This is a genomic window from Streptomyces coffeae (assembly GCF_016741875.1).
In the GTDB taxonomy this organism is placed as follows: domain Bacteria; phylum Actinomycetota; class Actinomycetes; order Streptomycetales; family Streptomycetaceae; genus Streptomyces; species Streptomyces coffeae.
Window position 1 is genome coordinate 344,588 of record NZ_JAERRF010000009.1, and the last position, 56,761, is coordinate 401,348.

General features: G+C 70.2%; 50 protein-coding genes (2 of these 50 cut by a window edge). 22 read left to right on the top strand and 28 right to left on the bottom strand.

Going from position 1 to position 56,761, the window contains the following annotated elements; all coding sequences use genetic code 11:
• From JK363_RS18235 to JK363_RS18245, 3 genes are all read right to left on the bottom strand, one after another.
• Positions 1 to 404, bottom strand: partial view of a haloacid dehalogenase-like hydrolase gene (locus JK363_RS18235; RefSeq protein ID WP_201875962.1) — the start only. The gene continues 898 nt to the left of window position 1, outside the view; the window shows 404 of its 1,302 coding nt (coding positions 1-404); the start codon lies at positions 402 to 404; its stop codon lies beyond the left edge, outside the window.
• A 219-nt stretch (positions 405 to 623) separates the two neighbouring features.
• Complete coding sequence (locus tag JK363_RS18240; RefSeq protein WP_201876055.1) at positions 624 to 2,336, bottom strand: MFS transporter; 1,713 nt, start codon at positions 2,334 to 2,336, stop codon at positions 624 to 626.
• 20 nt (positions 2,337 to 2,356) lie between these two features.
• Positions 2,357 to 2,908 carry a TetR/AcrR family transcriptional regulator gene (locus JK363_RS18245; protein WP_201875963.1) on the bottom strand — a complete coding sequence of 184 codons (552 nt, stop codon included), beginning with the start codon at positions 2,906 to 2,908 and terminating at the stop codon, positions 2,357 to 2,359.
• A 121-nt stretch (positions 2,909 to 3,029) separates the two neighbouring features.
• Between JK363_RS18245 and JK363_RS18250 the strand changes: the two genes are divergently transcribed.
• On the top strand, positions 3,030 to 4,745 hold the full coding sequence (locus JK363_RS18250; RefSeq protein ID WP_201875964.1) for a serine/threonine-protein kinase: 1,716 nt from the start codon (positions 3,030 to 3,032) through the stop codon (positions 4,743 to 4,745).
• Positions 4,746 to 4,770: 25 nt separating this feature from the next.
• On the opposite strand, the gene JK363_RS18255 is transcribed toward JK363_RS18250, so the two are convergent.
• From JK363_RS18255 to JK363_RS18270, 4 genes are all read right to left on the bottom strand, one after another.
• Positions 4,771 to 5,871 (bottom strand): pyridoxal-phosphate dependent enzyme, encoded by a 1,101-nt coding sequence (locus JK363_RS18255; RefSeq protein WP_201875965.1) that lies wholly within the window; start codon positions 5,869 to 5,871, stop codon positions 4,771 to 4,773.
• A 378-nt stretch (positions 5,872 to 6,249) separates the two neighbouring features.
• Positions 6,250 to 7,140 (bottom strand): YwqG family protein, encoded by an 891-nt coding sequence (locus JK363_RS18260; RefSeq protein ID WP_236075883.1) that lies wholly within the window; start codon positions 7,138 to 7,140, stop codon positions 6,250 to 6,252.
• A 117-nt stretch (positions 7,141 to 7,257) separates the two neighbouring features.
• Positions 7,258 to 7,674, bottom strand: coding sequence for a VOC family protein (locus JK363_RS18265; RefSeq protein WP_201875967.1), 417 nt, complete (start codon positions 7,672 to 7,674; stop codon positions 7,258 to 7,260).
• Positions 7,675 to 7,684: 10 nt separating this feature from the next.
• Positions 7,685 to 8,059, bottom strand: coding sequence for a helix-turn-helix transcriptional regulator (locus tag JK363_RS18270; RefSeq protein WP_201876056.1), 375 nt, complete (start codon positions 8,057 to 8,059; stop codon positions 7,685 to 7,687).
• Between the two features lie 189 nt (positions 8,060 to 8,248).
• On the opposite strand from JK363_RS18270, the gene JK363_RS18275 reads away from it, so the two are divergent.
• Positions 8,249 to 8,659, top strand: coding sequence for a VOC family protein (locus JK363_RS18275; RefSeq protein ID WP_201875968.1), 411 nt, complete (start codon positions 8,249 to 8,251; stop codon positions 8,657 to 8,659).
• A gap of 197 nt (positions 8,660 to 8,856) precedes the next feature.
• Positions 8,857 to 11,244, top strand: coding sequence for an ATP-binding cassette domain-containing protein (locus JK363_RS18280; protein ID WP_201875969.1), 2,388 nt, complete (start codon positions 8,857 to 8,859; stop codon positions 11,242 to 11,244).
• Between the two features lie 34 nt (positions 11,245 to 11,278).
• Here JK363_RS18280 and JK363_RS18285 read toward each other — a convergent pair whose 3' ends face one another.
• The 6 genes from JK363_RS18285 to JK363_RS18310 form a co-directional block, all read right to left on the bottom strand.
• A complete protein-coding gene (locus JK363_RS18285; RefSeq protein ID WP_201875970.1) occupies positions 11,279 to 12,379 on the bottom strand; it encodes a fatty acid desaturase family protein in 1,101 nt (366 codons plus the stop codon).
• A gap of 177 nt (positions 12,380 to 12,556) precedes the next feature.
• A complete protein-coding gene (locus tag JK363_RS18290) occupies positions 12,557 to 13,546 on the bottom strand; it encodes a LacI family DNA-binding transcriptional regulator (RefSeq protein WP_307821767.1) in 990 nt (329 codons plus the stop codon).
• A gap of 2 nt (positions 13,547 to 13,548) precedes the next feature.
• Positions 13,549 to 15,315, bottom strand: a complete 1,767-nt coding sequence (locus tag JK363_RS18295) for a glycoside hydrolase family 36 protein (RefSeq protein WP_201875972.1) — start codon at positions 15,313 to 15,315, stop codon at positions 13,549 to 13,551.
• A gap of 2 nt (positions 15,316 to 15,317) precedes the next feature.
• On the bottom strand, positions 15,318 to 16,145 hold the full coding sequence (locus JK363_RS18300) for a carbohydrate ABC transporter permease (RefSeq protein ID WP_201875973.1): 828 nt from the start codon (positions 16,143 to 16,145) through the stop codon (positions 15,318 to 15,320).
• A complete protein-coding gene (locus tag JK363_RS18305) occupies positions 16,142 to 17,068 on the bottom strand; it encodes a carbohydrate ABC transporter permease (protein WP_201875974.1) in 927 nt (308 codons plus the stop codon). The genes JK363_RS18300 and JK363_RS18305 overlap by 4 nt, the downstream gene beginning before the upstream one ends.
• Entirely contained in the window at positions 17,065 to 18,426 is a 1,362-nt protein-coding gene (locus tag JK363_RS18310; RefSeq protein ID WP_201875975.1) for an ABC transporter substrate-binding protein, read from the bottom strand. The genes JK363_RS18305 and JK363_RS18310 overlap by 4 nt, the downstream gene beginning before the upstream one ends.
• 235 nt (positions 18,427 to 18,661) lie before the next feature.
• Between JK363_RS18310 and JK363_RS18315 the strand changes: the two genes are divergently transcribed.
• Positions 18,662 to 20,620, top strand: coding sequence for a carbohydrate-binding protein (locus JK363_RS18315; protein ID WP_201875976.1), 1,959 nt, complete (start codon positions 18,662 to 18,664; stop codon positions 20,618 to 20,620).
• Positions 20,621 to 20,708: 88 nt separating this feature from the next.
• Here the strand turns inward: JK363_RS18315 and JK363_RS18320 are convergent, their stop codons facing one another.
• The 8 genes from JK363_RS18320 to JK363_RS18355 form a co-directional block, all read right to left on the bottom strand.
• Positions 20,709 to 21,320 (bottom strand): TetR/AcrR family transcriptional regulator, encoded by a 612-nt coding sequence (locus JK363_RS18320; protein WP_201875977.1) that lies wholly within the window; start codon positions 21,318 to 21,320, stop codon positions 20,709 to 20,711.
• Positions 21,321 to 21,368: 48 nt separating this feature from the next.
• Positions 21,369 to 22,277, bottom strand: coding sequence for a 3-hydroxybutyryl-CoA dehydrogenase (locus JK363_RS18325; RefSeq protein ID WP_201875978.1), 909 nt, complete (start codon positions 22,275 to 22,277; stop codon positions 21,369 to 21,371).
• Positions 22,278 to 22,365: 88 nt separating this feature from the next.
• A complete protein-coding gene (locus JK363_RS18330; RefSeq protein WP_201875979.1) occupies positions 22,366 to 23,541 on the bottom strand; it encodes an acyl-CoA dehydrogenase family protein in 1,176 nt (391 codons plus the stop codon).
• Between the two features lie 44 nt (positions 23,542 to 23,585).
• Positions 23,586 to 24,758 carry an acyl-CoA dehydrogenase family protein gene (locus JK363_RS18335; RefSeq protein ID WP_201875980.1) on the bottom strand — a complete coding sequence of 391 codons (1,173 nt, stop codon included), beginning with the start codon at positions 24,756 to 24,758 and terminating at the stop codon, positions 23,586 to 23,588.
• 43 nt (positions 24,759 to 24,801) lie between these two features.
• A complete protein-coding gene (locus tag JK363_RS18340; protein WP_201875981.1) occupies positions 24,802 to 26,862 on the bottom strand; it encodes an acetate--CoA ligase family protein in 2,061 nt (686 codons plus the stop codon).
• On the bottom strand, positions 26,862 to 27,053 hold the full coding sequence (locus JK363_RS18345) for a ferredoxin (protein ID WP_201875982.1): 192 nt from the start codon (positions 27,051 to 27,053) through the stop codon (positions 26,862 to 26,864). Before JK363_RS18345 ends, JK363_RS18340 begins: the two co-directional genes overlap by 1 nt.
• Before the next feature lie 88 nt (positions 27,054 to 27,141).
• On the bottom strand, positions 27,142 to 28,377 hold the full coding sequence (locus JK363_RS18350; protein WP_201875983.1) for an NADH-ubiquinone oxidoreductase-F iron-sulfur binding region domain-containing protein: 1,236 nt from the start codon (positions 28,375 to 28,377) through the stop codon (positions 27,142 to 27,144).
• A complete protein-coding gene (locus JK363_RS18355; protein ID WP_201875984.1) occupies positions 28,374 to 28,790 on the bottom strand; it encodes a hypothetical protein in 417 nt (138 codons plus the stop codon). Before JK363_RS18355 ends, JK363_RS18350 begins: the two co-directional genes overlap by 4 nt.
• A 448-nt stretch (positions 28,791 to 29,238) precedes the next feature.
• Between JK363_RS18355 and JK363_RS18360 the strand changes: the two genes are divergently transcribed.
• The 7 genes from JK363_RS18360 (at position 29,239) to JK363_RS18390 (ending at position 37,392) form a co-directional block, all read left to right on the top strand.
• Positions 29,239 to 30,435: an aromatic ring-hydroxylating oxygenase subunit alpha gene (locus JK363_RS18360; protein WP_201875985.1), complete on the top strand. Its 1,197-nt coding sequence runs from the start codon at positions 29,239 to 29,241 to the stop codon at positions 30,433 to 30,435.
• Between the two features lie 186 nt (positions 30,436 to 30,621).
• On the top strand, positions 30,622 to 31,755 hold the full coding sequence (locus tag JK363_RS18365) for a polyamine ABC transporter substrate-binding protein (protein WP_201875986.1): 1,134 nt from the start codon (positions 30,622 to 30,624) through the stop codon (positions 31,753 to 31,755).
• Between the two features lies 1 nt (position 31,756).
• Positions 31,757 to 32,653, top strand: coding sequence for an ABC transporter permease (locus JK363_RS18370; RefSeq protein ID WP_201875987.1), 897 nt, complete (start codon positions 31,757 to 31,759; stop codon positions 32,651 to 32,653).
• Entirely contained in the window at positions 32,650 to 33,534 is an 885-nt protein-coding gene (locus JK363_RS18375) for an ABC transporter permease (protein WP_201875988.1), read from the top strand. The genes JK363_RS18370 and JK363_RS18375 overlap by 4 nt, the downstream gene beginning before the upstream one ends.
• A gap of 4 nt (positions 33,535 to 33,538) precedes the next feature.
• Positions 33,539 to 34,609 (top strand): ABC transporter ATP-binding protein, encoded by a 1,071-nt coding sequence (locus JK363_RS18380; RefSeq protein WP_201875989.1) that lies wholly within the window; start codon positions 33,539 to 33,541, stop codon positions 34,607 to 34,609.
• A 46-nt stretch (positions 34,610 to 34,655) separates the two neighbouring features.
• The gene (locus JK363_RS18385; protein WP_201875990.1) at positions 34,656 to 35,969 is read left to right on the top strand and encodes a flavin monoamine oxidase family protein; all 1,314 of its coding nucleotides are present in this window, start codon (positions 34,656 to 34,658) and stop codon (positions 35,967 to 35,969) included.
• Positions 35,962 to 37,392 (top strand): aminobutyraldehyde dehydrogenase, encoded by a 1,431-nt coding sequence (locus JK363_RS18390; RefSeq protein ID WP_307821768.1) that lies wholly within the window; start codon positions 35,962 to 35,964, stop codon positions 37,390 to 37,392. Before JK363_RS18385 ends, JK363_RS18390 begins: the two co-directional genes overlap by 8 nt.
• Before the next feature lie 34 nt (positions 37,393 to 37,426).
• Here JK363_RS18390 and JK363_RS18395 read toward each other — a convergent pair whose 3' ends face one another.
• Positions 37,427 to 38,287 (bottom strand): helix-turn-helix domain-containing protein, encoded by an 861-nt coding sequence (locus tag JK363_RS18395; protein WP_201875991.1) that lies wholly within the window; start codon positions 38,285 to 38,287, stop codon positions 37,427 to 37,429.
• A 300-nt stretch (positions 38,288 to 38,587) separates the two neighbouring features.
• Between JK363_RS18395 and JK363_RS18400 the strand changes: the two genes are divergently transcribed.
• Entirely contained in the window at positions 38,588 to 40,060 is a 1,473-nt protein-coding gene (locus tag JK363_RS18400) for an MFS transporter (RefSeq protein ID WP_307821769.1), read from the top strand.
• A gap of 4 nt (positions 40,061 to 40,064) precedes the next feature.
• On the opposite strand, the gene JK363_RS18405 is transcribed toward JK363_RS18400, so the two are convergent.
• The 5 genes from JK363_RS18405 to JK363_RS18425 all read right to left on the bottom strand — a co-directional run bounded on the left by JK363_RS18405 (position 40,065) and on the right by JK363_RS18425 (position 45,540).
• On the bottom strand, positions 40,065 to 40,424 hold the full coding sequence (locus JK363_RS18405; protein WP_201875993.1) for an alpha/beta hydrolase: 360 nt from the start codon (positions 40,422 to 40,424) through the stop codon (positions 40,065 to 40,067).
• A 354-nt stretch (positions 40,425 to 40,778) separates the two neighbouring features.
• Positions 40,779 to 41,579, bottom strand: a complete 801-nt coding sequence (locus JK363_RS18410; RefSeq protein WP_201875994.1) for an enoyl-CoA hydratase/isomerase family protein — start codon at positions 41,577 to 41,579, stop codon at positions 40,779 to 40,781.
• Positions 41,576 to 42,802, bottom strand: coding sequence for a CaiB/BaiF CoA transferase family protein (locus JK363_RS18415; protein ID WP_201875995.1), 1,227 nt, complete (start codon positions 42,800 to 42,802; stop codon positions 41,576 to 41,578). Before JK363_RS18415 ends, JK363_RS18410 begins: the two co-directional genes overlap by 4 nt.
• 45 nt (positions 42,803 to 42,847) lie before the next feature.
• Positions 42,848 to 44,218, bottom strand: a complete 1,371-nt coding sequence (locus JK363_RS18420; RefSeq protein ID WP_201875996.1) for a M20/M25/M40 family metallo-hydrolase — start codon at positions 44,216 to 44,218, stop codon at positions 42,848 to 42,850.
• A 44-nt stretch (positions 44,219 to 44,262) separates the two neighbouring features.
• A complete protein-coding gene (locus JK363_RS18425; RefSeq protein ID WP_201875997.1) occupies positions 44,263 to 45,540 on the bottom strand; it encodes an MFS transporter in 1,278 nt (425 codons plus the stop codon).
• Between the two features lie 215 nt (positions 45,541 to 45,755).
• On the opposite strand from JK363_RS18425, the gene JK363_RS18430 reads away from it, so the two are divergent.
• From JK363_RS18430 to JK363_RS18445, 5 genes are all read left to right on the top strand, one after another.
• Positions 45,756 to 46,655: a LysR family transcriptional regulator gene (locus JK363_RS18430; RefSeq protein WP_201875998.1), complete on the top strand. Its 900-nt coding sequence runs from the start codon at positions 45,756 to 45,758 to the stop codon at positions 46,653 to 46,655.
• 167 nt (positions 46,656 to 46,822) lie between these two features.
• Entirely contained in the window at positions 46,823 to 47,431 is a 609-nt protein-coding gene (locus tag JK363_RS18435; RefSeq protein ID WP_201875999.1) for a TIGR03086 family metal-binding protein, read from the top strand.
• A 125-nt stretch (positions 47,432 to 47,556) separates the two neighbouring features.
• Complete coding sequence (locus tag JK363_RS18440; RefSeq protein ID WP_201876000.1) at positions 47,557 to 48,030, top strand: GNAT family N-acetyltransferase; 474 nt, start codon at positions 47,557 to 47,559, stop codon at positions 48,028 to 48,030.
• Positions 48,030 to 48,392: a hypothetical protein gene (locus tag JK363_RS42530; protein ID WP_236075884.1), complete on the top strand. Its 363-nt coding sequence runs from the start codon at positions 48,030 to 48,032 to the stop codon at positions 48,390 to 48,392. The genes JK363_RS18440 and JK363_RS42530 overlap by 1 nt, the downstream gene beginning before the upstream one ends.
• Complete coding sequence (locus JK363_RS18445) at positions 48,386 to 49,153, top strand: arylsulfotransferase family protein (RefSeq protein ID WP_307821770.1); 768 nt, start codon at positions 48,386 to 48,388, stop codon at positions 49,151 to 49,153. The genes JK363_RS42530 and JK363_RS18445 overlap by 7 nt, the downstream gene beginning before the upstream one ends.
• A gap of 112 nt (positions 49,154 to 49,265) precedes the next feature.
• On the opposite strand, the gene JK363_RS18450 is transcribed toward JK363_RS18445, so the two are convergent.
• Positions 49,266 to 50,828, bottom strand: coding sequence for an alpha/beta hydrolase (locus JK363_RS18450; protein WP_236075885.1), 1,563 nt, complete (start codon positions 50,826 to 50,828; stop codon positions 49,266 to 49,268).
• A 282-nt stretch (positions 50,829 to 51,110) separates the two neighbouring features.
• On the opposite strand from JK363_RS18450, the gene JK363_RS18455 reads away from it, so the two are divergent.
• From JK363_RS18455 to JK363_RS18475, 5 genes are all read left to right on the top strand, one after another.
• The gene (locus JK363_RS18455; RefSeq protein WP_307821771.1) at positions 51,111 to 51,992 is read left to right on the top strand and encodes a MurR/RpiR family transcriptional regulator; all 882 of its coding nucleotides are present in this window, start codon (positions 51,111 to 51,113) and stop codon (positions 51,990 to 51,992) included.
• A 105-nt stretch (positions 51,993 to 52,097) separates the two neighbouring features.
• Positions 52,098 to 53,573, top strand: coding sequence for an APC family permease (locus tag JK363_RS18460; RefSeq protein ID WP_307821772.1), 1,476 nt, complete (start codon positions 52,098 to 52,100; stop codon positions 53,571 to 53,573).
• Positions 53,570 to 54,877: a type I glutamate--ammonia ligase gene (locus JK363_RS18465; protein WP_201876001.1), complete on the top strand. Its 1,308-nt coding sequence runs from the start codon at positions 53,570 to 53,572 to the stop codon at positions 54,875 to 54,877. The genes JK363_RS18460 and JK363_RS18465 overlap by 4 nt, the downstream gene beginning before the upstream one ends.
• Positions 54,867 to 56,015, top strand: coding sequence for an amidohydrolase family protein (locus tag JK363_RS18470; RefSeq protein ID WP_201876002.1), 1,149 nt, complete (start codon positions 54,867 to 54,869; stop codon positions 56,013 to 56,015). Before JK363_RS18465 ends, JK363_RS18470 begins: the two co-directional genes overlap by 11 nt.
• Positions 56,012 to 56,761 carry the 5' portion of a M20 metallopeptidase family protein gene (locus JK363_RS18475; protein WP_201876003.1) on the top strand. 414 nt of this gene lie beyond the right edge of the window, so 750 of the gene's 1,164 nt are visible here — the first part of the coding sequence; it begins with the start codon at positions 56,012 to 56,014; its stop codon lies beyond the right edge, outside the window. Before JK363_RS18470 ends, JK363_RS18475 begins: the two co-directional genes overlap by 4 nt.

Here is a 56,761-nt window from a genome sequence, read left to right on the forward strand (position 1 = left end):
CAGGCGCGGGTGAGCGCGCGGTGGGCGGCGTCGGTCATCCACTTGTTGGTGGCGCGCCAGCTGGTGGGCTGGAGGATCTTGTCGTGCTTGAGCATCCACGCGAGCGTGGCGTCGGAGATGTCGTTCTTGACGACGGTGTTGTCCCAGTCGAACGCGGCCACGGGCCTCGGGGAACCGGCGCGGGAGCCCTGGCCGCAGATGCCACGTTCGTCGATCATGCGCTGGAGTCTGGCGCGGTTGTTGCCGTACCACGGCAGATCCTTGCTGAGCTGCGGGCACTCGGTACGCGACGTCCGGGAGGCCGACGTATCACGGGCGGTGGCGGTCATCGGGGCGCTGAGGGTCGCGGCAAGCGCGAATGCCAGACACGTCATCGTCGGCCTGAGAGCCTGCTGACGGAGCATGGGGCCTCCTGAGGGTACGAGCGCGTGCGTCGCCGAAGACAGCGGACCATCGTTTCGGCGTGGATCATGGACTGTACCGAGTCGGGGGATTCCACAGAAGTGGATCCACACAGGACAGTGATCCGGGGCGCTGACTCCGGATACGGCCGGAGACCACGCTCAAGAGATCATGGCTCCGGCCACCCGGATTGCGCCGACGCCGCGGGCGTCGGGGCCGGTTCAGCGGCGGATAGCGGGTTCGGCCGCGCTCTCCGGCCGGACGCCGTGCTCGCCCTGAGCTCGATGGCCACGGGAGTCGCCATCGCCACCGCGTTCGTCACGCTCACCGTCACGGCCCATCGGCCCGTCGGCGCGCCACCCGTCGTCGCTCGCGAGTTGCCCGGCTTCGCTCTCCTCGACGCCGTCCTGGAGCGCCTGCCCGCGCAGCAGGAACCACGCCCCGACCGCCGTCGCGAGCAGCACCACCGCACCCACACCGCAGGCGATCCGCAGACCGTCCACGAAGGACTCCTGCGCCGAGGCCAGGAGCGCGGAGGCGAGGCCGGACGGCAGATCGGCGGCCGATTCCGCCGCGCCGCCCAGCGACTCGTGGGCCGCGGCGGCCACATCCGCCGGTACGCCCGAGGGCGTGTCGAAGCCGCGGTAGACACCGGTGACCACGGAGCCGAGGAGGGCGATACCGAGCGCCGCGCCGAGCTCGTAGGCCGTCTCGGAAACGGCGGACGCGGCGCCCGCCTGCTCCTTGGGGACGCTGGAGAGGATCACATCCGCGGTGACCGTGAACGAGAAGCCCGCGCCGACACCGACCACCAGCAACACCGCGCCGAGCACCGGGAAACCGGTGTGCGCGTCCAGGAAGACCAGCGCGGCGAGTGCCACGCCGATGGCCGCGAGCCCTCCGGCCACGATCACGCGGACGGAATAGCGCCGGGCCGCCGCACCCGCGACCAGCCCCGCCACCACGGCGCCGATGGCCGCGGGCAGTTCGGCGAGTCCCGCCTGAAGCGGTGTCCGCCCCTGGACCAGTTGCAGAAACTGCGACAGGAAGAAGACCAGACCGGACAGGCCCAGGATGGTGAGCAGGTCCGCCAGGACCGCGCCGGAGAAGCCGCGGTGCTGGAACAGCCGCATGTCCAGCAGCGGTGTCCGCAGAGTGAGTTGGCGCCTGACGAACACCAGCAGCGACAGGACACCGGCGATACCGGCCGCGATCGCCACCCCTCCGGTGTTGTGCGAGGCCAGCTCCTTGACGCAGTAGACGACACCGATCATGCCGACGAGGGACAGGCCCACACTGGGCAGATCCCAGGGACCGGGGTCGGGGTTCTTCGACTCCGGCAGCAGTCTGACGCCGACGAGGACGAGGACGGCCATCACGGGCAGGTTGATGAGGAACACCGATCCCCACCAGAAGTGCTCCAGCAGGAATCCGCCGACGACCGGTCCGACCGCCGCACCCGCCGATGCCGCGGCGCCCCAGATGCCGATGGCGACACTGCGCTCCTTCGGATCGGGGAAGAGGTTACGGATGAGGGCGAGGGTCGACGGCATCAGTGTCGCGCCCGCGACTCCGAGCAGCGCGCGAGTCGCGATCAGCATCTCGGGCGAGGTGGCATACGCGGCCAGCACCGACAGCCCGCCGAAGGCGGTGGCGCCGACGAGGAGCAGTTTCTTGCGGCCGATGCGGTCACCGAGACTGCCCATGGACACCAGCAGGCCGGCGATGACGAACGAGTAGACATCGCCTATCCACAGCAGCTGGTTGCCGGTCGGCTCCAGGTCCTCGCTGAGGTACGGCGTGGCCAGGCCGAGGACGGTCGCGTCGACGGCCACCAGCAACACGGCCAGGATGAGCACCGACAGGGCGAGCCAGCGCCCCGGTATCCCCTCGGCCGAGCCGGGCCGCGGCGCGGTGCGGCCCGGACCGGTCAGGCGCTCGGGGGTCTTGCCGTTCACTTCTCCACACTCCGAATCATCCCTCCGAGCAGCAGCTCGGAGACCATGTAACCCGCGTCCTTGGACGCGATCCTGCCCTCCTGGGCACTCCAGGCCGAGGCGGCGATGAGGGAGTACAGCGCCTCGGTCAGCCAGGCCGGTGTCAGGTCCAGCCGGATCAGCCCCTGCTCCTGGCCCCGCCGGAACAGCGCACCCACCTGTTCGTCGATGCGCTCCCAGCCCTCGTTCATGGCGTCGGACTCGAACAGCTGGTTCTCGCCGTAGAGGAAGGCCAGGAAGCCCGACACCGGCAGTGCCTCGGTGACCAGCCGACGCACCGCGTCCACGGGGTCCCCCTCGTCGATCCGCGCAGCCGCGAGCCGTTCCTCGACGAGCTGAACGCCGAGCACGCCGAGCGCCTGGACGAGCGCGTCCCGTCCGGCGAAGTGCCGGTGCAGGGTGGCACGGCTGATTCCGGCGGACTTGGCGATCTCGTCCATGGACGCCGTGGCCTTGCGGGCGAGCAGATCCGCGGCGGCACGCAGGACGTGTTCACGATCAACAGACATGAGACAAGAGTAACCCATGTGAGACGTGAATGTCTCACGCGATACGTTCATGGGTCATCACAGAGGGTGGGTGTGCGTTTCACGCTCTGCTGGGCCGCACCGCTCGTATCCTGACTCCGGCATGCTCAGGCCCAAGGGGGGACCGTTGGAACGCGGGGAGTTGATCGCAGGCCGGTACGAGCTGATCAAACGGCTCGGCCGTGGGGGTATGGGCGAGGTGTGGGCCGGAAGGGACCGCAGTCTGCGCCGCGATGTCGCGGTCAAGCTGCTCGCCCTCCACGATGTCCCTGACCCGCAGCTCGCCCTGCGGTTCGAGCGCGAGGCGGTGGCTGCCGCGCAGGTCAACCACCCCAACGCGGTCGCACTGTACGACCGCGGCGTTCATGAGGACGCGCTGTTCCTGATCATGGAGAAGGTCGAGGGCGCAACGCTCGCCGAGCACATCCGTGATGAGAGTCCCCTGTCCCCCGGCCGAGCGCTGGAGATCGCCCATGGGATCTGCGCGGCACTGGTCGCCGCGCATCTGGCCGGTGTCATCCACTACGACATCAAGCCGCACAACGTGATGATCACTCCCGACGGGCAGGTGAAGGTCGTCGACTTCGGTATCGCCGGGTTCATCCAGACCATGGTCACCGTGGCCGGTTCCTCCCAACTGACCCCTGCCGGCACCCCTGAATACGGTGCGCCCGAGCAGTTCCTCACCGAACGCGGCGATGAGCGTTCGGACCTGTACGCGTTCGGCGGGGTGCTGTTCGCCATGCTCACCGGGCGGCCGCCCTTCACCGGGCACAACGCCCTGGCGATCGTGCGCCGCAAACTGGACGAGGACGCGCCCCCACTTGCCTCGCTCCGCCCGGACGTGCCGCCCGCGCTGATGGCTCTGGTCGCCGAACTCCTGGCTCGTGAGCCTCGGCACCGCCCCGAGTCGGCACGAGTGGTCCTCGAACGCATCGGCCGCCTCCGGACCGCCCTCGCCACCGGTGACCGGACCACGGAGTTCGGTCCGGCCGAGGCCCGCAAGGTGCTGCTGGCCAGGACGGCCGGAGCGATGAGGGCGGTGCTCGCCAACGCGGATGTCATCGCGAGGTCGCCACGCAGGGACATCCTCCGGTCCGAGCGGCCGCCCGGGCAGACATCACCTCGGACGCGGCGTCTGCCCAGCTCGGCTCCACCGTTCCAGGGAACCTGGACAGGTGCGGAGCCGCTGTCCACCTACACGGCCAGATCGAAGCCACTCCGGTTCTGGTGCTTGACGGTGGGCTTGTCGCTCGTGGCGGCATGGCTCATCGACTACCCGTTCCGTACGGGGCACTTGAACTCGGATTCCGACTTCAACCAGAGCAACTGGACCGGTTTTCTCATCCTCGGTGGCATCGTCGCTTGTGCCGCGTTCATCACGTTCGTGACGGCACTCACCTACTCCCTCCACGACGTGGCGCACGCACGCCGGCGCAAGAAGAGAGCTCAGTGGGCGCTGCACGTCGGCCCCCATGGCATCGTGACCCACAGCGTCGCGGGACGGCACGAGTTTCCCTGGGACCGGATCAAGAGGGTCGCCATCGAAGAGATCCCGGGCGCACTGCCCTATCAGTTCACCGGAGTTCATATCGACTTCGCGTCCGGCGCCAGGCGGCCGACGACGATGCGACCGGCAGGATGGATCTACGCCGAGCCGAACACGATCAGCGCCCGCGCGAACGGGAGGACCCCCATCTGTGTCCTCGGACCGATGACGGAGCGGCAGCGGACCGACCTGATGGAAGCTCTCTCCGAGTACGGCGGCGAGCGGTGGGTGCCGTCGGCCTCCTTCGCTTCCCTGCCCATCGACCTGTGAGCAGCATGGCACGAAACGCGATGGATCACGCACGGGACGCGTCGTGCCCCGGCGGCCACTTCCCGGTGCGGGCGAAGCGCTCGAGGTCGGCCTCGTACGGCGCGGGATCGAGACCTTGTGCGTGAACCCACTCCGCACTGAGGTGAGTGGTCCGGTAGGGCTCGGCGCTGTCGCCGACGAGGGTGATGACACTGCCCTGTATTCCCGCCGCGCGCATACGCGCCACCAAGTGGCAGACACCCCACAGATGGGTACCGGTCGCCGGTCCGGCCTTGACGTCGGCCACGGTGTGCAGCCAGCGCATCGCCGCGATGGACGCCGCGTCCGGCACCGGGATGACCAGGTCGATCACGTCCGGTGTGAATCCGGGTTCGACGCGAGGACGGCCGATGCCGGGGATACGCGAGGGCATCCCGGTGGTGTAGTCATCGCATTCGCTCGTCCACGCGGGGAAATAGGCGGAGTGCTCCGGATCCACCACGGCCAGCCGGGTCGCATGGCTGTGCCGCCGCAGGTGCCGCCCGATCGTCGCCGATGTGGCGCCCGTTCCGGCGCCGGTCACGATCCACTCCGGGACCGGGTGCGGTTGTCCTCGCATCTGACCGAAGATCTCGTCGGCGATCGTCGGTCCGCCGCAGTCGGCCACCGCTCGTTCCGCGTCGGCGAAGTGGTCCAGGACGTAGCCACGATGGCGCTCGGCCAACGTACGGGCTTCCTCCTGCACCGCGGCCGGTGGCCGCTCCCCCACCTGCCACCGCCCGCCCTCACGCTCGATCCGGTCCAGGAGAGGGGTCGGCGTTTTCGTCGGCACGACGGCCGTGAAGGGCAGGCCCAGCAGCTTCGCGAAGCGGGCGCCGACAGCCGCGACCGCCCCGCCCGTCGCCGCGAACACCGGTGTGTTCTCGCTGACTTCTCCGCCGGCGACCGCCTTGCAGAACATGGCACGTACCAAGCGGTACTTCATGCTGCCGGAAGGGAGTGCCGACTCGTCCTTGAGGTAGATGTCGATCCCGTCGAGCGCGGGCATGTGAAGCGGGCGCAGCGGAGTGGGCGTGATACGTGCGCCGTCTGCCTGTATGCGCCGGAGCGCATCCGCTGCCCACACACGGGGATCAACCGCACTCATAAGCCGGACCCTACCGGACGAGCCGCGTGCTGCCCGAGGGTTGTGCCGTCCGCCCGGCAGCGCCGGTGCGGCCGTCACCCGCTCTCGATGAGACCGAGTACCTCCACGGTCGGCCGGACGTCGCCGAACGACCGATAGACGATGTGCCGGCTGTGGACGGGTGCCTCGGTGTTCTCCATGGCGGTTCCCTTCCTCAGCCGTGACGGGATGTCCCGGCTGCCGACCGGGGTTCCGCTGCTGTGTTGCTCCCCCGTCGGCAGGCGGTCCATCCCAGCTGCGTTCAGATCCGGCACCTCACTCCCCACAGGCCAAACCACCCCATAGGGCATTGCCGGCCAACGCGGCCACAGCGGCGCCGTCCCTCGGCATGGCGCCCCCTCAGCAGCACTGCATGGTCAGGAGGGCCTGGTCGAAGCGGTTCGCCGCGAGATGCTCGGAACGGATCAGCCAGTACAGCACGCCGCAGTCGCCCCACGACATTCCGGCGTCACCGTCGCTGTCGAACTGGGCGAGCAGCGTCCAGCGTGCGGCCTCGGCCACGATCTGCGGGTCGTCCCGGCGCAGTCGGCCGCCCAGGACGCCCTGCGCCACCTCCACCTCGACGGCGCCCTGGATGCTCTGCGGGTGGCCGAGAGCCTGGTGCCCGTTGTGCTGCTCATGCGGTTCCAGGGCCTGGCTGAACGGGCCGCTGGTGGCCGGGTGTTGGTACTGGTCCTGCCAGCGTGCGAAGCCGAAGGCGGAGGCCGACGCGGGAGAGTCGCTGCCCGGGATGCTCGGGACCGTCACAGCGGTGAGAGGCACGACGGCATAGGGTTCCACATCCTCGGGAGCCGGGCGTTCGAGTGCCGACGGCTCCTCGGGCGGCAGATGCAGCACACGCGCACCGGCCCAGGTGTCGCGGTCGCCGGCGTCGACGACCCGGCCCTCCTCCTCGTCGAAACCGGTGAAGAAGGCGAGCCGGCCATCGGTGGCCAGGGGGAGTTCGCAGCCTTGTGCGGCGGCGACGGCGCGCAGGGCAGCGCAGTCGAGCATCGCCACGAAGGACAACGCACATCGCTCCTCCTCCCACACGGGCCACGCCACGTCCTCGGGCAGCCGGGGAAGTCCGCCGAGCTGCCCGACGACAGGCTCATCGGCCTCGGCCCTGCGCAGCCGGACACCCGGCCGGAGCAGGCCCGTCCAGCGCTCGGCGTCCTGCGGGGACAGGTGAGTGCGGGCGAGCGAGCGCAGGGTGTCGAACGGGGTTGCCGGGCGCGAGGTCGTCGTCATGTGAGCCATCTTGGCCGTCGCCACTGACAACCCGACGGCCGGGGCTCGGGCTGTGGCCGATCGCCGCCACCGCCGCGCGGCTCCTGCTGAGCGACCCACGCGGCGCCCGCCAAGGGCTCACTTCCCGAGGGGCTGGGTGAAGCGCAACAGGTTGCCGGCGGGGTCACGGAACGCGCAGTCGCGGACGCCGTAGTGCTGGTCCATGGGCTCCTGGAGCACCTCGCCGCCCGCGGCGCTGATGCGCTCGAAGGTGGCGTCGCAGTCGTCCGTCGCGAAGATGACGCCGCGCAGCAGACCCTTGGCCATCAACTCCGCCATGGCCTGTTTGTCGGCGGGCGAGGTGTTCGGGTCCGCGGCGGGCGGCTCCAGGACGATGTTCACGTCCGGCTGCGAGGGCGCCCCGACGGTCACCCAGCGCATCCCCTCGAACCCGACGTCATTGCGTACCTCGAGGCCGAGTACATCGCGGTAGAAGGCGATCGCCTTGTCGTGGTCGTCGACGGCGATGAAGCATTGGGAAAGCTTGATGTCCATGCCGTTCACGCTACGGCCGAGCGGTCTTGCTCGCTTCTCCATTCCTGACCGGTCGCGTGTGAATCTTGGCCATGCATGCCGGGATGCCAGCGCCGTGATCATGACTCCTGGCCCGGTAGGCGCTCGGGCTCTCGCCGACCAGTTGGGTGAAGCGCGAACTGAACGAGCCCAGCGACGTACAGCCGACCGCGAAGCAGACCTCGGTCACCGAGAGGTCGCCGCGCCGCAGCAGCGCCTTGGCCCGCTCGATGCGGCGGGTCATCAGGTAGCTGTACGGCGTCTCGCCGAACGCGGCGCGGAAGCTGCGGGAGAAGTGGCCCGCCGACATCAGGGCGTCACGCGCCAGCGCCGGGACGTCCAGCGGCTCGGCATAGTCACGGTCCATCCGGTCGCGGGCCCGCCGCAGCCGGACGAGGTCGTCAAGGTTCTGCCGTCTCACCCGAGCAGTTTCCCACAGCGGGCGAGGCCGCCGCCGTGGATCCGCGGCACCGCCGACGCCCCATGGCCGTGCGGTGTCCGGACCGGTCAGGAATGGAGAAGCGCCGGTCACGCATCCATGGCTAGCGTCCTCGCCATGGACATCACCATTCACTGGACCTTCCTCCCGCATGACGACCCGGACGCCTCCCTGGCCTTCTATCGCGACACCCTCGGCTTCGAGGTCCGCAACGACGTCGGATCCGGCGGGATGCGCTGGATCACGGTCGGCCCCGCGGATCAGCCGGGCACGTCCATCGTCCTCGAGCCACCGGCCGTCGGCCCCGGCATCACCGACGACGAGCGCCACACCATCGCCGAGATGATGGCCAAGGGCAGCTACGCCCGTATCACGCTGGCCACCGCTGATCTCGACGGCGTCTTCGCGCGGCTGCGGGCCGGCGGCGCCGAGGTCGTCCAGGAGCCGACCGAGCAGCCGTACGGCGTTCGCGACTGCGCCTTCCGCGATCCCGCGGGCAACATGATCCGTTTCAACGAGCGGCACTGAACCGCGTTCGTCCCGCACACCGGCCTGCTGGGTTCCACATCTCCCCCATCGCGCCCCGATCAGGTAGAAAAGCGATCGGTTGCCGCGACCGTGCCGACGCAGGACAACCGGACATACTGCTCGAGGCTGGTCAGACGCAGCCAGGCGACGCCGACGGAGACCGCCTCAGGCGGCCCCGTCCGACACATGGAGACACGATGAGCATGACCACGAGGACGGACCCGCAGTCGCCTGCGCCGCACGCTGCCGACAGCCACGATCTGATCCGCGTGCACGGTGCACGCGAAAACAACCTCAAGGACGTCAGCATCGAGATCCCGAAGCGCCGGCTGACGGTGTTCACCGGTGTCTCCGGCTCGGGCAAGAGCTCGCTGGTGTTCGACACCATCGCCGCGGAGTCGCAGCGGCTGATCAACGAGACCTACAGCGCGTTCGTGCAGGGCTTCATGCCGACGCTGGCGCGGCCCGAGGTCGATGTCCTCGACGGCCTGACGACCGCGATCACCGTCGATCAGCAGCGGATGGGGGGCGACCCCCGCTCCACGGTCGGCACCGCCACCGACGCCAACGCGATGCTGCGCATCCTCTTCAGCCGGCTGGGGAAGCCGCACATCGGTCCGCCCAGCGCGTTCGCCTTCAACGTCCCCTCGGTCCGGGCGAGCGGCGCGATCACCGTCGAGCGCGGTGACCGCAAGACCGAGAAGGCGACCTTCACCCGCACCGGCGGTATGTGTCCGCGCTGCGAGGGCCGGGGCACGGTCACCGATCTCGACCTCACCCAGCTCTACGACGACTCCAAGTCGCTCACCGAGGGCGCGATCGACGTCCCCGGCTACAAGACGGGCGGCTGGAACTACCGGCTCTACAGCGAGTCGGGCTTCTACGACCCGGACAGGCCGATCCGCACGTACACCAAGAGGGAGCTGCACGACTTCCTCCACCGCGAGCCGACCAGGATGAAGATCGCGGGCATCAACATGACCTACGAGGGGTTGATCCCGCGGATCCAGAAGTCGATGCTCTCCAAGGACCGGGAGGCGATGCAGCCGCACATCCGGGAGTTCGTGGACCGGGCGGTCACCTTCACCACCTGCCCGGAGTGTGAGGGCACCCGGCTCAGCGAGGGGGCCCGGTCGTCGACGTTCAAGGGAATCAACATCGCCGACGCCTGCGCGATGCAGATCAGCGATCTGGCCGCATGGGTCCGCGGCCTCGCCGAGCCGTCGGTGGCGCCGCTGCTCACGACGTTGCGGCAGACGCTCGAGTCGTTCGTGGAGATCGGGCTCGGCTACCTCTCACTCGACCGGCCGTCGGGCACGCTGTCGGGCGGTGAGGCGCAGCGCGTCAAGATGATCCGCCACCTCGGCTCCTCGCTCACCGACGTCACCTACATCTTCGACGAGCCCACCACGGGCCTGCACCCCCATGACATCCAGCGGATGAACAACCTGCTGCTGCGGTTGCGGGACAAGGGCAACACGGTGCTCGTCGTGGAGCACAAGCCGGAGACGATCATGATCGCCGACCATGTCGTCGACCTCGGCCCGGGCGCTGGCACGGCGGGCGGCACCGTCTGCTTCGAGGGCACCGTCGAGGAGCTGCGGGCCGGTGGCACCATCACCGGCCGCCATTTCGACGACCGGGCCGCTCTCAAGGAGGCGGTGCGGAAGCCCACCGGCACACTGGAAATCCGTGGCGCGACGGCGCACAACCTGCGCGAGGTCGACGTCGACATCCCGCTCGGGGTGCTGGTCGTCGTCACCGGCGTCGCCGGCTCCGGCAAGAGCTCACTCGTGCACGGATCGATCCCCGCCGGCGCGGGTGTGGTGTCGGTCGACCAGGGCGCGATCCGCGGCTCGCGACGGAGCAACCCGGCAACGTACACCGGGCTGCTCGAGCCGATACGCAAGGCGTTCGCGAAGGCCAACGGTGTGAAGCCGGCGCTGTTCAGTGCCAACTCCGAGGGCGCCTGCCCCGACTGCAAGGGCGCCGGGGTCATCTACACCGACCTGGCGATGATGGCCGGTGTCGCCACCACCTGCGAGGAGTGCGAGGGGAAGCGGTACCAGGCGTCGGTGCTCGACCACCACCTCGGTGGCCGCGACATCAGCGAAGTGCTGGCGATGTCGGTGGCCGAGGCCGAGGAGTTCTTCGCCGCCGGTGAGGCGCGCACACCCGCGGCTCACCGGATCCTGGGGCGGCTGGCCGACGTCGGGCTCGGCTACCTCAGCCTCGGCCAACCGCTCACCACGCTGTCCGGCGGCGAGCGGCAACGCCTCAAGCTGGCCACCCACATGGCCGAGAAGGGCGGCGTCTACGTCCTCGACGAGCCGACGACCGGCCTGCATCTCGCCGACGTCGAGCAGTTGCTCGGTCTGCTCGACCGGCTCGTCGACTCCGGTAAGTCGGTCATCGTCGTGGAGCACCATCAGGCGGTCATGGCGCACGCCGACTGGATCATCGACCTCGGCCCCGGCGCCGGCCACGACGGCGGCCGGATCGTCTTCGAGGGCACACCCGCCGACCTCGTCACCGCCCGCTCCACCCTCACCGCCGAGCACCTCGCGGCCTACGTCGGCGCCTGACGACTGCGCGCCCGCATCGTGTTCACCGGTGCGCCTACGTCTCGTCCAGCGCGGTGGCGGATGTGTCGACAACCAGGGCCTGCTCGGGCCGGACCGCAGCGCCGACCGTGTGCATGTGCCGCAGCCCCTGTCGATAGGAGTCGAGCAGCCCCGTCTCGGCGTACGGCAGCCCCAGGAGCCCGCAGTGCTGTCGCACCAGCGGCTGCGCGAGCCTGAGGTGGGGCCTGGGCATGTTCGGGAAGAGGTGGTGCTCGATCTGGTAGTTCAGCCCGCCGAGCAGCCAGTCCGTGACCGCACCGCCGCGCACGTTGCGCGAGGTCAGGACCTGTCGGCGCAGATGGCCCCAGCGGCGTTCATCCGCCGGGTCGGGCATCTCCATGCCCTTGTGGTTGGGGGCGAAGGCCATACCCAGATGGAGCCCGAAGAGCGCCTGGTGGAGCAGGGCGAACGCGATGGCCTTGCCCACCGGCAGCCAGGTGAGCAGCAGGGCTGTGTAGCCGATCGCGTGCAGCGCCAGGAGGACGCCTTCGACGGCCCGTTCGCGAACGGGCTGCCGCCGCAGGTCCCGGATACTGCTCACCTTCAGCGCGATGCCCTCGAGGAGCAGCATCGGGAAGAACAGCCGGGCCTGATGGCGGGTCACCCAGCGGGCAGAGCCACGGCGTTCAGCGGCTTGCTCCGCGGTCCATACGAGTGCGCCGACCCCGACGTCGGGGTCTTTCTCGATGTGGTTGGGGTTGGCGTGGTGGCGGTTGTGCTTGTCGTTCCACCAGGCGTAGCTCATCCCCAGGAGCAGATTGCCGTGGAGGAGCCCGAGGACCCGGTTGGCTCGGCGGCCGACGGCGATCTGGGCGTGTCCGGCGTCGTGGCCGACGAAGGCGGTGCGGGCGGACAACACCGCGAGCGGCGGGGCGAGCAGCAGCGACCACCAGGTGTTCCCGGCGAGGGCGATTGCCGTCACCACGGCGGCCAGCGCGAGGAGGTTCCCGGTGATCATCCGGGTGTACCACCCCCTGCGGCGCTCCAGCAGCCCCTGCCTCCTGACCTCCCTCAGGAGGGGAGCGAACTCGCTCCCCGGCAGCGCGGTGCCGCGGGCGAGTGCGCGGGGCTCGGACGGCACGGTGGCCTGAGACATGAAGGACTCCGGTCCTGAATCGGTCACAACGTTCTGACCTGCAAGAACGTACGGACCGACGACCGGTCGGCGCTATGGCGGCACCACCCGGACCGCATGGGGGCCAGCCCCGGGTTCCACAGGGGGGCTGGCTACACCTCTCCCCCTCCTGGCACCCCGAACGCGATATGGCCGCGGTCAGGAGGGGGCCGGGCCCGTGCTGGCGCGGATCACCAGCTCGGGGTCGAACAGCAGCTCACCGGTGGGCACATCGCGATTGCTGACCAGGGCCAGCACCGTACGGCCGACTTCCAGCGCGAGCCGGTCGGCGGGCTGACGCACCGTGGTGAGCGGAGGATCCACAAACTCGGTGATCATCGTCCCGTCATAGCCCACCACCGAGATGTCCCCGGGCACCGAGCGACCCTGGCGTCGCACCCCGCGGATGGCGCCGAGCGCCATGTAGTCGCTCGCCGCGACGATCGCGGTGGCACCGAGGCCGAGCAGGGTGGTGGCGGCCGACTGGCCGCCCTCGACGGTGTAGGACTGCCGGATCACCCAGCGCTCGGGGTCCTCGATGCCGCGCTTCGCCATGGCCGTGAGGAAACCCTCGACCCGCTTGTCGGCCGGGTGGTTGCCCACCGGGCCGGAGGCCATGCCGATCCTGCGGTGTCCGAGCCGGTGCAGGTGGTCGACGGCCAGTTCGGCGGCCAGGGCGTCATCGGTGGAGAACACGGGCGCGGGCACACCGTCCGCGAACTCCCCGTTGATGGCCACGTACGGAATGCGGCGCGTGCGCAGCATCTCGTAGGTCTCGACGTCCGCTCCCTCGACGGTGTTCGACGCGGAGAGGAACACCACCGCCGCGATGCCCTTGTCCACCAGGGAGGAGATGAAGTCGCGCTCCTGGACCCCGCCGGGGAACGCGGGACACACCACCGTCTTCAGGCCGTGGGGCGCGAGTGAGGACTCGATCCGCTCGGCCACGTCCGCGAAGAACGGATTGGACACGTGCTCAGTGAGCAGGGCGACCAACTGGCCCTGGGTCGGGCGTTCGTAGCCGACCTCGGCCATGGCCTGCTCGACGGTGTCGCGGGTCTTCTTGGAGACGCCCTGCCGCCGGTTGATCACACGGCTGACGGTCGCCTCGCTGACCCCTGCCCGCGTGGCGACCTCGGTGATCCCCACCTTCACTGTGTGCCGCCTTCCCTGATCCGGAGTGTGGCCAGTCCCATGCTCGGTACGGGGACCGTGTGCAAGCCGGGCGTGAGCACACGCCGGCACCGGTCGATGATACGGCCACGGGGGTCGTGCACCGTGATGTCCACGGTGCGGGAGTGCTCACCCGCCGCCACGGTGAGCCCGTCCGCCGGGGTTCCGTTGACCAGCACGATCTCGTGCTGCCCGGCGGGCCGCAGCGGCACGACGCGATCGCTGTGCACATCGATGACGCACACGCCGTCGGCGGTCGAACGGACCAGCGTGTAGAGCTCGTCGGGTCGCCCGGGTTCGACCGTTCCGTCCAGCAGTTGCGGACGCAGACGGCTCCATTCGGCCAGCCAGAACCCGATCGCCTGACGGTGGCCCGCGGGGAGTTGGTCCAGCCGCACCGAGAGCTGCGGAACGGAGTGGAAGGTGCCGATGAGCTGGCGCACCGCGGCCTCGACCGGGGCGGCCGGATCCCACAGCAGCATGTCGGAGTGGACCGCGCCGCCGACGGTGAGCAGTGAGGTGTCGATGGTGCGGACCCGGTTGGCGGTGGCGTCCGCCGGGCAGTCGAAGGAGCGCATCATATTGCCGTAGGGAGCCATACCGGGACCGGTGTACGGCTGGCGCAGTTCCAGCAGCACATCGGGGCGGACCGTCTGGAGCGCGCACCGCAGGTCGGCGAGGAGGAGGCCCATGGCCGCCCCGACGTCCCCGGCGCCGTCGCCCGCGTACACCATGGCCTGGTCGAGGAAGTCCACCTTCAGACCGTCGAGTCCGTGGTCGCGCACCAGGCGTACGCACTGCTCGACGATCCGGGAGCGGACCTCCGGGTGGCGGGGGTCCAGGACGGCGGCGCCGGGGACCGTGGCGGGGCGCGTGGCGTACGGTGCCCACTCCCGGTGGCAGGCGGCCCGTGGGCCCAGCAGGAGCGGGGCAATCCAGACCATGTAGCGCAGTCCGTGGCCGCGCACCCGGGCGACATGTGCGGTGAAGTCGGGGAACTTGGCCCCGTCCGGCTCCCAGTCGCCGCAGCCCGCGTAGCCGCGCCCGTGGCCGTGGCGTTGCCACCCGTCGTCCAGGATCAGCACTCCGCAGCCGAGTTCGGCGGCCAGGCGGGCCTGGATCTCCAGGGACTCCGCGTCCACCTGCTGGTTGAAGGCGTACCAGGTGGAGTAGACGGGTGTGCGGGCGCTGTCGGGCACCGGCAGCGCCGCCACCTCGGCGGTGAACCAGGTACGCAGGACGCGCAGCGCCGCGGCGACCGACTCCGCGCGCGGTACGAGCAGCAACCGGTGCGGGCCGTCCGACGCGGGCAGATGGACATGGACGACATAGGTGTCGTTCTCCTCCGACACCCCGAACCGCAGAGTGGTCTCCGGGACCGGATCGACGGCCGCGAAGGTCAGCAGGGTGGCACCGGAGTGGTCGTAGAGGCACCCGGCGGCGTGTCCGTCGACCAGGGACGCCACCGACCGCCCCTCCCAGTCGGCGAGCAAGGTGCGATGCCATCCGACGCGCGGATGCCAGTATCCGGCGGCGTCCCCGAGCGGTACGGAGAACCGCACCTCGATGGGGGTGCCGTCAGCCCGCAGCCACAGGGTGCTGGGCCCTCCGGGCTCCTCCACAAGGTCCCAGGAGACGTCCGCGCCGGGGGCCGGCACGGCGATGCTCACTCCGTCGAGCAGCGGCTCCCAGGCCGCGGGAGCCAGCTCCGCGGTGGTGACGGCCTGGTGGGTCGCATGGGACATGGTCACTCCTTCACGGCACCGGCCAGCAGGCCGGAGACAAAGTGGCGTTGCAGCACGAGGAAGACGACGGCCATCGGCACCGCGGCGACGGCGGTACCGGTGAGGATGGCCCCGTAGTCGGTGTCGTTGAGCCCCTGGAGGGCGGCGAGGGCGACGGGGATGGTGAACGACTGGCTGTCGCGCAGCACGACCAGCGGCCAGATGAAGTCGTTCCACTGGTAGAGGAAGAGGAAGATGGCGAGTGCCGCGAGGGCGGGTTTCATCGGTGGGAGGACCACTTTCCAGAACAGCCGCAGCTCGCCGCAGCCGTCCATCCGGGCCGAGTCGAGCAGCTCGTCGGGGAGGGCGGCCATCGACTGGCGCATCAGGAAGATGCCGAACGGCAGGGCGAGATTCGGCATGATCACGGCCTGGTAGGTGTTCAGCCACTCGAGCTGCGCCATCAGTTTGAACAGCGGGATCAGGGTCACCTGGACCGGGATCACCAGCCCGAGCATCAGCAGTCCGAACAGCGCTTCGCGGCCCTTGAAGCGGTACTTGGCGAAGCCGTATCCGGCGAGGGTGCACACCGCGCCGGCGCACAGGGTGTAAATCGCCGCTATCAGCGTGGAGTTGAGCACCACACGTCCGAAGGACGCGGTCCGCTGAAGGGTGTCGAGGTTCTCCGGGAGGTGGCCGCCGGGCAGCAGGGGCGGGGGGCTGTTGAAGATCTCATTGCTGCTGTGGGTACTGGCGACGATCAGCCAGTAGAGGGGGATGACCACCGCGGCCAGGGTGATGGCGAGCGAGGAGGTCAGCAGGATGCCGTTGCGGCGCTGTGCGGGTCTCACGGCTTGTCTCCCAGCACCCGGAACTGGATCAGTCCGAGGATTCCGATGAGGACGGCGAGCGCATAGGCGATGGCCGAGGCGTAGCCGAAGTCGAAGTACTTGAAAGCGGTCTGGTAGAGGTACACGCCGATGGTCAGGGTGGCGTTGTCCGGGCCGCCTCCGGTGAGGACGTACGGCTCGTCGAAGAGTTGCAGGGTGCCGATGGTGGAGAGGACCGTGGTGAGCAGCAGTGCGGGGCGGAGCCCCGGCAGGGTCACATGGCGGAAGGTGTGCCAGGGGCCCGCTCCGTCCACGGCGGCCGCGTCGTAGAGCTCCTTCGGTACGGTTTGCAGCCGGGCCAGCAGGATCACCGCGTTGTAGCCGGTGTAGTGCCAGGTCAGCGCGAGGCCGATGGAGATCTTCGCCCAGAGGGGGTCGGTCAGCCAGGGGATGCCGTCGGCGCCGAAGAGTTCCAGGAACCAGTTGACCAGGCCGTACTCCTGGTGGAGGAGGACGGAGAAGACGATGCCGTAAGCCACCAGACCGGTCACCATCGGCAGGAAGAAGCCCAGCCGGAAGACCGAACGCCCCTGCAGCAGCGTGGAGTTGAGCGCGACGGCGAGTCCGGTGGCGAGGGCCAGCATCACCGGGACCTGGACGGCGAGGACCACGGCGGTGTTCTTGAGCGCGGTCCAGAACAGCGGATCGTCGATCAGCCGCCGGTAGTTGTCGCCGCCCACGAAGGTGTCGACGCCGCCCACCGACTTGTGGAGGCTGAGCACGAAGGACCAGCCGATGGGGTAGAGCTTGAACGCCGCGAAGAGGGCGAGGGCGGGCAGGATGAAGAGGTAGGGGGCGAGGCGCCCGCGCGGTCGGTTTCTCCTCGCTCCGGCCGCTCTGGCGGGGGCGGTTGCCGCCGGTGCCTTGTGGAGGACCGCACTCATCGGACGATCTTCCGTCCGGTCTGCTGGCCGAGTTGGTCGGCGGCATCGCCCAGCACGTCGGCCGGGTCGGCACCCTTGAGCAGCACCTTGGTCTGCGCGTCGGTGACCACCTTGAGCGCACGGGCGTAGTCGGCGGAGTAGTTGAACGCCGGGGAGGGCGCCTTGAGCGCCTTGAGGAAGACCTCTCCTCGCTTCTGTCCGCCGAAGTAGGCCGACGGCTCGTGGAAGGCGGCGTCGTCGTACGCCTTCATCAGGGCCGGGGCGATGGCCACGCTCCGGTAGATCTTCGCCTGTGAGGCCGGACGGGTGAGGACGTACTCGACGAAGGACCAGGCGGCGGCCTGGTGAGGGCTGCTGCCCGCGACGGCGAGGTGGGTGGAGTTGACGGTGGCCGAACGGGAACCGCCGGGGCGGACGGCCGGGGGCAGCTGGACGCGCCACTTGCCCTTCTGCTGGGGCACCTCGCGCTCGATGACACCGCCGAACCAGGTGGGCGAGGGCTGCACGGCGACCGTGCTCTTCTTCAGCGATCGCACCATCGTGTTCCAGCCGCCGGAGAAGTCGCTGACCAGCCCGGCGTCGTTCAGCCGCTTGATGATCTTCATGGCACGCACCGCCTCCGGGGAGTCGAGCGTGATGTCACCGTCGGCGTTGAAGTAGAAGGTGCCCTGGAGCTGGAGGAGCATCTGGAAGAAGTTGGCGGCGTCGGCCTGGGAAGCGGGCTTGTCCATGCCGATCAGGCGGGTGCCGGTGCTGGCCTTGATCTTCTTTCCGGCCTCGATGGTGTCGTCCCAGGTGGCCAGGGCGCCCGCATCGACACCTGCCTTCTCGAAGAGGTCCGCGCGGTACCAGAAGCCCGCCGAATTGGCCTCCCAGGGAAGGGCGTTGACCCGTTTGCCGTCCGGGGAGACGGTGCGCCACAGGCCCGGCGCGAAGGCCCCGCGGTACTTGGTGGCGCCCAGCCCGCCCAGGTCGGCGAGCCCGTCCGGGAACTTCTCGGCGTAGCCGGGGAGATAGTCCACGCCGATGTGCAGCACATCGGCGAGCCCCTCGCCTCCGGCCGCCATGGCGGTGGTGATCTTGTCCCAGATGGCCGGGTTCCCGATGTCCTGGACGGTCACCTTGATACCCGGGTGCTTCCTGCGGAACTCCGGCACCAGCGCCCTCAGCGCCTTGGCCGGTTCCTGCCAGCTCCAGACGGTGATGGATGCCTTGTTCTTGTCGCCCGCGCCGCCGGTCCCGGCGGAGCCGGAGCCGGAGCACGCGGAGAGCGAGGTGGCGGCGGCGAGCGCGCCGCCGAGCTGGAGGAGTCTTCGGCGGTCGATACCGAGGGGGGCGTTCACGGGCGAGACGTTCATGGCTGATCCCTGTCTGCGGCTGCGCGCTCAGCCGCGCCGTGGCACGAAGGGTGACGCCAGGAACGTAGTACTTGCAAGGATTCACTGCAATCTTTCTGCAGACTTTATTTTGTTCCTTGGGATCACTTAAGAAAGCATGCGCATGCACATTGCAAGCCTGATGGCCGATTGCTAGCGTCACCGCCCCAAGGGCCGCCCGGCTCCCGTCCACGCCGATGACGACCGGGAGAAAGAGATGAGACCTTCCCGCCTGTCCGTGCTGTCCACGCTCAGCGTGCTCGCCGTAACGCTTCTGCCGACAGGAGGAGCGTCCGCCGCGGCCACCCCACCGGCCCCGCTGACCGTCACCGACCCCGGCTTCGAGCAGGAGGGCGCGGGCTGGACCCTCACCTCCGGCGCGGGCACCGCCACCAACCTGCCCCACGGCGGCAACCGGCTGCTCTACCTCGACGGGGGTCCGGACAAGAAGGCGTCCCAGACCATCACGGCCCGCCAGTCCGGCACCTATGACTTCTCCGCGTGGATCGCCACCGGAGGGCCCGGCGCCCACTTCACGGTGCGGGTGAACGGGAAGGTCATGGACTCCGTCGCGCTGCCCAGCCGCCCGACGTACGCCCGCTACACCCTCAGCCGGATCGCCATGGCCCCCGACGACCAGTTGGAGATCGCCTTCGAGTCCGGCGACGGCTGGGTCAACGCCGACGACGTCATGGTGTCGCCGTCATCCCCGGTGGACCCCACCATCAGCTCCTCGGACCCGAGGATCGTGGAGATGTTCACCTGGTCGAAGCGGAAGGCCAACAGCTGGGTGCAACTCCCCGGCACCACCGGCCCGTTGAACGTCGACGAGAACAACCGGTCGGGAACCGGCACCGGTACCTACGGCCCCGCGTACTGGGCGGGCTACGCCCACCGCAGCGCGTACTACTCGCGCGACTTCGCCCACCAGCTCGGTGGAGCCGCTGTCCTCGGACTCAGCACCGAGAACAAGGCGATGCTCCGCTCCTACGCCGCTTCCGCCACCGCCCAGCACCGCTACTACCCGGTCTGGGCGCTCAACTTCGACACCACCACCGCGCACGCGATCGACTACCACGGCCCCGACGACTTCGTCCGCGAAGTGCCTGCCACCTTCGAACTGGTGGAGAAGGCCAACGAGGCGTACCGCTGGAGCGGCGACCGCGCCTACCTCGACGACACCGCCTTCTGGGACTACTACCGCCACGCGACCGAGGAGTTCGTCGACCTGCACGACGGCACCAAGGACAACGGGAAGGTCAAGGTTGCCGAGGGCACCGGGAACGGCATCTTCGCCGGGGCCGCCAGCTACAACGAGGAGGGCAACGAACACCTCGCCGAGGCCGGCGACGGCATCGCGGCGCAGTACCAGGCGTACCGCGCGCTGGCGGAGCTCGCACGCGACAAGGGCGACAGCGCCCTCGCGGCCGCGTCCGCCGCACGGGCCAAGCAGCTCAAGGAGTACTTCAACGCCACTTGGAGCGGCGACGGATCGGGCGCGTCCATGGTGCGCGCCTACCGCACCGATGGCACGGCGGTCACCGGCTGGGGCAAGGAGAACAGCTGGTTCATGCCGATGAAGGGCATCATCGACCCCGGCCCCCGCAACGACGCCTACCTCGACTACATCGACGAGCAGGCCAGCGGCTCGGGCAGGCCCGGGAACATCGAGGCCCTCACCTACCTCCCCGACACCTTCTTCCGGAACAACCGCGCGGACACGGCCTGGAAGTGGATGCGCCACATCTACGACCAGCGGAACACCCAGCACACCGTCAGCCGCCAGGGCCCCAACGGGGACTACCCCGAGGTGTCCTTCACTCTCCTGAGCCAGACGGTCCAGGGGCTGATGGGCATCGCGCCCGACGCGCCCCGCCGCTCGCTGACCACCCAGTCACGGCTGCCCAGCGGGATGGACTGGCTGAAGCTGGACGATCTGCGCATCGGCAAGAGCACCTTCAGCCTGCGTCACGACGGCACCACCTCCTCCACCCTCGCCCACACCTCCGGAGGCTCCGCCTACACCTGGGAGGCCCGATTCCCCGGCAAGCACAGCCGGATCACCGTCGACGGGAAGAAGCGCCCGGTACGCACCAAGACGGTGGACGGCGTGACCTACACCTACGCCGTTGTCTCCGTGGCTCCCGGAACGTCCAGGACCGTCCGGGTCGGCTGACCCTCCCCTCCCCCGAACCGCCGCCGCACCGGGTGTCGCCCATCTCCGGTGCGGCGGCCCGCTCCACGGGCGGGGTGACGGCCGCGGATCAGATCCCGGGGAACTCCGGCGGCAGGCCGAGTTCCTCCGCGACCGGCCGCCAGATGGCGGCCAGCACGTCGTCCACGTTGACCGTGGGATCGCCGAGCATCAGCCGGATGCCGTAGCCGTCACTCAGCGCAAGCACCAGGGTGCTGAGGCGGTCGACGTCGGCCGACCGGAATGCGCCGGAGGCCACACCCTGCTCGATCGCTCCGCCGACCCATGCGTGGAGCTGGGCGTACAGATCGACGGCGAACAGCCGCGTCTTCTCGTCGCGCAGCGACCGGACCCACAGCTCCTGCCACAGGCGCCAGTCCTGGCGGAGTTCGGGGTCCGTCGGCAGCAGGCTGTGCACGATACGGGCCAGGACGACGGCGGCGGGGGCCGTCGTGGTGTCGTCCTCGAGACCGGCGGAGGTGGCGAAGGAGTGGGTCATCGCCTCCGTGAAGAGCTTCTCGCGGGTGTCGAAGTGGTAGTGCAGCAGGGCGGTGGACACCCCGGCGCGCTCGGCCACCATCTTCATCCGGATCTTCTCGAAGCCGACCTCGGCGATGGCCTCGCATGCGGCGGACAGGATGCGCTCGCGGGTCTCCTCCGCGGTGCGCGCCCTGGTCTCCATGTCGTGCCCTCCCCCACTCGTCGTACGGTGTGCCGTGGCCATCATCCCTCACCGCGTTTCCGGCCGCGGAACCGCCGTGCCGGGTGTGGGTGTGCGGTCCGGGTAGCTGTGGAAGCCCTGCCCCGACTTCCGGCCGAGCAGACCGGCGTCGACCATGCGGGCCAGCAGCGGTGGCGGCGAGTAGTGCGGTTCCCTGAACTCGTCGTAGAGGGAGTCGGCGATGGCGTGGGTGGTGTCCAGGCCGATGAGATCGGCCAGGGCGAGCGGGCCCAGCGGGTGGGCGCAGCCCAGGACCATGCCACGGTCGATGTCCTGGGCGGTGGCGATGCCGGATTCGACCATGCGGATGGCGGCCAGCAGATACGGGACGAGCAGCGCGTTCACGACGAATCCGGCGCGGTCGGGGGCGCGGACGACCTCTTTGCCGAGGGTGCCGGTGGTGAAGGTCTCGGCCCGGTCGAGGGTGTCGGCCGAGGTGAGCAGGGAGGGCACCAGCTCCACCAGCCGCAGTACCGGTACCGGGTTGAAGAAGTGCACCCCGATGACATGGCCGGGGCGCGAGGTGGCGGTGGCCAGCCGGATGACGGGGATGGCGGAGGTGTTGGTGGCCAGGATGCAGTCGTCGGAGGTGAGGATGGCATCCAGGCGGGTGAACACATCGAGCTTGACCTGTTCGTCCTCGGCCACGGCTTCGACGACCAGATCACGGTCGTGCAGTGCGTCCAGGTCGTCGGTGACGGTGATCAGTGCCAGGGCTTCGTCGCGGAGGGCGGGGGTGAGTCCGCCGCGGGCGGTGGCGCGCTCCAGTGAGCGCGCGATGCGCTCCTGTCCCGCGCGTGCCGCCCGGGCGTCGCGCTCCGCGACGGTCACCGGCAGTCCGGCGCGTGCGCAGACTTCGGCGATGCCCGCGCCCATGAGGCCGCAGCCCACTACTCCGACGCGTTCGATGCCACCCATCGGGGTTCCTTCCTGCCGTGCTTCGTGGGGCCTTCGTAGCGGGCTCCCGGGGGCGGGCCGGCCCGTGCCCGCCCCCGGGAGCGTGGGATCAGCGGGTGCCGGGCAGTTCCAGGACTCCCGTACCGCGCTTGACCAGTTCATTGGCGATGATCAGTCGCTGGATCTCGGAGGTGCCCTCCCAGATCCGGTCCACCCGCAGCTCGCGGTAGAGGCGCTCGACGGCGTAGGAACGGTCGTAGCCACGGCCGCCGAAGATCTGGAGACACCGGTCGATCACCCGGCCCGACGCCTCGCTGGCGGCGAGCTTGGCGATGGACGCCTTGGCGTGCAGGGTCTTGCGGTCATCCGGGGACGCCTGGTCGACCTCCCACGCCACCTGGTGGGTGTAGGCGCGGTTGACCGCGATGTCCACCGCGCAGTCGGCCAGCATGCCCTGGATCAGCTGGTAGCTGGATATGGGGGCGCCGAACTGCTCTCGCTCCACGGCCCAGTCCCGGGCGAGTTCCAGCGCCCGCTCGGCCGCGCCGATGGTCCGTGCGGCGATCATCAGACGCTCCTCGGTGAACCACGAGCGGGTGATGTCGTAGCCCTCGCCGATGCCGCCGAGCACGGCGTCCTCGCCCACCTGGACATCGGTGAACGTGAACTCGGGGTGCTCGTAGACGAAGGTGTGCATGAAGCGGGGGACCCGGGTCATCTCGATGCCGGGAGTGTCCTTGTCGACGAGGAAGAGCGTGGGGGCGCGCTCGGGTCCGGCGGCGGCGAGGACGATCATGAAGTCGGCGTGGTCTCCGACGGTCACGAACCACTTCTCACCGTTGAGCACCCATCCGGCCTCGTTCCTGGTCGCCGTGGTGGCCAGGTTCTGCGGGTCGGATCCGGCGCCGGGCTCGGTCACCGCGTAGCAGTCGCGCCGCCGTCCCTCGATGACGGGGACGAGGAAGCGTTCGCGCTGCTCGGGGGTGCAGAAGCGCAGCGCGTTGGCGGGCCGCCACACCATGTCCCACAGGGCGCCGGTGAGCCGCCCCAACTCCTCCTGGACGGTGGCCTGTTCGGCGATGGTGAGGCCCGCGCCACCCCATTCGGCGGGCATGTTGACCGCCTGGAGTCCGGAGTCGAGGACCGCGTCGCGGATGGTGGCGTGGGCGCTGTCGGGCAGGCCGTTGTTCTCCTCGCAGGCGAGTTCGTAGCCCGCGATGAGGTCGGTGAGCGCGCGGGCGTCGGCCTTGAGTCGGGTCTGACGTTCGGTGAGACGGAAGTCCATGGCGGTCCTCACTGCTTCGAGGGGTGGTGGCGGGGGTGGGGTGGTCAGTGGGTGGGCAGGGCGAGGGCCCGGGTGCCGCGCTTGATGAGCTCGTTGGCGATGATCAGCCGCTGGATCTCGGAGGTGCCCTCCCAGATGCGGTCCACCCGCAGCTCGCGGTACATGCGCTCGACGGCGTAAGAGCGGTCGTAGCCACGGCCGCCGAAGATCTGGAGACACCGGTCGACCACCCGGCCGGCGGCCTCGCTGGCGGCGAGCTTGGCGGTGGACGCCTTGGCGTGCAGGGTCTTGCGGTCGGTGCCCGGCTGGTCGGCCTCCCAGGCGACCTGGTGGGTGTAGGCGCGGTTGACGGCGATGTCCACGGCGCAGTCGGCCAGCATGCCCTGGATCAGCTGGTAGCCCGCGATGGGCCCGCCGAACTGCTTCCGCCCGATGGCCCACTCACGGGCGAGCTCCAGGGCGCGCTCGGCCGCGCCGACGGTGCGGGCCGCGATCATCAGGCGCTCGTCGGTGAACCACTCCTTGGTCAGTTCGTAGCCCTGTCCGACGCCGCCGAGCACATCCTCGTCGGCGACGAAGACATCGGTGAAGGTGAACTCGGGGTGGCCGTTGACGGCGGAGTGCATGAAGTGGGGCACCCGGGTCATCTCCACACCCGGGGCGGACTTGTCGACGAAGAACAGCGTGGGCAGCCGGTCGGGTCCCGCGTCCGCCTGCACCAGCAGGAAGTCGGCGATGTCGCCGCAGGTGACGAACCACTTCTCACCGTTCACCAGCCAGCCGCCGTCGGTGCGGGTGGCGGTGGAGGTGCCGGCGGAGGGGTCGGATCCGGCGCCCGGCTCGGTCACCGCGAACGCGTCGAACTTCTCGGCGCGCACCACGGGGAGCAGGTACTTCTCGCGCTGCCGCTCGTCGCCGTAGGCGAGGACGTTGGCGGGCCGCCAGGGTATGTCCCACAGGCAGTTGGTGGCCTTTCCGAACTCCTCCTCGACGATGACCTGGTCCAGGAGGCTGAGTCCGGCGCCGCCCCACTCGGCGGGCATGTTGATGGCGTAGACCCCGGCGTCCATGGCGGCGCGGGTCAGTTCCGCGACGGTCTCCTGCGGCAGGGGGCCGCCCGCCTGCTCGGACTCGTCCTCGTACGCCATGAGGAGTCGGGCGTAGCCGGCCGCGCGCCGCTTCAGGTCGGCCTGTTCGGGGGTGTAACGCATGTCCATGGAAGACCTCTTCGGTACGGGTTCGGGCTGCGGGTGCGGTGGGTCAGACGAGAACCGCGCGGGAGTCGAGTGCGAGCACTCCGGCGGGCTGGACGAGGAGCGGGTTGACTTCCAGTTCGGCTATCTCGGGGTGGGCGGCGGCGAAGGCGGTGATGCGCTCGATCGCCTCGGCGGCGGCGGCGATGTCCACCGCGGGGCGGCCTCGGACGCCGTCGAGCAGCGGGGCGGTGCGCAGCCGGCGCAGCAGGTGGAGCGCGTGATCGGCGGGTACGGGGGCCAGGGCGAAGGCGACGTCGCGCAGGACCTCGGCGAGGATGCCACCAAGACCCACCATGGCGACCGGGCCGAAGCGCGGATCGCGGTTGACGCCGACGATCAGCTCGATACCGTCGGAGAGGTCGGCCATGGCCTCCACGGAGTAGGAGGGCGCGCCGAGGCGGGCGTGCATATCGCGGTAGGCGGCGAGCAGTTCGTCCGGCCCGGCCAGGCCGAGTGCCACTCCCCCGGCGTCCGACTTGTGCAGCAGGTGGAGCGCCTTGAGGACGTAGGGGCCGGAGATCTCGCTTGCGGCGGCGCGCAGTTCGTCCTCGTCGTGGATCTCGCGTGCGGCCGGGAAGGGGATGCCCGCGGCTTCCAGGGCCCTGCGGGTCTCCAGATAGCCGGTCCGCTCCAGGGGCGTGGCGGCCCGCGGAAGGGGGGTCACGCCGGACGCGGGCGTGGTGGCGCCGGGTCGGGCCAGGGCGGCGAGGGCGCGGGCCGCGTCCTCCGTGGCCCCGAAGACGGGGATACCGCCCGCGGTGAGGGTGCGGCAGCTGGGCGAGCCCGGGTACATCGACTGCACGACCAGGGGTTTGGCGCTCTCCTGGTGCCGGGCGACGATGGCACGGGCCGCCTCCTGCTCGCCGCGGGCCAGTGCCGCGCCGCCACCGAGACCACCGCCCGCGTCGGCGTAGCCGCCGAAGTAGCCGGTCATCAGGACGGCGTCGGTCTCCTCGGCCTCCAGCAGGGCAGTGACGGTCCCGGTGTACGAGGCGGGGTCCTGCTCCCCCATACCGGCCAGGTCGACGGGGTTGCCGAGGGCGGACTGCTCCCACAGCACCTCCCGCAGGCTGTCCTGGGTGTCCGGGGTGAGTTCGGGCACGGTCAGGCCCGCGGCTTCGACGGCGTCGGCGGCGATGACTCCGTGGCCACCGCCGTCGGTGAGGACGGCGACGCCGCGGCCCCGGGCACGTCGTTCCCCGGCCAGGGCGGCGAGGACGACGGTGAGTTCACGCGGGGTGGCGACGAGTTCGACTCCGGCGTCCCGGCAGGCGGCGGTGACGACATCGGCGGAGGTGGTCAGGGCTCCGGTGTGCGACTGTGCGCTGCGTGCCGAGGCGTCGCCACGTCCGGCGGTCAGCAGCACCACCGGCTTGCCCGCGACGGCGGCGGCCTCGGCGAAGGCCCGGCCGTCGGCGAAGTCCTCGGCGTAGACGGCGATGGCGCGGGTGCCTTCGTGGCGGGCGCAGTCGGCGAGGAGGTCGACGAGGGTGACGTCGGCCTGGTTGCCGAGCGAGACGAACCGGGAGAAGCCGAGGCCGTGTGGTGCGAAGCGGAGCTGGAGTTCGAGGGCGAGGTTGCCGCTCTGGCTGAGCAGGGCGATCCCGCCGGGGGTGAAGGTGTCGGAGGCGAGGAAGAGGTCGGTGGTGTTGTCGGCGACGCCCAGGCAGTTGGGGCCGACCATCACGGCGCCCGCGGCACGCACCCGTTCGGCGACCACGCGCTGGCGTTCGCGTCCGGCGGCGCCGGTCTCGGCGAAGCCCGCGGTGATGGCGACGATCGCGCGGGCCCCGCAGGCCAGGGCCTCATCGACGGCGGCCTCGAACCCGGCGGCGGGCACCGAGACCACGGCCAGGTCGACGGGTGCGCCGATCGCCCGGATGCTGGGTGCCACGGTGCGGCCCAGGACCGTTCCGCCACGGCGGTTGACGAGGTGGACGGGACGCCGGTGGTCCGCCCGTACGGCCTGGGAGGCGATGGCGTGACCGTACTTGGCGGGGTCGTCGCTGGCTCCGACGACCGCCACGGACACGGGGTCGAAGAGGGCTGTCAGATCGCGTCCCATCACTTCACCAGCCGCAGTGCGGAGTTGGGGCAGACGGCGACGGCTTCGGCCGCGGCTTCCTCCGAACCCTCGGGCACGGTGGTCACGGTCAGCTGGGCGTAGCCCCATTCGTCGATGTCGATGAAGCCGGGGGCGGGTTCCTGGCACAGGCCGTAGCCCTGGCAGCGGGTGGAGTCCAGCAGCAGTTTCATGGCGGGGTCCTTTCGGGGGCGCGCGCCGACGGCGGGGGCGCTGGAGTTTCTGCGGGGGACGCTGGTGTTTTCCTTCGGTGACGCGACGTCAGGGGACGGCGACCACAAGGCGGTTGCCGTCAAGGGGTGGTGCGGCGGAGCAGACGGCGCAGGGGGTGTCCTGGTGGTCGCTCACCCGGTCCGGGAAGTGCGTGAGGAGGGTGGCGGCGATGCGCGCCGCGGCGTCGAGGAGTCCGCAGGCGCCGCGGCCGGGCAGCTGGGTGGACCAGCGCAGCAGCTTGGCGGTGTCCTCCTCGCCGTTCTCGCAGCGGGCCACCGCGGCGAGGGTCTCGGCCAGCGCCCGGGTTCCGGAGACACAGACGCCGCACTGGCGGGCGCTCTGCGCGGCGAGATATCCGGCGGCGTCGGCGGCGGCCGCGACCGGGCAGTCCTCGGGAGCCAGGAAGTGCAGTGCGCCGCATCCCAGCGCGCCGCCCGCGGCCGCGAGTTCATCGTGGTCGAGCCGCAGATCGGACCAGCCCGCGCCGTGCACGCCACCGAACAGGCCGCCGAGCAGGACCGCGGGGGCCCTGCCGTGCCCTGACAGATCGGCGAGGGTCTTGAGATGGGTGCCCGCGGGCGCCTCGACGAGCACCGGTTCGCTCCCCGGCCCGGCGATGGTGACGAGGTGGGTGGTGGCCACCGCTGCCACGGCGTCGGGGTGCGAGGTGAGCAGGGCGATACGGGCCAGGGTCTCCACGTTGGCGACGAGGGTGGGGGCGCCGCCGACCCCGCGTTCGAAGGGGCGCGGGGGTTTGGCGGTGGGCAGCGCGGGCCCGCCGTCGATACGGCGCACCACGGCGCTCTCCTCCCCCGCCACATAGGTGTGCTCGGTGACCACGACCTCGACGGGCACCTCGGGGGGCCGTTCGGTGAGCGCGCGGCGGACCGCCGCCTCGGCCGCCGGGTCGGCGAGGTAGACATGGCCGCGGTGGGCGCCGGTGATGGCCGCCGCGAGCCGCAGACCGTCCAGGACCAGGTGCGGCCGGTGGCGCAGCAGCCAGCGGTCCTTGACGGAGCCGGGTTCGCCCTCTTCACCGTTGGCGACGACGACGGTGTCCCCGGGGGCGTCCCGTACGGTGCGGAGTTTGACCGCGGCGGGGAATCCGGCGCCGCCGCGGCCGCGCAGCCCCGCGGTGGCGATCCGCTCCAGCAGTCGGTCCGGGGCGGGGACGGGGGCGTATCCGCCGGCCGCGCGGTAGCGGGGGAGGTCTTCGCCTCCGGGTGGTTGCGGGGTGAGAACGGTGGGCTGTCCCTGAGGGGTCAGAGAGAGGATGCCGGTCATACGGCGGCTCCCTTGTCGGCGCGGTTTCTGAGCCGGAGCACCGCTTGTTCCAGTGCCTGCCGCTGCGGGGCGGCGCGTTCGTATCCGGCCCCGGGCAGGCCGATGAGCATCCGGTGGTGGTCGAGGACAACCTCGCCCGCCACCAGTGCCGCGGTCGTCGCGGCGGCGGTTCCTTCGGCGTCGGCCGCTTCGGCGGCCTCGACGACCAGTGCGGTGACTTCGGCGAGATAACCGAGCCAGCCGCGCTGGGTGCCGCGCAGGATCAGGCGTTCGACCCTGCGGCGTTCCGCCGTGGTCAGCGCTGCCCGGGAGAGGTCGGCCGGGCGGGTGCGCAGGGCGGCAACCGCGGCGGGCAGTTCTCGTTCGGGCTCGGGGGTGAGGCCGAGCCAGACCAGGCTTCGACGACCGCTCATGCGTGCCTCCGGGGGGCGGGGACATCTCGTCCCCGTGGGGTCGGCGGGGCGGGTAGGGGTGCGGTGAAGGGGGGAAGCGGGGGCGGCGGTGGCTCCGGGGGCCGGTACGGCGCGGACGGAGTTCCGCGAGGCGCGGGCCGGTCTCGGGGGCGGTCCGCGCGGACCTGTGGGGATCGGGCCCGCTCCGGGTGGCTCGGACCTGCTGATGCGCAGGTGCCCGGACGGGACCACGGGTGTGCTGGGCAAGCCGGGTGCGGCCTGCCGCGAGTAGACTAACTAACTAGTTAGTCAGCCGACAAGCCTTGACAGCACCCCGAGGCCCCCGCACTCTGACTAACCAATTAGTCAGCGAGGTTCACGGCCCGGCCTGAATCAGCCGCCCGCCCGACCCCGCGCAGCCTCAGCCTCACCACCCATCGCCGCCCGTCGCGGCGTGGAGGAGGATCCGATGCAGCCCCCGATCACCCCGGCACCCGCCATCTCACCGGCGCCGCCGGGCAAGCCCCTGGAGCACCCCGGGGAAGCTCTCCCCGCGCGCCACTACACCGACCCGGACATCGCCACGGCCGAGACCGACCGCATCTTCGCCCGGTCCTGGCAGCTGGTCTGTCATGAGTCCGATCTGCCCGGCCCCGGCGCCCGTCTGGCCGCCACCGTGGCGGGACGGAGCGTGCTGGTCGTGCGCACCACCGACGGCGGCCTCGCCGCCCACCTCAATGCCTGCCGTCACCGCGGCACCCGGCTGGTCACCGCGCCCGAGCCCTCGGGCAAGGCGATCCGCTGCCCCTACCACGGATGGACCTACAAGCTGGACGGAACGCTGGTCGGCGCCCCCGAGGCCCGCCAGATCCCCTGCCTGGACAAACCCCGCCTCGGGCTGCGCCCGGCCAAGGTGGAGTCGTTCCTGGGGTTCGTCTTCGTCAACCTCGACCTCGACGCCGTACCGCTCGCCGAGAGCTGTGCCGGTCTGGCGAAGGCCATCGGCCACTACGCCGGGGCCGACCTCGTGCCCGTCGGCAAGCACCGCATCCACGACCTGGACACCGCCGAGCAGCAGAACGCCAACTGGAAAGTCATCGTCGACAACTATCTCGAGGGCTACCACGTTCCCGTGGCCCATCCCGCACTGATGCGGCTGCTCGACTATCAGGCGTACACGGTCGACGTCCAGGAGTCGTACGTACTCTTCGAGTCCCCCCTGCGCGACAAGCCGTCCTCGAACTGGACCGAACGCCTCTACCAGCGGCTCGCCACCCCCATGCCCGGTCTGACCGAGGAGAAGGACCGGCGGGTCTGGCGCTATGCGGTGATCTACCCGAACACGCTCATCGACTTCTACCCTGACCACGTGCTCGCGTGGACCGCTCTTCCCACCGCCCAGGACCGGGCGGCGATCCCCGGTGCCTTCTACACCCGGCACGGCGAGAGCGTGCGCACCCGGCTGGCCCGGCGGCTGAACATCCACATCGGATGGGTCACCAACGACGAGGACGCCGAACTGGTCGAGCGGGTCCAGGCGGGAATGTCGACACCCGGCTTCGAACCGGGACCGCTCTCGCGCCGCGAGGCCGCCGTCGGCTGGTTCGCCGACCGGATCAGGGCCGACCTCGACGCGGACACCGGCCGGGGCGGGGACGGCGCGTGAACGGCCGCCCGCCGGCCGCCGTGCCGGCCACGCACCCCGCGCCCCTCCCGACGGTCTTAACCCCGCTCCGCTGAGACACCCGCTGTCATTCCCAGACCGGATCACTACGGAGACAGGGCCTCCGTGAGCCGCCCCCGCCCGGTCCTGCCCTGGAGCTGTGCCCTTGCTCAACGGAGAGGACGTTCCATGTCCCCCGAGGTACCTCCACCCTCCCGGCGCACGATGCTGCGCGCAGGCGCCTTCGGCCTGCTCGGCGCGGCCGGCGCCCCGCTCAGCGGCTGCGGGTTCATGCCCGCCAAAGCCCCCGACGAACATGCGCTGGCCCCGGTGCGCGCACGCGTCGACGGCGATCTCGTCTACTTCAACTGGGCCGACTTCGTCGACCCCTCGGTCTTCAAGGGCTTCGAGAAGGAGTACGGCGTCAAAGTCATCCAGTCGAACTTCGACTCGATGGAAGGCATGGTGGCCAAGCTCAACGCCGGCAATCGCTACGACATCGTCTTCCCCACCGCCAAATGGGCCCAGCGCCTGGTCCGGGGCGGCCGGCTCCGCCGGATCGACCACTCCCACCTCACCAACGCACACGCCGTCTTCGGCAAGCACTCCTATTTCGCCGACCCCTGGTACGACCCCGGCTCCGCGCACACCGTCCCCTTCACCGCCTACAAGACCGGCATCGGCTGGCGCCGCGACCGGATCGGCGATCTGACCGGGTCCTGGAAGGACCTCTGGAACGACCGGGCCAGGGGCAAGGTGTTCCTGCTGGACGACCGTGACGAGGTGCTCGGCATGGGCGCCCTCCAGCTCGGCCTGGACGTCAGCACCGGCGACACCGGCGACCTGGACCGCATCACGTCCTCACTGGCGAGCCTCCGTCCGCGGCTGCGCGGCTTCTCCAGCGACAGCTACAACAATCTGCTCAACGGCAACGCGGTGATGACCCAGGCCTGGAGCGGCGACATGGCCGCCATGCTCAACCAGGCCAAGGACCCGTCGGTCTTCGGCTTCCAGGCCCCCAAGGAGGGCACACCGATCAACTCCGACTGCTACGCCATCCCGTGGAACGCGCGCCACCCCGGCACCGCGATGCTCTTCATCGACTACATGCTCCGGCCGGAGAACGTGAAGAAGAACATCGAGTACATCGGCTACCCCATGCCGGTGGCCGGTTCCGAGGACACCTACCGGGCCCTGGTCAAACCGTTCCCGGAGTGCGTGGTGACCGAGGACGACCTCACGGCGGACCTGTTCTTCCGCAACGGCAGCCGTGCCGAGGAAGACGCCCGCGACACCGCCTGGACCCATGTGAAGGCGGGCTGACATGACACTCCCCCATCTCTCCCGCATCCGCCGACGCGCCCGCCGCGCCAACGGCACCCGCATCTGGACCTGGTTCATGCTCCCCGGCACCCTCTGGATGACCGGCTTCCTGATCGCCTCCCTGCTGCTGGTCGCCGTGCTGGCCGTCGGCACCACCGACAGCCTCGGCAACCCCCGCTTCGGGTTCGACCTCAGCAGCATCCGGGCCCTCACCGACCCCGCCTACTCCCAAGTCCTGCTGCGCTCCCTCGGCTACTCCGTACTGACCTGCGTGATCTGCCTGGTGGTCGCCTACCCCGTGGCGTACACCATCGCCCTGCACGGCGGACGCTTCAAGAACGCGATGATCGCCGCGATCGTGGTGCCGTTCTTCGCCAACTACCTGGTGCGGATGTACGGCTGGTCGGTGGTGCTCTCCGACGACGGTCCCCTGCTGAAGGCGCTGCGCGACATCGGTCTCGCCGACTCCGGCACAAGGATCCTCAACACCGGTGCGGGGGTGGTCGCGGGCCTCGTCTACGGATTTGTGGTCTTCATGATCATCCCGCTGTACGCCGCCCTGGAACGGCTGGACGTCTCGTTGATCGAAGCCGGGCGGGACCTGTACGGCGGTCCCCTGCGCACCTTCTTCTTCGTCACCCTCCCGGCCACCCGCCAGGGCGCGGCGGCCGGACTGGTCCTGGTCTTCCTGCCCGCCATGGGCGACTTCGTCAGCGCACAGCTGATGGGCGGCCCGGACCAGATCATGATCGGCAACCTCATTCAGGACAAGTTCTTCCAGGGCCAGAACTGGCCGCTGGGATCGGCGCTCACGATGATGCTGATGCTCGTGCTGCTGATCGGCATGCTCGGCTATCTCCGGCGCACCCGCAAGGACGAAGCGGAGGCCCGCCGATGACCCTGTTGCGTACGCCCACCACCGGTGCCGCCACGGACGCTGCGCGTTCCCGGACCCGGAGGCGCCGTGGACGCGCCGACCGCAGGCCGCGTCTGGCCCTCTCCGTCACGGTGCTGTTCTTCGCCCTGCTGTATCTGCCCATCGCCGTGGTGGTGCTGTTCTCCTTCAACACACAGAAGTCCCTGACCGTCTTCGACGGCTTCAGTCTGCGCTGGTACCGGGCCTTCTTCCACGACGACGTCCTGATCTCCTCACTGGGCACCAGCCTGCGGATCTCGCTGGTCGCCATGGTGGGTTCGGTCCTGCTCGGGGCGGCGCTGGCGCTCGGCCTGGTGCGCTGCCGGACGCGGCTCGGCTCGGTGGCGGGTCTGGTCATGCTGGTGCCGCTGATCACGCCGGAGATCGTCACCGGTGTGGCGTCCATGCTCCTGTTCAAGGGCCTGGGGATGACGCTGTCGACGGCCACCGTGATGCTCTCGGAGATCACCTTCTCCATCTCCTACGTCACGGTGATCCTGCGCTCCCGGGTCGCGGCGCTCAACCCCGAGGTGGAGGAGGCCGCGATGGACCTCGGCGCCACCCGCTGGCAGGCGGTACGGCTGGTGACGCTCCCGGCCCTGGTGCCCACCGTGCTCGCCTGCTCGGTGCTGATCTTCGCGCTGGTCTTCGACGACTTCGTCCTCGCCTACTTCACCACCGGTGTCGAGCCGCAGCCGCTGTCCGTGCGGATCTACTCCGCGATCCGCTTCGGGGTGCAGCCCACCATCAACGCCGTGGGCACGCTGATGCTCGCCGGGTCCATCGGCCTCATCGCCCTCGCCCTCTTCATTCCGCGCCTGTTCGGCCGCCGCGGCGGCCTCGATCTCCTTTCAGGGAAGTGACCCCATGGACGCGACTCCCGCAGTCCGGCTCGACGGCGTCTCCAAGCAGTACGCGGACTCCTACGCCGTCCGTGACGTCAACCTCGACATCGCAGCGGGCCAGTTCTTCTCCCTGCTCGGCCCCTCGGGCTGCGGCAAGACCACCTCGCTGCGGATGATCGGCGGGTTCACCGACCCCACCGAGGGTGCGGTGCTGCTCGGCGGCGAGGACGTGACCGCGCTGCCGCCCAACAAGCGCAACGTCAACACCGTCTTCCAGAGCTACGCCCTCTTCGACCACCTCAGCATCGCCGACAACATCGCCTTCGGACTCAAGCGCAAGGGCGTGGACCGGGCGGAGATCCGCCGACGGGTCGGCGAGATGCTGGAGCTGGTGCAGCTCAGCGGGCAGGCCCGCCGCAGGCCCCGTACCCTCTCCGGCGGTCAGCGCCAGCGGGTGGCACTCGCCCGCGCCCTGGTCAACCGTCCGGCCGTGCTGCTGCTGGACGAACCGCTGGCGGCCCTCGACCTGAAGCTGCGCCGCCAGATGCAGGTCGAGCTCAAGCAGATCCAGCGCGAGGTCGGTATCACCTTCGTCTTTGTCACCCACGACCAGGACGAGGCTCTGACCATGTCCGACCGGGTGGCGGTGATGAACGAGGGCCGTGTCGAACAGTGCGGCACCCCCGAGGATGTGTACGAGCACCCCACGAGCCGCTTCGTCGCCTCGTTCATGGGCACCTCCAACCTGATGGCGGGCACCTACCGGGACGGCGCGGTCGTCCTGGACCAGGGCCCCGCGCTCCCGGTCGGCCAGCGGGACGGCATGAGCGACGGCACCACCGTCAGCATGTCCGTCCGCCCCGAGAAGATCTGGCTCTCCGACTTCGAACCGGGCATGGAAGTGCTGCGCGGTGTCATCCGCGAGACCGTGTACTCCGGGCCGACCACCACCTATCTGATCGAACTCGCACCGGGGGTCACCCTGTCGGTGCTGGAGCAGAACACCGCGCGGGCCCGTATGGAGGACCGCTGGATCGGCGGCGAGACGGTGGAGTTCGGATGGCGCCCCGAACACTGTCTCGTCCTCTCCTGACCGCCCCACCCGCGCCCCGCGCGCACCGAACGAAGGAACCGACGAGATGCACCACGATGTGATCGTGCTGGGCGCCGGTCTTGCCGGGCTCAGCGCCGCCCGCGACCTCGCGGCCGGTGGCGCCGATGTCCTGCTCCTGGAGGCCAGGGACCGGGTCGGCGGCCGGGTCGAGCAGACCCGGCTGCCGGACGGCCGCACCGTCCAGCTGGGCGGCGAAGTGGTGGGCCGCGCCCACACCGCGTATCTGGCGCTCGCCGAGGAGCTGGGCCTGGCGCTGGTCCCCAGCTATGTCGACGAGCCCGGCAAGATCACCCGGGCTACTCCGGAGGGCCGGTCCGCCGGGGATCCGCCGCACTGGTTCGGCCCCGGCGATCTGGCCCAACATGAGCGGCTCAGCGCGGAGTTCGTGGCCCTGGCGGCGGACGTCGACCCGGAAGCCCCCTGGGCGCACCCGGAGGCCGACGCCCTGGACCGGCTCTCGGTCGGCGGCTGGCTGCGGTCCCGGCACGCCTCCCCCGCCGTCGTCCGGCTGTGGGAGATCGGCCAGCTCGCCCTGGCCGACGGGTCCTGCGAACGGACCTCGCTGCTGGCGGCGCTCCGCAAGAACGCCGCGGTACCGAGCAGTGGCCCCTACGACTACGAGGACTGGGAAGGGCTCCGGCTGGCCGACGGGTCCGCCACCCTCGCCGAGGTCATGGGGCGCGAACTGGGCGGACGTATCCGCCTCGGGTCACCGGTGGCCGCGCTGGAGGTCGCCCCCGGCCGCTGCGCCGTACGTCTGGCAACCGGCGAGACACTCACCGCGGGGGCCGTGGTCAGCGCGCTGCCGGTGGGCCCGCTGCGTTCAGTCGCGATCACCGGTGTCGGCGCGGCCCGGCTCGCCTCGCTGCGCCGCCAGCGCCAAGCGGTGGCGGCGAAGTTCACCGCCGTCTACGACGAGCCGTTCTGGCGCGAGGCCGGTCTCAACGGACTGTCGGAGTGCGAGGGTGTGCTCGGTTCGACCTGGCCGCAGAGCAACGGTGTGCTGTCGGCCCTGGTCCCTCCCGAACGCTACGGGGTGCTGCTGGGCACACCGCCTCAGCTGCGCACCCCCGAACTGCTGGAGGAGATGGCCGGAATGTTCGGCGACCGCGCCCGTTCACCGCTCGCCTGCCATCTACGGCTGTGGGGCACCGACCCCTGGACCCAGGGATATGTCACCCAGTGGCCGCCGGGCGAGGTCATGGCCGTGGGACCGCTGCACGGCACACACGAGCCGCCGTTCTACGTCTGCGGCTCCGACCAGTGGGTGGCGGGCTATATGGAGGGCGCGGTGCGCACCGGCCGCGCCACGGCCCGGGAGGTGCTCAGCCGTGGCTGACCGCAGTGACTCCTCCGTCGTCAACCACATCGGCGGCGCCGATGCGGCGGCCGTGTCCGGTGCGACGATGCGGCTGGTGAACCCGGCCACGGGCGCGGCCGGTGGCACGGCTCCGCTGTCCGGCCCGGCGGATGTGGACGCGGCGTGCCGGGTGGCGCGCGACGCCTTCGAGACATGGTCGCTCACCACACCGCTGGAGCGGCAGACCGCGCTGCTGCGGATCGCCGACGCCCTGGAGCGGCACGCGGACACGCTGGTGGAGGCGGAGGTCGCCGACACCGGCAAACCGTACGCCGCCTTCCGGCACGACGAACTGCCCCCGACCATCGACGTCCTGCGCTATTTCGCGGGCGCCGCCCGGAACCTGCCCGGTGTCGCGGCGGCCGAGTACACACCGGACCGCACCTCGGTCCTGCGCCGTGAACCCGTCGGGGTGTGCGCGCAGATCACACCGTGGAACTACCCGCTGATGATGGCGGTGTGGAAGATCGCCCCGGCGCTGGCGGCGGGCAACACCGTGGTGCTCAAACCCTCCGACACCACTCCCCGGTCCACGGTGGCGCTCGCACGGCTCGCCGCGGAGCATCTGCCGCCAGGTGTGCTGAACGTGGTGTGCGGCGACCGCGACACGGGGCGGGCGCTGGTCGCGCACCCCGAAGTGCGGCTGGTGGCCCTCACCGGCAGCGCCCGCGCCGGGCGGGAGATCGCCACCGCCGCTGCCGCCGACCTCAAGCGGCTCCATCTGGAACTGGGCGGCAACGCACCGGTTCTGATACACGAGGACGCCGATCTCGACGAGGCCGTCGGCCAGTTGTCGTCACTCTCCTTCTACAACGCCGGACAGGACTGCACCGCCGCCACCAGGATCCTGGTCCACGAGCGGGTCCACGATGCCTTCGTGGACGCCTTCGCCCGCGCTGCCTCACGGCAGCGCCCCGGCGGCCCCGATGACCCGGACGCCGACTTCGGGCCGCTCAACAGCGCGGACCATCTGCGCACGGTACGCGGCGCGCTGGACCGGCTCCCGCCCCACGCCGAGGTGGTGGCGGGCGGCTGCGCCCTGGACCGTCCCGGCTTCTTCCACGAGGCCACCGTGGTGACGGGGGTGCGCCAGAGCGACGACATCGTCCAGAGCGAGGTGTTCGGCCCGGTGGTGACCGTCCAGCCGTTCGCCGACGAGGCGGAGGCGCTGCGCCTGGCCAACGCGGTACCGCAGGGGCTCGCCGCCAGTGTGTGGACCCGGGACCATGACCGCGCCATGCGCGCGGGCCGGGCCCTGCGCACGGGGATCGTCTGGGTCAACACCCATGGCACCACGGTCTCCGAGCTGCCGCACGGCGGTGTCGGGCAGTCCGGCTACGGGAGCGATTTGTCGCTGGGCGGACTGCTGGACTACACCCGGCCCAAGCATCTGATGCTGTGAGCCGATGTGGCCTCACTCCCCCGGGCACGGCCGCTCACCGAGGTGCGGGGTGGGCGGCCGGGTCCAGGCGGAGCATGGCCCCCTCGTCGGGGGAGTCCGCCGGAGCCTGGTAGACGATCAGGCGCTGACCGCCGCTCCGGGCGAGGGTCATCACCTCGAACGTCAGCGTCATCGCACCCACCTTGGGATGCTGGAAGGTCTTCTTGCCACCGCCGCGCTCCCGGACCTCGTACCGGTTCCAGATCTCGGCGAACTCCGGTGATTTCAGCAGTAGTTCGCCGACGAGCCGGGCCAGGCGCGGCGCGTCGGGGTCGGCGCCCCCGACCGCCCGCAGATGGGCGGCCGACTTGGCGACCGTCTCCTTCCAGGGGACGAAGAGGGCGCGGCCGACGGGGTGCAGGAAGAAGTACCGGGTGATGTTGCGCTGTTCGGCGGGCCAGTCCCACAAGCCGGGCAGCAGGCCTCGCCCGGACGCGTTCGCGGCCAGGCAGTAGTTGTACGCGTCGACGACGTACGCGGGCATCGGCCGCAGCCGCTCCAGCATCTGGTGGACGGACTCGCGCACCGTGCCGTCGGCGGCGGGCCGGGGTTCGGCCGACCGGCCCGAGGCCAGCTCCGCCAGGTCGTGCAGCCGCTCGTGCGTCTCACCGCAGAGGCGCAGGGCGCGGCTGATGGCGTCGATGACGGCGGTGGAGGGGTTGGTCTCGCGCCCGCGCTCCAGGCGTGTGTAGTAGTCGACGCTCACACCGGCGAGCGTGGCCAGTTCCTCGCGGCGGAGGCCGGGCGTGCGGCGGATGCCCGCGCCGGGCGGCAGCCCCGCCTGCTCGGGGCTCACCAGGGCCCGCCGCGCCCTGAGGAACCTGCCCAGTTCCGTACCGCCGTTGCCACCACTCATCCGTTCATTGTCTCAGGAGCGCAGCCCTGTTGGGGGGCCGTGGCAGGGCCTGGAACGGGGCGCCCCGGCGAACGGCGGCCTGCCGCGCCAGCGGGCCCGGCGGCAGAGTGGGCGATGTCGCGGGACGGCCCGTCCCCGCGGTCCCAGGGGGTGCACGGCACCGGACCGCGGACGTGGGGGCGGTGTCCGTTCCGCCGCGCCGTTTGCGCGAAGTGTTGTCCGGGGCGGTCCGGTTCCCGGTCGGGACGGGCCTGTTCGGAGCCCTCTTCGCGCCCACCCTTCTCGCTGGAGGAGTCATCTGTGAGCGTCACCGCCGGGCACGACCGCGTGCCGTCCCCCGCACCGGACCCGTTGCCGACGCCTCCCTCGCCGCCCGGCGCCGCAGACGCCGTGACGGCCGGTGGCGGGCGCGACGCCACCGGCGGCCGCCCCGGGGTCGCGCTGATCGCCGCCCTCCTCGGCTTCACCGTCATCACCGTCGACGTGTCCGCCGTGAACCTCGCCCTGCCCGCCATCCGCGACAGTCTCCACGCCGGGATGTCCGGCCTCCAGTGGGTGGTGGACGCCTACACCCTGATGTTCGCCGCCCTGATGCTCTCCGCGGGCGCCCTCGCCGACCGGGCCGGGGCGCGGCGCGCGTACGGGTGGGGGGTGTCGCTGTTCACGCTGGCCTCGCTGGGCTGCGCGCTCGCCCCGGACATCGGCACCCTGGTGGCGGCCCGGGTCCTCCAGGGCGGTGCGGCGGCCATCGTCATGCCCGCCTCGCTCGCCCTGATCCGGCAGGCGTACCAGGACGCCCGGCACCGCGCCCGCGCCATCGCCCTGTGGACGGTCGGCGGCTCGGTCGCGATGGCCGCCGGTCCGGTGCTGGGCGGGGCCCTCACCCAGGCCGCCGGCTGGCGTTCGGTGTTCCTGCTGAACCTGCCGTTGGGGGCGGTGATCCTGCTGCTGCTCACCCGGGTGGCGCGCTCACCGCGCAGGCCCGCGCCGCTGGATCTGCCGGGCCAGATCACCGCGGTGGTGGCGCTCGCCGGTCTCGCCCTTGGTGTGATCGAGGGCGGACACGAGGGGTGGACCAGCGCCGTGGCTCTGGGCGGGTTCGCCGCCGCGGCCGCCGGGGGCCTGGCCTTCCCGTGGGTGGAGCGACGCCATCCGGCACCGATGGTGCCATCGGCCATGCTCCGGCGCCGTGAGGTGTCCGTGTCGCTCGCCGTGGGCTTCGCCATGAACGCCGGTTTCTACGGTGTGGTCTTTCTGCTCGGCCTCTACTGCCAGGAGTTGCGGGGCATGTCCGGGCTCACGACGGGACTGATGTTCGTCCCGCTGTCCGCGCTCATCACCACCACGAACCTGGTCTCCCCGCGGCTGGCCGAACGCGTCGGTCGTCGGCCCGTCATCGTCACGGGCCAAGTGATCCTGGCCGTGGCGATGTTCGCCCTGCTGCCGCTCACCGCGGACACACCGCTGTGGCTGGTCCTGCTGCTGCTCGCGCCGACCGGCATCGGTGGGGCGCTCGCGGTGCCCGCGCTGACCGCCCTGCTGATGGACAGTGTGCCGGGTGAGCGGGTGGGGACGGCGTCGGGCCTGCTCAACGCCCTGCGGCAGACCGGCGGCGCGCTTGTTGTCGCCTTCTTCGGGTCGTTGCTCGCCGCCTCCGGGGACGAAGCGTTTTCGCTCCCGGGAATGCGGGTGGGACTGGTGGCGGTGGGGGTGCTGCTCTGCGTCACCTCGGTGGTGGCCGGGGCGTTGCTGCCGCGGGGCAGCAGGAGTTGAGCGGCTACCGCTGGCGGAACCTCACTTCCGGGTATCTGACGCCGAGTCGCTTGGCCGGCGGCGCCAGATCGGTGAAGGGGAGGTGCTCGGTGTCGTCGACGGTCAGCCAGCGCCTCCAGCCGGTGAGTTCGCCGCAGGTATCGTCCCAGGTCGGGTCGGCGCCTCCGGGGACACGACCGGGATTGCCCGCAATCAGAAAGGGACGGTCCAGCGGAGTGTCGTTGGGGTACCGGAAGTTGCCGTCCAGATTGACACCCGCTCTGACCCGGGCATCGGCCGCCATGGCGGGGACGGTGCTGAAACCACCGGCCGAGTGGCCCACCATGGCGACATGGTCGGAGTTGATGCGGATGCCCTTCCACACCAGGTGTGCGCCCGTGCACCTGGAGGACGAGGACCGCGCCGATCCGTGTGGCTTGCCGCACGATCGGGTACGTCCCCGTGGGCTCGGGCAGTGCCGGGCCCGATCGTGGTGCCACGGCTTTTGCCGGTACCGGTGGGGCGGAGGGGGTTCCCGCGGGCGGGAACGGCGGGCAGCAGGCCGGCGACCGCCACGACGACGGCCACGCAGGCCCGAAGAATGCGTCCCATGAGCGTCCTTGGATCGATGTCCGATCGCGCCGGTGTGTCACGACTCTGCGGGCGAACGTAGGGAGAACCGCCGCGCATGCCATCAGCCCCGGGGTGACAACCGGCGCAAGTGCGTACCTCCCCGGGTCTACAGCCGCCGACGACCTGCCGGAGCCGGTACCGCTGCCGGGGACCGACCGAGGAACGCCGCGATCGCCCGGTCGAAGTGGGGGCGTGCCACCGCCGGCCGTGGGTTGACGGCGGTGGCTCTCCGCTGAGGTTCCAGCGCGGCGGTGACCGCCAGTTTGGCGGCCCGGATCGCCGACGGCGGGTGCTCTGCGATGTCCGCGGCCAATCGACCGACGTGGGCGGTGAGTTGGGCCTCGGCCACGATGTGGTCGGCCAGCCCGAGCGCCACCGCGGTACGGGCGTCGACGAGCCGCCCGGTGTAGAGCAGTTCCCGTGCCGCGGCCGGCCCGGCCACGGCGACCATGCGCGCGGCGAAGGCTGGGCTGGCGAGGATGCCGAGCCGGGCGATGGGCATGCCGATCCGGGCGCTGTCCGCCATGAGCCTCAGGTCGCAGGCAAGGGCAAGCTGGCATCCGGCACCGGCGGCCGCGCCACGGATCTCGGCGATCACCGGGACAGGGCACTCCTCGATCGCCGTGAACGCCCGCTCCATGTGGGCGAAGGACTCTTCGACGTACCCGGTGCCGGCGTCCGCCCAGTCGCTCATGTCGGAGCCGGCGCAGAAAGTGTCGCCTTCTCCCCGGATCACCAGCACCCGCAGCGACGGGGCGGCTCCGAGCTCCTCGACCTGGGCGGCCAGGCGCTGCCAGGCCCGGCCGGGCAGGGCGTTGCGGCGGGTCCCGTCGCCGACGTGCATCTCGGCGACCGCCCCGGACCCGGATGCGGCGACGGCGAGTCCGGACGCGGGCGAGGAGTTCATTTCACGGCCCCTCGCGTACGGAGACCGGCCAGTTGACGCGGGTCGACGCCGAGGGCGGTCAGGATGTGCTCGGTGTGCTCGCCGTGTCGGGGAGGCGGTGTGCGCACGGTCGCCGGGTGATCGGACAGCTTGATGGGCGAGGCGATGGTGCGCAGCGGCCCGGCACTGGGGTGGTCGATCGAGGTGACCATGGAGCGCGCGAGCACCTGGGGATGTCTCAGGGCCTCCTCGACGGTGTTGATCGGTCCGACCGGTACCCCGGCCTCGGTGAGGAGCACGGCCCATTCCTTCGCGCCGCGTTCCAGCAGTGCGCGTTCGATCAGCGGAAGCAGCTCCGCGCGGTGGCGGACCCGGTCGGGGTTGGTGGTGAACCGCGGGTCGTCGACGAGTCCGGCGAGACCGATCGCGGTGGCGAAACGCCGCCACAGCCCGTCGTTGCCGGCGGCGACCATGAGGTGTCCGTCGGCGGTGGGGAACGCCTGGTAGGGCACGATCGCCGGGTGGGCCGAACCGTGGCGCCGCGGGATCTCGCCCGAGGCGAAGTAGCCACTGGCGACATAGCTGAGCCAGGCCACCTGCCCGTCCAGCAGCGAGACATCGACCCATTCCCCTGTGCCGGTGTGCTCGCGGTTGCGGAGAGCGGCGAGGATGCCGATGGCGGCCCACATCCCGGCGGCGAGGTCGGCGGGCGACACCCCGAAGCGCACCGGTGGTCCGGTGGGTTCACCGGTCACGCTCATCACGCCGCTGACGGCCTGTGCGATCGCGTCGTAGCCCGGCTCGCCCCGGTACGGGCCGGTCTGCCCGTAGCCGCTGATCGAGGCGTACACAACGCCGGAGTTGGTCTCGCGGACGTCCTGGTACCCCAGCCCGAGGCGGGTCGCGGTGCCGGGCCGGAAGTTCTCCACGACCACGTCGGCGGTGGCCGCCAGCTGTTGTATCAGGCGCAGACAGTCGGGGTCCTTGAGGTCGACCGCGATGCCCCGCTTGTTGCGGTTGACGCTGTGGAAGTACGCCGCGTCCTCGCCCTGGAAGGGCGGGCCCCAGACGCGGGTGTCATCGCCGGAGACGGTGTCCTCGACCTTGATCACATCCGCGCCCAGATCGGAAAGGATCATGGTGCAGAACGGACCGGAGAGGATGCGGGACAGGTCCAGGACCTTCAGTCCGGCGAGTACACCGCCGTGGACGAGCCAGGGCCGGTGGTGTGGTGCGTTGCGCATCGTGGTGTTGCGCCTTTCTTCCCGTGGGTCACCGGGGCCGGAGGGTCAGGAGCCCAGTTCGAGGAGCAGTTCCATGCAGATGGCGGTGGCGTCGAGGAAGTAGTCGACGCGCAGGTTCTCGTTGGGCGCGTGGTTGGCCTGGTCGTGGTTGGCCAGCGGGAGGCCGATGCTGGGCACACCGAGGATCCCGGTGAAGATCCAGTCGGGAAGGGTGCCGCCGTACGCGGGGATCAGCAGCGGATCGCGCCCGGTGACCCGGGAGATGGCCCGTGCCACTTTGGGTGTGTGCGGGTTGTCGATCGGGGTCCGTGACGCCGGTACGCCACCGAGCTTGGTGAGCGTCACATCGGGTGCGTGGGTCCGCAGGTGTGCGGCCACCCGTTCGAATACGGCCTGCGGGTCGTGTCCGGCCGTGAGCCGGATGTCGATTCCCGCCTCCGCGGTGTCCGGGATGATGGTCCGGCACGTATCGCCCGAGGTGATCCCGTTGATCGTCAAGGTGGGGCGGTCGGCCAGGCGCTCATAGAAGGACAGTCCGTCGAAGGCGGGGTCCATCTCGGTCAGCCCGATGTCGCCGAGCACCTCGGGCAGGTCGAGCGGGAGTGCGGCGAAGGCGGCGCGGTCAGCGTCGGACAGCGGTTCACGGCCGTCGTCGAAGCCCTCCACCAGGACCCGGCCGCTGGGGTCCTTCAGACTGGCCAGCGCCTGGACCAGCCGCCATGCCGGGTTGGGCGCAACATTGCCGAAGTTGCCGGAGTGCAGAGGACGGCTGGGGCCGGTGGCGCGCAGTCGGAGCCGCAGCATGCCACGGACACCGTGCGAGACGCACCATTCTCCGGACTCGTGCACCGAACGGTCGCTCCAGACGACAAGATCGCAGTCGAAGCGCTCACGGTGTGCGCTCAGGGTGTCCGCCAGCGTGGGGCTGCCGATCTCCTCCTCACCGTCCAGGAGGACCGTGACCGTACAGGGAAGTCCGCCGGCATAGGTGTCGAACAGGCGCAGCGCCTGAAGGTGCGCGTAGTGCTGGCCCTTGTTGTCGCCGGTGCCGCGCCCCCAGATCCGCCCGTCGCGCAGCACGGGCACGAAGGGGTCCGAGTCCCACAACTCCCGTGGTCCGGTGGGCTGTACGTCGTAGTGGCCGTAGATCAGGACATGCGGTGCCCCTTCGGGTCCGGCCCGGTGGCCGACCACCAGCGGACGGCCCCCGCCGTCGAGTACCGACGGGGTCAGACCGGCCCGCTTGACCTCCTCGAGCGCGCGGTCGGTCGCGTCCGGAAAGCCTTCCCCGGTCGCGCTCACACTGGGTTGGCTGAGGTACTCCATCAGTCCGGCGAGGAGTTCGTCCTGGCGCTCATGCACGAGTGCGTGGGGTGTGCCGGGGAACTGGGCGCGCAGGGTGGCGGCGTCCGTCATCGTATGACCTCGTTCTGTGGTCGGTGTCTGTGTGGGGGGGTGCGTCAGCGCAGGGCGAGGAGGCGGCGGCCGGCCAGCAGGGCGGAGATGCTCAGCGCGCCGGTCGCCAGGATGTAGAAGCCGGGTGAAAGGCGGTTGCCGGTGGTGCTGATCATCCAGGTGATGATCACGGGAGCGAAGCCGCCGAAGGACATCACGCCGATGTTGTAGCTCAGGGACAGCCCGGTGCTGCGGGTCGCGGTCGGGAAGGCTTCGGACATCAGGGCGGGCAGGGCACCGAAGTAGCAGGCCTTCAGCAGACCGATCAGGAACATCACCACGCCCATGACCAGCAGCGACGGACTGCCGGTGAGCAGCAGGAACAGCGGGTAGACGCTGAGCATCATCGCGGCCGCGGCGATCAGCATGACGCGGACGCGGCCGAACCGGTCGGACAGATGGCCGGCCAGCGGGGTCACGGTGGTCAGTGCCACACCGGATGCCACCGCCCCGATGAAGCCCGCGGAGGACGGCAGGCCGAGGACGTTCTCCGCGTAGGTCGGCATATAGACGATCACGTAGGTCACCGCGGTGGACATCACCAGTGCGCCGATCATGAGGAGCACCGGCAGCTTCTGGTCCCGCAGTACGCGCCGGACCGGGGTCGTGGTGACATCGCCCGTGTCGGACGCCTCGACAAATTCGGGGGTCTCCGGCAGGTTCCGGCGAATCAGGTATCCGACGGGGCCGATCAGCAGTCCGAACAGGAACGGAAGGCGCCAGCCCCAGGAATTCAGCTGGTCTCCGGACAGATTCATGGTCAGCACGGTGCCGAAGGTCGCGGCCAGCAGCGTCGCGAAACCTTGCGAGGCGAACTGCCAGCTCGCCATGAAGCCGCGCCGGTCGGGTGTCTGCTCGGCCAGGAACGCGGTGGCACTGCCGAACTCTCCGCCCGCGGAGAATCCCTGTATCAGCCGGGCCAGCAGAATCAGAACCGGTGCGGCGATGCCGATGGACGCGTAGGTGGGCATCAGAGCGATCAGCAGGGTGCCGATCAGCATGAGCCGTATGGTCAGCAGCAGCGCGGCCTTGCGTCCGGTGCGATCCGCGTACGTTCCCAGCACCAGCGCGCCCAGGGGCCTGACCAGGTACGACACCCCGAAGGTGCCGAACGCGAGCATGAGGGAGACCGTCGGATCGCCGGACGGGAAGAACGCCTTGGAGATCGGGACCGCGAAGAATCCGTAGGTGGTGAGGTCGTACCACTCAAGGGTGTTTCCTGCCGTGGCCGCGAGGACGGCACGGCGCGTACGACGTCTGCTGACAGGGTCCTTCGTGTCCATCCGTGTCTCTCCAGCGGTTTTCATGAGTGTCACTCCCTCGGGTCGAGCAGGGGAACTGTCGCGCAGGGTGGAACCGCCGATGAACGAGTCCGGAGCGGCGGATGAATCCGTGAACTCGTTGGGCGATGACGCTAGAGCCGTCGAGACGTTCGCACAATCGCAACTTGTCGAACGCCTCATTGCCCAAACGGCAACGCACACCCTAGGCTGAGGGCATGCTGAACAGTCCGGCTCTTGAATACTTTCTGGAAGTGGTCCGCACCGGTTCGGTCAATGAGGCATCGAGGCGGCTGATGGTCGCGGGCTCGGCCATCAGCCGGCAGATCGGCAAACTCGAGCAGGAAATCGGGGTGGCGCTCTTCGAGCGCCGACCACGCGGAATGGTGCCGAGCGAGGCCGGCACGCTCCTGGCCGCCTATGCGCGCAGGGCCGCACTGGAAACCGATCAGGTCCTCACGGAGATCCGCGGTCGCGGCCGCATGGGGTCCACCGTCCGCGTGGCCAGTTCACAGGGTGCCGCACAGGAATTCCTTCCGCATGCCATGGCGTCCTTTCGCGAGGACCATCCGGGGACCACTTTCCAACTGCCCGTGGTGTCCCCCTCGCAGGCCACCCGGATGGTCCAGGACGGCTCGGCCGACCTGGCCGTCACCTTCAGCCTGGCGCCCACTCCCGATGTCCGCGTCGTACACGCCCAGCGCGCCCCGATCCAGGCCATGGTCAGGTCCGATCACCCGCTCGCCCAGCACGACAAAATCCGCCTGCACGACCTGCTGCCCTATCCGGTCGCCCTCACCGAGGAAGGCACGACGAACAGACGTCTCTTCGACCTGTGCTGCTCGATCGAGGGCATTTCCTTCGAACCCGTGCTGGTCAGTTCCAGCTCCACCGCGCTGGCGACGTTCGTCAAAGAGACGAACGCCGTGTCATTGATCGGTCACATCAGCGTGCATGAACTCCTGAGCGTGGAGGGGCTGAAGGCCATCGCCCTCCTCAACCCGGAAATGCACCTGCGTACCCTTCAGATCCAGGCCATGGTGGGCCGCCGGCTTCCGGCGGTGGTGAGCTCCTTCGCCGACCACCTGATTCTGCGGCTGTCCGAAATCGAAGTATGAGTGACCGACGCCGCCACTGAGGGGACGCCCTGGAGCCCTGGAGCCCTGGACGAGCCGGACCCGGGATCGAACAGGATCGCGTAAACGTCGGACAACGTGCCAGAACGTGTGCCAGGTTGACGCGGGAGAAGAGCACAACGCGCTTCTCCGCAGATCAGGAGGGCAGCATGACCAACGGGGCTGAGGCGGCACACACGGACTGGCCGGTACTGGAGGCGGCGCACCGGGCGCTGCGCAGTGCGGTACGAGAGATTCCCATCGCCGACTGGGCGAAGCCGACTCCGTGCGACGGTTGGAACATCGCGCAGGTGCTGCTGCACGCGGCCGGAGACCAGCAGGCGTACGCGGCGTTTCTGACCGGTGAACCGGGTCCCGCGTACAACCCCTTCGAGCCCGCTACGGCCTTCGAGGGAGCGCCGGAGGATGTGCTGGAGCCGGCGCTTTCCAGCGCCGCGAAGGCGTGGGCGGGGGTGCAACGCAACACCGCCGAGGTGCCCGTCCCGATTCCGCCGCAGAAGATGTCGGCCGAACTGGGCGCTGCCGCCTGTGCGTTGGACGCGGCGGTGCACGCCTGGGACATCGCCGTGGCCGCCGGACAGCCGTCGCCGCTCACCGCCGACCTCGCCCGCCCGCTGCTCGCCGCGGCACGGCAACTCGTCGAGCCACTGCGTGGCTTCGCCTTCGGTCCGGAGCTCCCTGCCGAGGAGGGCGACGACGTGGCGGCACTGCTGCGTTACCTCGGCCGTCGCCCGGACTGGAGTCCGGCGCAGTCGTGACCCGTGGGCCGGACGCCCACCGGTCAGGGCGTCCGGCCACCGTCCTCGTCGCCGCCATCGACGCATGGGCGCGGGCCCGTCGAAAAACAATTCACTCACCGCGGCTCAGACGTGAAACTCACCCCATGACCGCAGACTTCACCGTTCGCCCGGCCCTGCCCTCCGACGCACCGCGTTTGGCCGAACTGCGCTGGACGTTCAAGCAAGAGGACCACGAAGGACAACCACCGGTTGCGGACCGGCCCCTGGAAGAGACCGAGCGCTGGATCCGCGACCGGCTCGGCGAAGGCCACTGGCTGGCCTGGGTCGCGGAGACCGGAAACGAGATCTGTGGCCATGTCTTCCTCAGCCTGGTGGAGCGGATGCCGGAGCCGTACGGCGACAACAACCCGATCGGCTATGTGACGAACTTCTACGTCACACCATCCCGACGGAACAAGGGTGTTGGTGCGGCCCTCCTCGAAGCACTCACACAGCACTCGCGCGGCGCCGACTACGACACTCTGATCGTCTGGCCCTCGGAGCACAGCAGTCCCCTCTACCGGCGCTCCGGTTTCCAGCCTCCGGAGGAAGTGTTGGAACTGTCGCTCGACACCTGATGAGATCCGGGCTCGGACACGCCGTCGAAGTGCTGGAACTCCATCCCGCCGCCGCCCGCTTCGCGAACACGCTGATGGCCATGCACGACGGCAGGATCGTGGCCAACGGACGGCACATCGTAGTGACCGGCCTGGACGGGCGGGCCCACCGGGCTCGTGGCATCCGGGGGGCGCCTTTCAGCGGCGGGACAACACCTGCCGCCAGGAGTACGGCCAACGGCAGTACGTCGGCGGATCCCCTCGCGCCCAGAACCGTGCCCATGGACCTGCGCCCCTACGGCGGTCCGGAGGACGGAGCCATCCTGGACGGTGCGGTCCAGGAGGTCGACCTGGCCACCGGCAGACTCGTCTTCTCGTGCTGATCTCCGCCCGGAACATGTGGGCGATCTACGGCGTCTCCCGGAAGACCGGAGCGATCCGCTGGCAACTCGGCGGGAAGGAGAGCGACTTCACCTTCGGCCCCAACGCCCGTTTCTACTGGCAGCACCACGCCCGGTTCCGCCCCGGACACCGGATCAGCATGTTCGACGACGGCTGCTGCAACCAGCCCGACGGCACGCCCGAGCAGCAGTCGCACGGACTGATCCTGAACCTCGACTTCCACACCCACCGGGCGACCGTGGAGCGGACGTATTACCACGACCCGGCGCTGTTCGCGGCGTCGCAGGGCAACACCCAGGCGCTCTCAGGCGGCAACCAGTTCATCGGATGGGGCCAGGAGTCCTACTACTCGGAGTACGCCGAGGCCGGGAACACCGGGAGCACCCCCTCGCGGAACCTGCTTTACGACGCCAGGATGCCGGGCTCCGACATCTCCTACCGGGCCTTTCGCCAGGCGTGGGTGGGCACCCCGTACTACCCGCCGAAGGCGGCCGTACGGACGCGGGACGGCCACCGTGTGGTCTACGCGTCGTGGAACGGCTCGACGCGGACACGCGCCTGGCAGGTGCTCGCCGGACCGGACCCCCGCTCCCTCTCCGTGGTGGTCAGGCACGCTCCCCGTGCTGGATTCGAGACGGCGGTCACGACCCGCGGCAGGGGCCCCTACTTCCAGGTGAAGGCACTGGACGCGTCCGGGAAGGTCCTCAGAACCTCCGCAGTGGTGCGGGCGAACGCCCATTGAGAGTCCGGGTTCGCGCTGATGTGCGCGTACCGCACCCCCTCGGCCGGTGGCATCGGCCGAGGGGAGGTCGGCAACCAGAAGTGCCCGGCGCCGTATGCGCGGCGCACCCTTCTCAGGGGTGGTAGACCGTGCCGGGGGGCGGGGTCTTCAGCGTCCGCAGATAGGTGTCGATCGCCCGTGCCGGGAGGGGCGACTCGCACTTGCGGTAGAGCCAGTGGCCCACCGAATCAAGGACGGCGAGCCTTCCCTTCGGGAACTCCCGTGCCATGCGCTGTGCGCCCGCCAGTGGCGTCGCGAGATCGTGTGTGGCGTTCACCACCAGGACCGGCGGGAGGGCGCCCTTGTGCTGGGTCGGCTGCGGCTTGGTTTCCACCGGCCACCCCTGGCAGCCGAGGATCATGTCCAGGGCCTGGGCGTTGTAGCGGGTGTTGGGGTGCTCGGCGGCGGCTCGGTGGAGCAGGGCGCGATAGTGGGCGTAGTCGCGCAGCCGGAGGTCGTCGTCGCGGCAGATCACCGAGCGCCAGGCGAGCTCCGGGGCGGATGGGTCGATCCAGTACACCTTCCCCTTGCCGCTGTGCAGTGCGGCAAGTTGCTCAGCGGTGGTCTGTGGATTCCACTTGCTCAGGTAGTCGGTGAGGAAGCCGGACAGCTGGTGGGCGGTGACCTTCTTCCGCGTGGGGCCGTGCGGCCCGGGCTCGAACAGCGTGCCCGCGTCCGCACGGGCGAAGAGCCCGCGGACAACGGCCTCCACGTCCTTTCCCTTCAGGGCACACGAGGCTTCCTTGTCGCACCACTTCCCCAGTTGCCGCACCGCGTTGTCGACGGCGGCGGTGCCGTCCATGAGGAAACGCTCGGCTCCCGGCCGGGAGGGGTCCATGGCGCTGTCGAGGGCCAGCGCCCTGAGGTTCCGCGGGAAGAGACGTGCGTAGCGCTCGCCGATGCGTGTGCCGTAGGAGTGGCCAAGGAAGCTGATCTTCCGCTCGCCGAGGGCCGCACGGATCGCGTCCATGTCGCGGGCAACGCTTTCGCTGTCCATGTGGCCGACGATCGGGCCGCTGCGCTCGCGGCAGCTGTCCGCGAGCCGTTTGTTCAGGACGCGCATGCGCTGGAACTCGGAGGCGTTCTTCGGACGGGTGGGAATCCTCTCGGCGAGCCGGTCATCGCACCGCAGCGCTCCGCTGCGGCCGATACCGCGCGGGTCGAAGCCGATGATGTCGAACCGTTCTCTGATGTTCTTGCGATAGCCCTCGACCGGGTTGTCGGCGTAATAGGCGTCGTCCAGACCCGTGCTTCCGGGCCCGCCCGGATTGGACAGCAGCGCCCCGATCCGCTTGCTGGGGTCGGTGGCCTTCTGGCGGGCGACCGCGATCTTCATCGTCGGTCCGTCCGGACGTGCCCAGTCGACCGGCACCCGCACCGTGCCGCACTGCGCTCGCCGGCTCGGGTCGGGCATGGGCGGCTCGGCCTTCGGACAGGCCGACCAATGGATCGTCGGCGCCGGGTCCGCGTTCGGCTTGTCGCTCGGGCTCGACCACGCGAACTGCGGGATCACCAGAAGTGATGTGGCGAGGACCCCGGCCGCCGACGCATGGGTGAGACGGACCGTGCGTCGCCTGCGCGAGGATGCCGCCGGACCCGCCTCGTACGCTCTGGCAAGATCATTCGAATCCTTCATGCCGTCAGGATCGCGGCCCCATGTGATGGTGTCTTGGTGACCACATGATGGCGAGGTAACAGCGTGCCGCCGATGGGCGGTTGGCGGCACGTCGGCTCTTCGCGCCACGGTTACGCGCTCGTCCGGCAGGCGGACGTCGGGGCACTTCCCCCGAGGTCTCAGGTACCTCCTCAGCCCCCGCGCGTGTGTAACGATCGTCGCGTCACACAGCGTGGAGAGGGGAAGCCCATGGCCGACGGAGACCGAAGCGATCATGCAAACCGCCCCGGGGACACGGAGCCGGTGAGCGGTGCGGAGGAGCCCTCCGGCCTGGGAGTCACCGTGGCCGCGCGGCTACGCCGCGTACAGGGCGGCCTCTCCCGGGCCGAGATGAAGATCGCCCGAGAGCTGACCGCCAACTACCCGGCCGCCGGGCTGAACTCCGCGTCGGGGCTCGCCTCCCAGGCCGGGGTCAGTGCGCCCACCGTCGTGCGCTTTGTCGCACGGCTCGGGTTCGACGGATACCGGCAGTTCCAGCAGTCGCTGCGCGAGGAGGTGCAGGCGCGCCAGGCGTCGCCGCTGACATTGGCACCGGTGATCGGCGCCGATTCACCGACCTCCGAGCTGGTGGAGGCGGCACGGCAGGTGGGCACCGCCACGCTGGGGCAGACCTTCGCCACCCTTCCCGAGCAGGAATTCGATCGCGCGGTGGAGCTGATCTGCGACCCGGCCAAACGGATCGCATGCTTCGGCGGCCGTTTCTCCCAACTCCTCGCCGAATACCTCGATCTGCACCTTCGGGTGCTGCGTCCGGGAACGATCGTGCACACCCCCACCCCGGGGCGGGACGCGGGGTTCCGTGTCGATGTGGGTCGCCGGGACGTGTGTGTGGTCTTCGACTTCCGCCGCTATCAGGACGACACCGTGGAGCTGGCCCGGCACGCCCATGAGCGAGGGGCGAAGATCGTGCTGTTCACGGATCCGTGGCTGTCACCCGCGGCCGAGTTCGCCGATGTGGTGCTCCCCGCGCGGGTCGAGGCGCCCAGTCCGTTCGACAGCATCGTGGCCCCCGTGGCACTGGCGGAAACCCTGGTCGCCGCCGTGCACGCACGCCTGGGCCCGGCGGCCGAGGAGCGGATGCGGGCGGCGGAGGACACCCTGAGAGGCGGGACCCAGGACTCATGAAAAATTTGTTTCAGCATCACCGTTGACTTGCGGCATGTAATGAATATTTCATGAGGGTGTTCCCGGGCCGCGGTCACGCGGCCCCCTTCCGCTCGGGAGTACGTCGTGCCCGATCATCCTCATACGCCACGCAAACTGCGCCTCTGGGAGGCGCTGGCTCTCTCCGTCGGCCTCATGGGTCCCACCCTGGCCATGGGTCTCAACGGTGCCGGGGTCGCGGCCACCGTGGGCAAGGCGGTGCCCCTCGTCTTCCTGCTCGGTCTCCTCGGTGTCGCCGTCGTCGGCTACGGCTTCTGGCGGCTGACCCAGCACTTCCACCACGCCGGATCCGTCTACGCCCTGGCCGGGGCGACCATCGGGCCCCGCGCCGGCTTCTTCGGTGGCTTCGCCCTGCTGGGCACCTACCTGGCCTTCCTCGTCTGCACCCTCGCCGCGACGGGTGTCTTCGCCCACGCGTTCCTGCACGCCCTCGGTATGACGTCCACGGGCCCCTGGGTCGCCGTGGCGATCGCCGCCGGCCTGGGTGTCACCGCGCTCAACTCGCGTGACACCCGGATCACCGCCCGTACCCTGCTGATCGTCGAAGGCATCGGCATCGTGGCGATGCTGCTGCTCGCGGCTGTCGTGATCGGGCGCACCAGCACCGGGTCGGCCCCTCGCCACCAGTCGTTCGACCTGTCGGTGTTCACACCCGGCGCCGCCACCTACGGCGCCGTGATGACCGCGACGGTCTTCGCCTTCCTGTCCTGGGCCGGGTTCGAGGCCTGCGCGTCCCTGGGCGAGGAGACCGATGACCCCCGGCGCAACATCCCGCGCGCCCTGGCGGGCAGTGTGTTGCTCACCGGTGTTCTGTACATCCTGATGATGTTCGTCCAGACCATCGGCTTCGGCACCGACGACAAGGGTGTGAGCGCGTTCGCCGGTGCGGAATCAGCGCTGGTGACGCTCTCCGACAGCTACCTGGGCACCTGGTTCTCGCTCATCGTCGCCTTTACCGCGGTGGCCTCCGCCTTCGCCGCCGCGCTGTCCTCCTCCGCCGCGGCATCCCGCATGGTCTTCGCCCTGGCCCGCGACGGCTTCGGTCCGCCGGCGCTCGCCCGGACCGATCCCGCCACCGGCGCCCCCACCAGGGCCCTGTGGCTGTGCGGTGGCGTGGGAATCGCCTTCACCGTGGTGATGTACGGCCTGGGCACCTCCGCCTTCGACACCTACTACTGGTACGCGACCATCGGCGTGCTGTGCGTCCTGGTGGTCTACGCACTCGCCGGAGCCGGCGTGATCGTCTTCACGCTCTCCGGCCGAGGCAGCATCCCCCGACGCGAACTCCCCATCCCGCTCATCGGTTTGGGCTACCTCTGCTTCGTCTTCTTCAAGCAGGCCGTAGGGCTCAGCGCGCCCTACACCTACTTTCCCTGGATCGCCGCGGCCTGGTGCCTGACCGGCGTCGCCATCATCCTGCTGGCTCCCTCGCTCGCACGGCGCATCGGCGCCCGCCTCACCAGTGAGCTGAACGGGGACACCGGCGTCGGGCTTGAACAGGGCCCCGAGCCGACCGCTGACAACACCAAGGTGGTTTCATGACACTCCTCGCCGACAGCTCCACCACCGTCTTCGTCGCCACCTGCGACCTGGCCGGCCTGGTACGGGGCCGGTCAGTGCCATCCGCCGCACACGAGTCGGTACTGCGCAGCGGCACCGGCTGGGTCCCCGCGAACCTCGCGATCTCCTCGTTCGGGCCGATCGCCCCCGACAACGTCTTCGGTTCCCGGGGCGACCTCCGGCTCGTCCCCGACGCCGCCACCGTGGTCGGCATTCCCGCCGACGGCACCGCGCCCGGAATGCTGCTCTACCTCGCCGATCAGACGCTGCCGGACGGGCAGCCCTGGGCCTGCTGCCCGCGTACCTTCCTGCGCGACACCCTGACGGAGTTGCGCGAACAGACCGGGCTGGAGGTTGTCGCGGCCTTCGAGCACGAATTTGTCCTCGACGGGCTGCCCGAGAGCGCCCCGTTCTCGCTGCGGCGCTTCCGGGACGCGGAACCCTTCGGCACGGATCTGGTACGGCTGCTGGAACACGCCGGTCTTGAGCCGGAGACGTGGATTCCCGAGTACGGCGACGGCCAGTTCGAGGTCACCCTGCGTCCCGCCGAGGCCCTGGCCGCGGCCGACCGTGCCGTGCTCCTCAAGGAACTCGTCCGTGACCTGGCGCGGCGCCGTGGTCTGCCCGTCACCTTCTCCCCGCTCCTCGCCACCACCGGAGTCGGCAACGGTGTGCACATCCACCTGAGTCTGCGCGACGCGGACGGACGCCCCGCTCTGTACGACCCGCAGCGCCCCGGGCGGCTCTCCGCCACCGGTGCCCGGTTCAGCGAAGGCATCCTCGCCCACACCGCCGCGCTCACCAGCCTGACCGCGCCGAGTCCGGTGTCCTTCCTGCGCCTGACACCGCACCGCTGGAGCAGCGGCGGGGCGTTCCTGGCCGAGCGCAACCGCGAAGCCCTGCTGCGTATCTGTCCCACCACCGCACTGGGCGGCTCGGACCCCGCCGCCCAGTTCAACCTGGAATACCGCGCCGCCGACGCCACGGCCAACCCCTGGCTCGCCCTGGCCGTTCTGATCCGCGCCGGTCTGGCGGGCCTCACCCGGAACTACGACGAGCCCACTGTGTGGCCGGAGGAGACCGACGAGTCCGTACTGGCCCAAGCCCCGCCCCTGCCCGGGAGCCTCGACGAGGCCCTGGACGCCCTGGAGAAGGACCACACCGTCCGGTCCTGGTTCGACCCGCGGCTCCTGGCCACCCACCTGTCCGTCAAACGATCCGAACTCGCCCAGCTCGACGGCCTGGACGACGCGGAGCGCATCCGGAGGGTGCGGAATGTCTACTGACCGGCTCGCCGCCGAGATCGAGCGGCTCCCTCTCGTGGATCATCATGTGCACGGCGCCCTGCGTCATGAGGCCGACCGTGCCGCGCTGGAACAGATGCTCACCGAGTCCGACCGCCCGATCCCGCCATGGATGACCCAGTTCGACTCACAGATCGGCTTCGCCATCCGCCGCTGGTGCGCCCCCGCCCTCGGCCTCGCACCCCACGCCGATCCCGAGACATACCTCGCCCGCCGCCGCGAACTCGGCACCGAGGAGGTCACCCGCAGACTGCTCGAAGCCTCCGGCATCGGCCACTATCTGCTGGAGACCGGCTACAAGGGCGAAGACATCCTCGACCTCCAGGGCATGGCCGCCGCCTCCAGCCGCCGCGTCGACGAAGTGGTGCGTCTGGAGACCGTACTGGAAGACCTGGTGCGCTCCGGTGTCACCGCCACCGCCCTTCCCGACCGGTTCCGCGAGACCCTGGCCGCCCGCACAGCCACCGCGGTCGGCCTCAAGAGCATCATCGCCTACCGTCACGGCTTCGACTTCGACCCCGGACGCCCCCATGACCGCGAGGTGTCCGCCGCGGCGGACACCTGGCTCAGGGCGTGCGAAGACACCGGCACCATCCGCGTCGACGACCCGGTTCTGCTGCGCTTCGCCCTGTGGTGCGGTGTCGACCGGGGGCTGCCGATCCAACTGCACGCCGGGTACGGCGACCCGGATGTCGAACTCCATCGGTGCGACCCGCTGCTGCTCACCCGGTTCATCAAGAACGTGGAACCGCACGGCACCGACCTGCTGCTGCTGCACTGCTATCCCTTCCAGCGCAACGCGGGCTATCTCGCCCAGGTCTTCCCGCATGTGTACTTCGATGTCGGCCTCGGCATCAACTACACCGGTGTGCGCTCCGACGCCATCATCGCCGAATCGCTGGAACTCGCTCCCTTCGCCAAGATCCTCTTCTCCTCGGACGCATGGGGGCCGCCCGAACTCCACCATCTCGGCGCCCTGTTGTGGCGCCGCGGCATGACCAGAGCCATCGCCGCCTGGACCGACAGCGGGGAATGGGACGTGGACGACGCCCTCAAGGTGGTGCGCATGATCGGCCGCGACAATGCCCGTCGGGTCTACCGGCTGGAGACCGCGGAATGAGTCAACGCCACCACCTCGCCGCGCTGTCCGCCGCACTGGAGGAGGAACTGCCGGCCGCCGTGGCACTGCGCCACCGCATTCACGCACGCCCCTGCCTGTCCGGTGCCGAAGCCCCCACCCGCGATCTCCTGCTCGCAGCACTTCCCACCGGCTCCACCACCAAGGTCGCCGACACCGGAGCCGTTGTGCGGGTCGGTGGCCCGGGGCCCGCGGTCGCGGTCCGCGGCGAACTCGACGCACTCGCCGTGCGGGAGACCACGGGCGCACCCTGGGCATCCGAGCACCCGGGGATCATGCACGCCTGCGGCCACGACGTACATCTGGCCGCGCTCACCGCGCTGGCCCGCGCCGTGGACCGGAGCGGTGGCCCCGCCCCGCTGCTGGCGATTCTGCAACCGAGGGAGGAAACCTATCCTTCCGGCGCCCAGAGCATCGTCGAAGACGGCATCCTCGAGCGCGAGCACTGCCGGGCCATGATCGGGGCACATGTCCAACCCCTGCTGCCGGTCGGCACCGTCGCCTGTACCCCCGGCGGCGTCAACGCCTCGGCCGACGAGTTCACGCTCAGTGTGCGGGGCCGCGGCGGCCACGCCGCCTACCCGCACCTCACCCGCGACCCCGTCGTCGCCCTGGCCCATGTTGTTGTCGCCCTCCAGAGTTTGGTCAGCCGCGGCACCGACCCCATGGCACATGTCGTCCTCAGCATCGGCACCCTCACGGCCGGCACCGCCGCCAACGTCATCCCC

Bases quoted from the DNA above. Each gene is read 5' to 3' on its own strand.
- JK363_RS18370 (WP_201875987.1), top strand. From the start codon at position 31,757: ATGACACTCCCCCATCTCTCCCGCATCCGCCGACGCGCCCGCCGCGCC.
- JK363_RS18295 (WP_201875972.1), bottom strand. From the start codon at position 15,315: ATGTCCCATGCGACCCACCAGGCCGTCACCACCGCGGAGCTGGCTCCC.
- JK363_RS18450 (WP_236075885.1), bottom strand. From the start codon at position 50,828: ATGAAGGATTCGAATGATCTTGCCAGAGCGTACGAGGCGGGTCCGGCG.
- JK363_RS18260 (WP_236075883.1), bottom strand. From the start codon at position 7,140: ATGACGACGACCTCGCGCCCGGCAACCCCGTTCGACACCCTGCGCTCG.
- JK363_RS18325 (WP_201875978.1), bottom strand. From the start codon at position 22,277: ATGGGTGGCATCGAACGCGTCGGAGTAGTGGGCTGCGGCCTCATGGGC.
- JK363_RS18250 (WP_201875964.1), top strand. From the start codon at position 3,030: ATGCTCAGGCCCAAGGGGGGACCGTTGGAACGCGGGGAGTTGATCGCA.
- JK363_RS18425 (WP_201875997.1), bottom strand. From the start codon at position 45,540: ATGGACACGAAGGACCCTGTCAGCAGACGTCGTACGCGCCGTGCCGTC.
- JK363_RS18270 (WP_201876056.1), bottom strand. From the start codon at position 8,059: ATGGACCGTGACTATGCCGAGCCGCTGGACGTCCCGGCGCTGGCGCGT.
- JK363_RS18380 (WP_201875989.1), top strand. From the start codon at position 33,539: ATGGACGCGACTCCCGCAGTCCGGCTCGACGGCGTCTCCAAGCAGTAC.
- JK363_RS18365 (WP_201875986.1), top strand. From the start codon at position 30,622: ATGTCCCCCGAGGTACCTCCACCCTCCCGGCGCACGATGCTGCGCGCA.
- JK363_RS18355 (WP_201875984.1), bottom strand. From the start codon at position 28,790: ATGAGCGGTCGTCGAAGCCTGGTCTGGCTCGGCCTCACCCCCGAGCCC.
- JK363_RS18395 (WP_201875991.1), bottom strand. From the start codon at position 38,287: ATGAGTGGTGGCAACGGCGGTACGGAACTGGGCAGGTTCCTCAGGGCG.
- JK363_RS18310 (WP_201875975.1), bottom strand. From the start codon at position 18,426: ATGAACGTCTCGCCCGTGAACGCCCCCCTCGGTATCGACCGCCGAAGA.
- JK363_RS18350 (WP_201875983.1), bottom strand. From the start codon at position 28,377: ATGACCGGCATCCTCTCTCTGACCCCTCAGGGACAGCCCACCGTTCTC.
- JK363_RS18345 (WP_201875982.1), bottom strand. From the start codon at position 27,053: ATGAAACTGCTGCTGGACTCCACCCGCTGCCAGGGCTACGGCCTGTGC.
- JK363_RS18330 (WP_201875979.1), bottom strand. From the start codon at position 23,541: ATGGACTTCCGTCTCACCGAACGTCAGACCCGACTCAAGGCCGACGCC.
- JK363_RS18360 (WP_201875985.1), top strand. From the start codon at position 29,239: ATGCAGCCCCCGATCACCCCGGCACCCGCCATCTCACCGGCGCCGCCG.
- JK363_RS18465 (WP_201876001.1), top strand. From the start codon at position 53,570: ATGACACTCCTCGCCGACAGCTCCACCACCGTCTTCGTCGCCACCTGC.
- JK363_RS18385 (WP_201875990.1), top strand. From the start codon at position 34,656: ATGCACCACGATGTGATCGTGCTGGGCGCCGGTCTTGCCGGGCTCAGC.
- JK363_RS18255 (WP_201875965.1), bottom strand. From the start codon at position 5,871: ATGAGTGCGGTTGATCCCCGTGTGTGGGCAGCGGATGCGCTCCGGCGC.
- JK363_RS18285 (WP_201875970.1), bottom strand. From the start codon at position 12,379: ATGTCTCAGGCCACCGTGCCGTCCGAGCCCCGCGCACTCGCCCGCGGC.
- JK363_RS18315 (WP_201875976.1), top strand. From the start codon at position 18,662: ATGAGACCTTCCCGCCTGTCCGTGCTGTCCACGCTCAGCGTGCTCGCC.
- JK363_RS18320 (WP_201875977.1), bottom strand. From the start codon at position 21,320: ATGGAGACCAGGGCGCGCACCGCGGAGGAGACCCGCGAGCGCATCCTG.
- JK363_RS18420 (WP_201875996.1), bottom strand. From the start codon at position 44,218: ATGACGGACGCCGCCACCCTGCGCGCCCAGTTCCCCGGCACACCCCAC.
- JK363_RS18335 (WP_201875980.1), bottom strand. From the start codon at position 24,758: ATGGACATGCGTTACACCCCCGAACAGGCCGACCTGAAGCGGCGCGCG.
- JK363_RS42530 (WP_236075884.1), top strand. From the start codon at position 48,030: ATGAGATCCGGGCTCGGACACGCCGTCGAAGTGCTGGAACTCCATCCC.
- JK363_RS18415 (WP_201875995.1), bottom strand. From the start codon at position 42,802: ATGCGCAACGCACCACACCACCGGCCCTGGCTCGTCCACGGCGGTGTA.
- JK363_RS18440 (WP_201876000.1), top strand. From the start codon at position 47,557: ATGACCGCAGACTTCACCGTTCGCCCGGCCCTGCCCTCCGACGCACCG.
- JK363_RS18470 (WP_201876002.1), top strand. From the start codon at position 54,867: ATGTCTACTGACCGGCTCGCCGCCGAGATCGAGCGGCTCCCTCTCGTG.
- JK363_RS18305 (WP_201875974.1), bottom strand. From the start codon at position 17,068: ATGAGTGCGGTCCTCCACAAGGCACCGGCGGCAACCGCCCCCGCCAGA.
- JK363_RS18280 (WP_201875969.1), top strand. From the start codon at position 8,857: ATGAGCATGACCACGAGGACGGACCCGCAGTCGCCTGCGCCGCACGCT.
- JK363_RS18375 (WP_201875988.1), top strand. From the start codon at position 32,650: ATGACCCTGTTGCGTACGCCCACCACCGGTGCCGCCACGGACGCTGCG.
- JK363_RS18245 (WP_201875963.1), bottom strand. From the start codon at position 2,908: ATGTCTGTTGATCGTGAACACGTCCTGCGTGCCGCCGCGGATCTGCTC.
- JK363_RS18410 (WP_201875994.1), bottom strand. From the start codon at position 41,579: ATGAACTCCTCGCCCGCGTCCGGACTCGCCGTCGCCGCATCCGGGTCC.
- JK363_RS18430 (WP_201875998.1), top strand. From the start codon at position 45,756: ATGCTGAACAGTCCGGCTCTTGAATACTTTCTGGAAGTGGTCCGCACC.
- JK363_RS18340 (WP_201875981.1), bottom strand. From the start codon at position 26,862: ATGGGACGCGATCTGACAGCCCTCTTCGACCCCGTGTCCGTGGCGGTC.
- JK363_RS18275 (WP_201875968.1), top strand. From the start codon at position 8,249: ATGGACATCACCATTCACTGGACCTTCCTCCCGCATGACGACCCGGAC.
- JK363_RS18435 (WP_201875999.1), top strand. From the start codon at position 46,823: ATGACCAACGGGGCTGAGGCGGCACACACGGACTGGCCGGTACTGGAG.
- JK363_RS18265 (WP_201875967.1), bottom strand. From the start codon at position 7,674: ATGGACATCAAGCTTTCCCAATGCTTCATCGCCGTCGACGACCACGAC.